At 62.4% G+C, this 54,113-nt stretch carries 53 protein-coding genes (1 of these 53 running past the window's edge); 19 read left to right on the top strand and 34 right to left on the bottom strand.

From position 1 onward, the window contains the following. Positions 1–22: 22 nt before the first annotated feature. The 6 genes from Q8O96_RS11920 to Q8O96_RS11895 all read right to left on the bottom strand — a co-directional run bounded on the left by Q8O96_RS11920 (position 23) and on the right by Q8O96_RS11895 (position 6,992). Positions 23–787 (bottom strand): ABC transporter ATP-binding protein, encoded by a 765-nt coding sequence (locus Q8O96_RS11920; RefSeq protein ID WP_102861447.1) that lies wholly within the window; start codon positions 785–787, stop codon positions 23–25. A 13-nt stretch (positions 788–800) separates the two neighbouring features. Continuing rightward, the gene (locus Q8O96_RS11915; protein WP_102861448.1) at positions 801–1,919 is read right to left on the bottom strand and encodes a succinylglutamate desuccinylase/aspartoacylase family protein; all 1,119 of its coding nucleotides are present in this window, start codon (positions 1,917–1,919) and stop codon (positions 801–803) included. 23 nt (positions 1,920–1,942) lie between these two features. Further along, positions 1,943–2,653, bottom strand: a complete 711-nt coding sequence (locus tag Q8O96_RS11910; protein ID WP_102861449.1) for an ABC transporter permease — start codon at positions 2,651–2,653, stop codon at positions 1,943–1,945. After that, complete coding sequence (locus tag Q8O96_RS11905) at positions 2,650–3,378, bottom strand: ABC transporter permease (RefSeq protein WP_102861450.1); 729 nt, start codon at positions 3,376–3,378, stop codon at positions 2,650–2,652. The genes Q8O96_RS11910 and Q8O96_RS11905 overlap by 4 nt, the downstream gene beginning before the upstream one ends. A 56-nt stretch (positions 3,379–3,434) precedes the next feature. After that, complete coding sequence (locus Q8O96_RS11900) at positions 3,435–4,217, bottom strand: transporter substrate-binding domain-containing protein (RefSeq protein WP_102861451.1); 783 nt, start codon at positions 4,215–4,217, stop codon at positions 3,435–3,437. Positions 4,218–4,550: 333 nt separating this feature from the next. After that, a complete protein-coding gene (locus tag Q8O96_RS11895; RefSeq protein WP_305948835.1) occupies positions 4,551–6,992 on the bottom strand; it encodes a penicillin acylase family protein in 2,442 nt (813 codons plus the stop codon). A gap of 265 nt (positions 6,993–7,257) precedes the next feature. On the opposite strand from Q8O96_RS11895, the gene Q8O96_RS11890 reads away from it, so the two are divergent. Next, on the top strand, positions 7,258–7,806 hold the full coding sequence (locus tag Q8O96_RS11890) for a cysteine hydrolase family protein (protein ID WP_102861453.1): 549 nt from the start codon (positions 7,258–7,260) through the stop codon (positions 7,804–7,806). 48 nt (positions 7,807–7,854) lie between these two features. On the opposite strand, the gene Q8O96_RS11885 is transcribed toward Q8O96_RS11890, so the two are convergent. The 4 genes from Q8O96_RS11885 to Q8O96_RS11870 all read right to left on the bottom strand — a co-directional run bounded on the left by Q8O96_RS11885 (position 7,855) and on the right by Q8O96_RS11870 (position 9,589). After that, entirely contained in the window at positions 7,855–8,055 is a 201-nt protein-coding gene (locus tag Q8O96_RS11885) for an SEC-C metal-binding domain-containing protein (protein WP_007923047.1), read from the bottom strand. 6 nt (positions 8,056–8,061) lie between these two features. After that, a complete protein-coding gene (locus tag Q8O96_RS11880) occupies positions 8,062–8,547 on the bottom strand; it encodes an LEA type 2 family protein (RefSeq protein ID WP_102861454.1) in 486 nt (161 codons plus the stop codon). A gap of 63 nt (positions 8,548–8,610) precedes the next feature. After that, positions 8,611–9,087, bottom strand: coding sequence for a YchJ family protein (locus tag Q8O96_RS11875; protein WP_102861455.1), 477 nt, complete (start codon positions 9,085–9,087; stop codon positions 8,611–8,613). Positions 9,088–9,091: 4 nt separating this feature from the next. Beyond that, the gene (locus tag Q8O96_RS11870) at positions 9,092–9,589 is read right to left on the bottom strand and encodes a DUF6231 family protein (protein ID WP_102861456.1); all 498 of its coding nucleotides are present in this window, start codon (positions 9,587–9,589) and stop codon (positions 9,092–9,094) included. A gap of 190 nt (positions 9,590–9,779) precedes the next feature. Between Q8O96_RS11870 and Q8O96_RS11865 the strand changes: the two genes are divergently transcribed. The 4 genes from Q8O96_RS11865 (at position 9,780) to Q8O96_RS11850 (ending at position 12,459) form a co-directional block, all read left to right on the top strand. After that, positions 9,780–10,469: an OmpA family protein gene (locus Q8O96_RS11865; protein WP_305948834.1), complete on the top strand. Its 690-nt coding sequence runs from the start codon at positions 9,780–9,782 to the stop codon at positions 10,467–10,469. Positions 10,470–10,558: 89 nt separating this feature from the next. Beyond that, on the top strand, positions 10,559–11,287 hold the full coding sequence (locus Q8O96_RS11860; protein WP_102861458.1) for an OmpA family protein: 729 nt from the start codon (positions 10,559–10,561) through the stop codon (positions 11,285–11,287). Between the two features lie 139 nt (positions 11,288–11,426). Continuing rightward, complete coding sequence (locus Q8O96_RS11855) at positions 11,427–11,708, top strand: DUF1145 domain-containing protein (protein WP_102861459.1); 282 nt, start codon at positions 11,427–11,429, stop codon at positions 11,706–11,708. Next, the gene (locus tag Q8O96_RS11850) at positions 11,701–12,459 is read left to right on the top strand and encodes a collagen-like protein (RefSeq protein ID WP_305948833.1); all 759 of its coding nucleotides are present in this window, start codon (positions 11,701–11,703) and stop codon (positions 12,457–12,459) included. Before Q8O96_RS11855 ends, Q8O96_RS11850 begins: the two co-directional genes overlap by 8 nt. Before the next feature lie 56 nt (positions 12,460–12,515). Here the strand turns inward: Q8O96_RS11850 and Q8O96_RS11845 are convergent, their stop codons facing one another. Next, positions 12,516–12,980, bottom strand: a complete 465-nt coding sequence (locus tag Q8O96_RS11845; RefSeq protein ID WP_102861461.1) for a CopD family protein — start codon at positions 12,978–12,980, stop codon at positions 12,516–12,518. Positions 12,981–13,079: 99 nt separating this feature from the next. On the opposite strand from Q8O96_RS11845, the gene dinG reads away from it, so the two are divergent. From dinG to pdxH, 5 genes are all read left to right on the top strand, one after another. Then, a complete protein-coding gene (gene dinG / locus Q8O96_RS11840) occupies positions 13,080–15,224 on the top strand; it encodes an ATP-dependent DNA helicase DinG (RefSeq protein ID WP_102861462.1) in 2,145 nt (714 codons plus the stop codon). A 93-nt stretch (positions 15,225–15,317) separates the two neighbouring features. After that, positions 15,318–17,717 (top strand): beta-galactosidase, encoded by a 2,400-nt coding sequence (locus Q8O96_RS11835; RefSeq protein ID WP_305948832.1) that lies wholly within the window; start codon positions 15,318–15,320, stop codon positions 17,715–17,717. A gap of 112 nt (positions 17,718–17,829) precedes the next feature. Then, entirely contained in the window at positions 17,830–18,975 is a 1,146-nt protein-coding gene (locus Q8O96_RS11830; RefSeq protein WP_102878620.1) for a serine hydrolase domain-containing protein, read from the top strand. A gap of 140 nt (positions 18,976–19,115) precedes the next feature. Next, a complete protein-coding gene (locus tag Q8O96_RS11825) occupies positions 19,116–20,360 on the top strand; it encodes an OmpA family protein (protein ID WP_102861465.1) in 1,245 nt (414 codons plus the stop codon). Between the two features lie 23 nt (positions 20,361–20,383). Then, complete coding sequence (gene pdxH, locus Q8O96_RS11820) at positions 20,384–21,031, top strand: pyridoxamine 5'-phosphate oxidase (protein ID WP_102861466.1); 648 nt, start codon at positions 20,384–20,386, stop codon at positions 21,029–21,031. Positions 21,032–21,041: 10 nt separating this feature from the next. Here pdxH and Q8O96_RS11815 read toward each other — a convergent pair whose 3' ends face one another. Next, complete coding sequence (locus Q8O96_RS11815) at positions 21,042–21,278, bottom strand: hypothetical protein (RefSeq protein WP_102861467.1); 237 nt, start codon at positions 21,276–21,278, stop codon at positions 21,042–21,044. Between the two features lie 173 nt (positions 21,279–21,451). On the opposite strand from Q8O96_RS11815, the gene Q8O96_RS11810 reads away from it, so the two are divergent. Continuing rightward, the gene (locus tag Q8O96_RS11810; protein WP_011059627.1) at positions 21,452–21,916 is read left to right on the top strand and encodes a glycine zipper 2TM domain-containing protein; all 465 of its coding nucleotides are present in this window, start codon (positions 21,452–21,454) and stop codon (positions 21,914–21,916) included. Between the two features lie 78 nt (positions 21,917–21,994). On the opposite strand, the gene nhaA is transcribed toward Q8O96_RS11810, so the two are convergent. Then, on the bottom strand, positions 21,995–23,182 hold the full coding sequence (gene nhaA, locus Q8O96_RS11805) for a Na+/H+ antiporter NhaA (RefSeq protein WP_102861468.1): 1,188 nt from the start codon (positions 23,180–23,182) through the stop codon (positions 21,995–21,997). A 319-nt stretch (positions 23,183–23,501) separates the two neighbouring features. On the opposite strand from nhaA, the gene Q8O96_RS11800 reads away from it, so the two are divergent. Further along, positions 23,502–24,596 carry a PLP-dependent cysteine synthase family protein gene (locus Q8O96_RS11800; RefSeq protein WP_305948831.1) on the top strand — a complete coding sequence of 365 codons (1,095 nt, stop codon included), beginning with the start codon at positions 23,502–23,504 and terminating at the stop codon, positions 24,594–24,596. 132 nt (positions 24,597–24,728) lie between these two features. Here Q8O96_RS11800 and Q8O96_RS11795 read toward each other — a convergent pair whose 3' ends face one another. The 3 genes from Q8O96_RS11795 to Q8O96_RS11785 form a co-directional block, all read right to left on the bottom strand. Next, positions 24,729–26,342 carry an NAD(P)/FAD-dependent oxidoreductase gene (locus Q8O96_RS11795; protein WP_102861470.1) on the bottom strand — a complete coding sequence of 538 codons (1,614 nt, stop codon included), beginning with the start codon at positions 26,340–26,342 and terminating at the stop codon, positions 24,729–24,731. Between the two features lie 112 nt (positions 26,343–26,454). Next, positions 26,455–27,132 (bottom strand): hypothetical protein, encoded by a 678-nt coding sequence (locus tag Q8O96_RS11790; protein ID WP_207167173.1) that lies wholly within the window; start codon positions 27,130–27,132, stop codon positions 26,455–26,457. A gap of 178 nt (positions 27,133–27,310) precedes the next feature. Next, complete coding sequence (locus Q8O96_RS11785; RefSeq protein ID WP_102861471.1) at positions 27,311–27,910, bottom strand: short chain dehydrogenase; 600 nt, start codon at positions 27,908–27,910, stop codon at positions 27,311–27,313. A gap of 104 nt (positions 27,911–28,014) precedes the next feature. On the opposite strand from Q8O96_RS11785, the gene Q8O96_RS11780 reads away from it, so the two are divergent. After that, positions 28,015–28,923, top strand: coding sequence for a LysR family transcriptional regulator (locus Q8O96_RS11780; protein WP_305948830.1), 909 nt, complete (start codon positions 28,015–28,017; stop codon positions 28,921–28,923). A 71-nt stretch (positions 28,924–28,994) separates the two neighbouring features. Here Q8O96_RS11780 and Q8O96_RS11775 read toward each other — a convergent pair whose 3' ends face one another. The 9 genes from Q8O96_RS11775 to Q8O96_RS11735 all read right to left on the bottom strand — a co-directional run bounded on the left by Q8O96_RS11775 (position 28,995) and on the right by Q8O96_RS11735 (position 36,643). Beyond that, positions 28,995–29,504 carry a DoxX family protein gene (locus tag Q8O96_RS11775; RefSeq protein ID WP_207167174.1) on the bottom strand — a complete coding sequence of 170 codons (510 nt, stop codon included), beginning with the start codon at positions 29,502–29,504 and terminating at the stop codon, positions 28,995–28,997. A gap of 2 nt (positions 29,505–29,506) precedes the next feature. Beyond that, positions 29,507–30,277, bottom strand: a complete 771-nt coding sequence (locus Q8O96_RS11770) for a DUF2063 domain-containing protein (protein ID WP_207167175.1) — start codon at positions 30,275–30,277, stop codon at positions 29,507–29,509. After that, positions 30,274–31,167 (bottom strand): DUF692 domain-containing protein, encoded by an 894-nt coding sequence (locus Q8O96_RS11765; RefSeq protein ID WP_371826173.1) that lies wholly within the window; start codon positions 31,165–31,167, stop codon positions 30,274–30,276. Before Q8O96_RS11765 ends, Q8O96_RS11770 begins: the two co-directional genes overlap by 4 nt. A 22-nt stretch (positions 31,168–31,189) precedes the next feature. Then, positions 31,190–31,495, bottom strand: a complete 306-nt coding sequence (locus Q8O96_RS11760; RefSeq protein WP_102861476.1) for a DUF2282 domain-containing protein — start codon at positions 31,493–31,495, stop codon at positions 31,190–31,192. A 147-nt stretch (positions 31,496–31,642) separates the two neighbouring features. Then, positions 31,643–32,344, bottom strand: coding sequence for an ABC transporter ATP-binding protein (locus Q8O96_RS11755; RefSeq protein ID WP_025127774.1), 702 nt, complete (start codon positions 32,342–32,344; stop codon positions 31,643–31,645). After that, the gene (gene livG / locus Q8O96_RS11750; protein WP_016967588.1) at positions 32,345–33,112 is read right to left on the bottom strand and encodes a high-affinity branched-chain amino acid ABC transporter ATP-binding protein LivG; all 768 of its coding nucleotides are present in this window, start codon (positions 33,110–33,112) and stop codon (positions 32,345–32,347) included. Next, positions 33,109–34,365 carry a high-affinity branched-chain amino acid ABC transporter permease LivM gene (locus Q8O96_RS11745; protein ID WP_102861477.1) on the bottom strand — a complete coding sequence of 419 codons (1,257 nt, stop codon included), beginning with the start codon at positions 34,363–34,365 and terminating at the stop codon, positions 33,109–33,111. The genes livG and Q8O96_RS11745 overlap by 4 nt, the downstream gene beginning before the upstream one ends. Next, entirely contained in the window at positions 34,362–35,285 is a 924-nt protein-coding gene (gene livH, locus Q8O96_RS11740) for a high-affinity branched-chain amino acid ABC transporter permease LivH (protein WP_102861478.1), read from the bottom strand. Before livH ends, Q8O96_RS11745 begins: the two co-directional genes overlap by 4 nt. Before the next feature lie 230 nt (positions 35,286–35,515). Then, positions 35,516–36,643, bottom strand: a complete 1,128-nt coding sequence (locus Q8O96_RS11735) for a branched-chain amino acid ABC transporter substrate-binding protein (RefSeq protein ID WP_102861479.1) — start codon at positions 36,641–36,643, stop codon at positions 35,516–35,518. Between the two features lie 339 nt (positions 36,644–36,982). On the opposite strand from Q8O96_RS11735, the gene Q8O96_RS11730 reads away from it, so the two are divergent. Beyond that, complete coding sequence (locus Q8O96_RS11730) at positions 36,983–37,288, top strand: DUF2288 domain-containing protein (RefSeq protein ID WP_102878633.1); 306 nt, start codon at positions 36,983–36,985, stop codon at positions 37,286–37,288. Positions 37,289–37,577: 289 nt separating this feature from the next. On the opposite strand, the gene Q8O96_RS11725 is transcribed toward Q8O96_RS11730, so the two are convergent. After that, positions 37,578–39,758 carry a hypothetical protein gene (locus Q8O96_RS11725; RefSeq protein ID WP_102861481.1) on the bottom strand — a complete coding sequence of 727 codons (2,181 nt, stop codon included), beginning with the start codon at positions 39,756–39,758 and terminating at the stop codon, positions 37,578–37,580. 197 nt (positions 39,759–39,955) lie between these two features. On the opposite strand from Q8O96_RS11725, the gene Q8O96_RS11720 reads away from it, so the two are divergent. Next, positions 39,956–40,852 carry an NAD(P)-dependent oxidoreductase gene (locus Q8O96_RS11720; protein WP_207167177.1) on the top strand — a complete coding sequence of 299 codons (897 nt, stop codon included), beginning with the start codon at positions 39,956–39,958 and terminating at the stop codon, positions 40,850–40,852. Here Q8O96_RS11720 and Q8O96_RS11715 read toward each other — a convergent pair. Then, on the bottom strand, positions 40,743–43,019 hold the full coding sequence (locus Q8O96_RS11715; RefSeq protein ID WP_115581741.1) for a bifunctional diguanylate cyclase/phosphodiesterase: 2,277 nt from the start codon (positions 43,017–43,019) through the stop codon (positions 40,743–40,745). The two genes, Q8O96_RS11720 and Q8O96_RS11715, sit on opposite strands and share 110 nt — an antisense overlap. A gap of 142 nt (positions 43,020–43,161) precedes the next feature. After that, on the bottom strand, positions 43,162–43,530 hold the full coding sequence (locus Q8O96_RS11710; protein ID WP_102861484.1) for a YkgJ family cysteine cluster protein: 369 nt from the start codon (positions 43,528–43,530) through the stop codon (positions 43,162–43,164). A gap of 328 nt (positions 43,531–43,858) precedes the next feature. Here Q8O96_RS11710 and Q8O96_RS11705 point away from each other — a divergent pair, with 328 nt between their 5' ends. Further along, complete coding sequence (locus tag Q8O96_RS11705; protein WP_102861485.1) at positions 43,859–45,205, top strand: MFS transporter; 1,347 nt, start codon at positions 43,859–43,861, stop codon at positions 45,203–45,205. 64 nt (positions 45,206–45,269) lie between these two features. Here the strand turns inward: Q8O96_RS11705 and rapA are convergent, their stop codons facing one another. Continuing rightward, entirely contained in the window at positions 45,270–48,119 is a 2,850-nt protein-coding gene (rapA, locus tag Q8O96_RS11700; protein ID WP_102861486.1) for an RNA polymerase-associated protein RapA, read from the bottom strand. A 218-nt stretch (positions 48,120–48,337) separates the two neighbouring features. Here rapA and Q8O96_RS11695 point away from each other — a divergent pair, with 218 nt between their 5' ends. After that, positions 48,338–48,679: an aspartate-semialdehyde dehydrogenase gene (locus tag Q8O96_RS11695; protein ID WP_102861487.1), complete on the top strand. Its 342-nt coding sequence runs from the start codon at positions 48,338–48,340 to the stop codon at positions 48,677–48,679. On the opposite strand, the gene Q8O96_RS11690 is transcribed toward Q8O96_RS11695, so the two are convergent. The 3 genes from Q8O96_RS11690 to Q8O96_RS11680 form a co-directional block, all read right to left on the bottom strand. Continuing rightward, a complete protein-coding gene (locus Q8O96_RS11690; RefSeq protein WP_305948828.1) occupies positions 48,676–49,884 on the bottom strand; it encodes an aminotransferase class V-fold PLP-dependent enzyme in 1,209 nt (402 codons plus the stop codon). The two genes, Q8O96_RS11695 and Q8O96_RS11690, sit on opposite strands and share 4 nt — an antisense overlap. Further along, on the bottom strand, positions 49,881–50,351 hold the full coding sequence (locus Q8O96_RS11685) for a RidA family protein (protein WP_207167179.1): 471 nt from the start codon (positions 50,349–50,351) through the stop codon (positions 49,881–49,883). Before Q8O96_RS11685 ends, Q8O96_RS11690 begins: the two co-directional genes overlap by 4 nt. A gap of 88 nt (positions 50,352–50,439) precedes the next feature. Beyond that, positions 50,440–51,306, bottom strand: a complete 867-nt coding sequence (locus Q8O96_RS11680) for a LysR substrate-binding domain-containing protein (RefSeq protein ID WP_115582476.1) — start codon at positions 51,304–51,306, stop codon at positions 50,440–50,442. Between the two features lie 205 nt (positions 51,307–51,511). Between Q8O96_RS11680 and Q8O96_RS11675 the strand changes: the two genes are divergently transcribed. Both Q8O96_RS11675 and ccoM read left to right on the top strand, forming a co-directional pair. Next, on the top strand, positions 51,512–51,673 hold the full coding sequence (locus Q8O96_RS11675) for a hypothetical protein (RefSeq protein WP_162884110.1): 162 nt from the start codon (positions 51,512–51,514) through the stop codon (positions 51,671–51,673). A gap of 144 nt (positions 51,674–51,817) precedes the next feature. Continuing rightward, entirely contained in the window at positions 51,818–51,934 is a 117-nt protein-coding gene (gene ccoM / locus Q8O96_RS11670) for a cytochrome c oxidase subunit CcoM (RefSeq protein WP_015634423.1), read from the top strand. A gap of 127 nt (positions 51,935–52,061) precedes the next feature. Here ccoM and Q8O96_RS11665 read toward each other — a convergent pair whose 3' ends face one another. After that, entirely contained in the window at positions 52,062–53,537 is a 1,476-nt protein-coding gene (locus Q8O96_RS11665) for an inorganic phosphate transporter (protein WP_305948827.1), read from the bottom strand. A 376-nt stretch (positions 53,538–53,913) separates the two neighbouring features. Further along, a protein-coding gene (locus Q8O96_RS11660; RefSeq protein ID WP_102861491.1) for a hypothetical protein crosses the window boundary here: on the bottom strand, positions 53,914–54,113 show its 3' portion. 1 nt of this gene lie beyond the right edge of the window; only the last 200 of its 201 coding nucleotides appear in the window; only part of the start codon is in view: it crosses the right edge, with 2 bases visible at positions 54,112–54,113; it ends in the stop codon at positions 53,914–53,916.

Genomic DNA, 54,113 nt, shown 5'->3' with positions numbered 1-54,113 from the left:
ACGGTGGCGTTCTACGCGGCCGCTACTTCAGGTTGCCACTGAGAAACTGCTGCAGGCGCTCGCTTTTCGGGTTGCCCAGCACCTCCTCAGGAGCACCTTCCTCCTCCACCAGACCCTTGTGCAGAAACAGCACCTGGCTCGACACCTTGCGGGCGAAGCTCATCTCGTGGGTGACCATGATCATGGTCCGGCCTTCCTCGGCCAGGCCCTGGATCACCTTGAGTACCTCGCCCACCAGCTCCGGGTCCAGGGCTGAAGTGGGTTCGTCGAACAACATGACTTCCGGCTCCATGGCCAGTGCCCGGGCGATGGCCACTCGCTGCTGCTGGCCGCCGGAGAGGAAGGCCGGGTACTGGCCAGCGACGCGGGCCGGCAGGCCGACCTTGTCCAGATAGCGCCGTGCCCGTTCTTCGGCGTCCTTGGTACTGACTCCCAGCACCCGACGCGGGGCCATGGTGATGTTTTCCAGCACCGTCATGTGGCTCCACAGGTTGAAATGCTGGAACACCATCGCCAGGCGTGTACGAATCCGCTGCAGCTCGGCAGGATCGGCCACGTGCATGCCGTGGCGATCGCTGACCATGCGGATCGGCTGGCCATCCAGGCTCATGGCGCCGTCGTCCGGGGTTTCGAGAAAGTTGATGCAACGCAGAAAGGTGCTTTTGCCCGAACCACTAGCGCCGATCAGGCTGATCACGTCACCGGTCTTGGCCTTCAGAGACACTCCTTTGAGCACTTCATTGTCGCCATAGCATTTATGCAGGCCTTCAACGGTCAGTTTGTACATGGGGCTTGCATCCTCAAGGCGAAAGTAGATAGCCGCTGCGATAGGCCTCGCGGCCGGCGACATGAGCGATCACCATGCCGGCGGTGGCCATGCGCCGCAGCGAGCGGGCATACAGGAGCCCGGCGTTGTTGCAATGGATAGGGGTAACCCGGTCATGGATCGGGTCGATGATTTCAGCCACCAACTGCCCGGCCTCCAGGTATTCCCCCGGTAGTGCAGCGAACACCAGCAGCCCGCCCACCGGCGTCGCCACCGGTTCGACCGCCGCCAGCGGCGTGGCCGGAAAGGGCAGCTCAGGCAGCGGCGGAACCTCGCCTGCGATGGCGCCGAAGCGGGTCAGGTAGTCCAGCATGGCCTGGCAGTCGAGGCTGGCCAGGCCGTGGTTGACGTCGCCCTGGCCACGCAGCTCGACCGTGACCGCAAAGCAGCCCGAGGGAATGGCGAAGTGTTCGCCGAAGCGCTGTTGCAGTTGCCACCACAGCAGGCTGAAGCACTCGTCGAACGACCAGGCCGCGGAGTCGGTGGCCAGCAGGCAGGCTTCGGCGCCGAGGTAACGGGCCAATGGCTCTACCTGGGGCCAGGCCTCGGGGGTGGTGTACAGGTGCGCCACGGCTTCGAAGTCGCAGTGCAAGTCCAGCACCATGTCGGCATCGCAGGCCAGCCGTTGCAGGGCCAGTTGCAGGGACTGCAATTGCGTCTGTGGTCGTTGACGGCTCAGGGCATCGATCAGGTGTCGGCGGATCAGGTCGAGGTTGTGCTGCGGATCGTGAGTGAGCAGCCCTTCGATGGCGTTGCCGACCTCTTCACTGAGGTCGACGAAGCCGCGATTGAAGTTCTGCCCGCTTTCCAGCTGGTAGCGCCCCAGTGGAACGTCCATCAACACCTGTTCCAGGCCGACCGGATTGGCCACCGGCACCAGGACTATTTCATGCAACAGGCGACCGGCGGCTTCCAGCTCCGTCAGGCGCTGCTTGAGGTGCCAGGCCACCAGCATGCCGGGCATTTCATCGGCATGCAGGGAGGACTGGATGTAGACCTTGCCTTGGGCCTGGGCGGGGCCGAAATGAAAACTGTGGACCTGGCGCGCGGTGCCCGGCAGCGGAGCGAGCAGGTCGTGGATCTCGTGGCGCATTGATGATTTCCCGGCAGCAAGTCCTAGTGGGTCGGCCCGAGGAAGGCCAGCCAGCGGCGTTCAGCGAGACGGAACAGGCCCACCAGGGTGAAGGTCACGCACAGGTAGATGATGGCGGCGATACCGAACGACTGAAACGTCAGGAAGGTCGCCGAGTTGGCGTCCCGGGCGATTTTCAGGATGTCGGGAATGGTCGCGGTAAAGGCCACCGTGGTGGAGTGCAACATCAGGATCACTTCGTTGCTGTAGTAGGGCAGCGAGCGGCGCAGGGCCGAAGGCATGATCACGTACGCATACAGCTTCCAGCCGCTCAAACCATAGGCCTTGGCTGCCTCCACTTCGCCGTGGGCCATGCTGCGGATCGCCCCGGCGAAAATTTCCGTGGTGTAGGCGCAGGTATTCAGGGCAAACGCGAGGATGGTGCAGTTCATCGCATCACGGAAAAACGCATCCAGCAGCGGTTGCGCGCGGATCGCGGCGATGCTGTAGATCCCGGTGTAGCAGATCAGCAGCTGAATATAGAGCGGTGTGCCACGAAACAGGTAGGTGTAGAACTGCACCGGCCAGCGGATGTAGCGCTTGGGCGAGACCCGGGCGATGGACAGCGGGATCGACACCAAAAAGCCAATGCAGATCGAGGCCGTGAGCAGCCACATGGTCATGGCCAGCCCGGTCATGTGGTAACCGTCGCTGTAAAGGAAGGGACGCCAGTATTCCTGCAGGAGTTCGATCATCGCACGGCCTCCCGGGCGCCGGCGGCATAGCGCCGTTCAAGCTTGCGCAGGACGAAGTTGGAGGCGCTGGTGATCAACAGGTAGATCAGTGCCGCCAGGACCAGGAAGTAGAACAGCTGATAGGTGCTCTTGCCGGCATCCTGAGCGGCCTTGACCAGATCGGCCAGGCCGATGATCGACACCAGGGCCGTGGCCTTGAGCATCACCATCCAGTTGTTGCTGATGCCCGGCAGGGCAAAGCGCATCATCTGCGGGAAGACCACGAAGCGAAAGCGCTGGCCGCGCTTGAGGCCATAGGCGGTGGCCGCTTCGACCTGGCCCCGGGGCACGGCGAGGATCGCCCCGCGAAAGGTTTCGGTGAAATAGGCGCCATAGATGAAGCCCAGGGTGATCACCCCGGCGCTGAAAGGGTTGATCTCGATGTATTCCCACTCCATGAAGTCGGTGAAGGAGGTCAGCCAGGTCTGCAGGCTGTAGAAAATCAGCAGCATCAGCACCAAGTCCGGCACCCCGCGGATCAGGGTGGTGTAGAGCTGGGCGGGGACCCGCAGCAAGGCGACGCTGGAGAGTTTGGCGCTGGCGCCGAGCAGGCCGAGCAAGACGCTGACCAGCAGCGACAACACCGACAACTTGATGGTCATCCAGGTGCCTTCCAGCAGCAGAGGGCCGAAACCCTTCAGACTGAAGGCGGAAAGCCCCAGGTTTTTTAGAAGTTCTTCGAGCATTGATCAGTGACCCGTGGCGATAAAAAAGGCGCCCATCGAGGATGGGCGCCGGCAGGTTATTTACCGCTGTAGAGGTTCAGGTCACCGAAGTGCTTTTTCTGGATGGTGGCGTAGGTGCCGTCATCGTGTAACGCTTTGATACCTTTATCCAGGAGCGCTTTCAGCTCTTTGTTACCTTTTGAGATACCGATGGCGGTCTTGGACGGCAGCAGTGGGTCATCCACCGGCTTGCTGACTTCGTAGTCCGCGCCCTGCGGCGATTTGAGGAAGCCCAGTTCGGCTTGCAGCATGTCCTGGATCGAGGCATCCAAGCGCCCGGAGGTCAGGTCGGCATAGACCTGATCCTGGTTCTGATAGGCCTGGGTCTTGACTCCGGCCTTGTCCAGCACGGCCTTGGCATAGGCTTCCTGAATGGTGCCCTGCTCATAGCCCACGGTCTTGCCCTTGAGCGAGGCGGTGTCTGCGCTCAAGCCCGAACCTTTCTTGAACACGAACGAGGTGGGACCGGAGAACAGTTCGTTGGAGAAGTCGATGACTTTTTCCCGGGCTGCAGTGACGGTCATGGACGAGATCACACCGTCGAATTTATTGGCTTTCAGCCCGGGAATCATGCCGTCGAAGTCACTTTCGACCCATTTGCACTTGACCTTCAGCTCGGCACAGATGGCGTTGCCCAGGTCGATGTCGAAGCCCACCAGGCTACCGTCGGCGGCCTTGGACTCGAAGGGGGCATAGGACGGATCGACGCCAAAGCGCAGTTCCTTGTATTCCTTGGCCAGCGCGGAGCCGGCAGCCATGCACAGAGCCAGTGCGGAAAGGGTCAGCAATGCTTTTTTCATTATTCAATCCCTAAGAACCAATATGAGCGCTTGTGGCGCATGAGTACTGTTACTGGAACGCATAAGACTTATTGAAAGTAGCAATTTCCGAACCAGAGCCCCGAACAAGTGTTTTAAAAGCAGTTGGCAACACTTGGGCAAGGCCTGTTGTGCACTGAAAGGAGGCGTGTGGGCGGCGCGGCGCCAAGAGGGGGCGGCGATGCTGGGGAGCGGATTACGAGGCGCTGCAGAGCGGATGTCCGCAGGTTTGGGCGCTGGCGTCTGCAGAGCGGAGTGATCGTTATGAGGCGACACCGCTGGCGCAGGATGCGCCAGCGGGTTCGGCCGGGGAGGTTACTTGCCCGGGACCAGGGTCAGGCGGGTCTTGCCGTAGCTGCGTTCGAAGTTCTGCGGTTGCATCGGGAAACTCAGGTACTGGGCCTTGAGCCAGCCGTCGATGCCATTGGCGTAGTTCGGGCTCACCGGGTTGCTGGATTGGCCACTGCTGTTAAGGCCCATCAACGGCTCGCTCAGCGCGAAGTCGACGACGAAACGCAGGGCCGGGGTCGTGGTGATGGCAAAGTCCTGTCCCCAGCGATAGCCGGCGTTGTTGACGGTGTTCTGGTCGCCACCGGCCTGCAAGGGACCGCGTATCGCCTGGCCACTGCTGTTGGTCCAACGGTAGCTGTGCAACTTGCCCCACTGCCAGGCCTTGCGGTCCGTGCCCAGCAGTTGCTCGCCCGAACTGATGGCCGCCGCCAGGCTGCGGGCGATAATGGCCGGCTTGTCCTCTTTTTGCCCGTTACGCGAGTCGCCCCAGAACGGGCTGTCTTCTCGGCTCAGAAGATGGTCGGCCTGGGCCGAATAGGACAGGCCCGCATTGGCAACGAACGCCTGCCAGGCAATGCCGGGCTCCGGACCGAGCTGCTTGAGGAAGGTCTGCTTGGCGCTTTCCTGGAGGAACAGTTCGTAGAGCGCGGCGTCGGCAGAGCCGGCACTGAGCTTGCCGTCGAACGCCATCAGCCGGCTGTAGGCTTCACGGGCCTTGGCGCGGTCTGCATCGGGCAGGGCGTCGATGGCGTTTTTCAGCGGCTGGGCCATGCCCGGCGCCTCGAACATCATCTTCAACTTGGCGGCGAACAGGGTGGTCTGGTCGTACTGCAGGGCAATCAGGCTGCGGTTGTCCTGCTTGCCGCCCGACAGCCATTGGCCGATGCGCTCGGCCCGTTCCGGAGCGTCCCAGGAGTTGGACAGCTGCATGCCGTAACCGCGGGGGATGACCCGCTGATTAGCGGTGGCGATCCAGCCTTGCGCCGGGTCCTGGTCATAAGGGTGGAGCATCGGGTCGGCGTAGCCATCCCAGTCATAGCGTCCGTCCCAGCCGGGAGAGGGCAGCAGGCCTTCGCCTTCGCGGCGGTTGGGGAAGCGCCCGGTGACCTGCCAGCCGATGTTGCTGGCATCGGCATAGACCATATTCAGGGCAATGGCGCGGATCTCACGGCTGGCGTCGGAGGCCTTCTCCACATTCTGGGCCCGTGACAGATCGAAGAACGCATCCAGGCTCCTGTCGTCCTTGAGCTCCGGCATTTGCAGCGCCAGGCCGTAGCCACTGGCCAGGGCATTGTTGGCGTTGATCCCCAGGGTGCTGTTGAGCAGCGGACCGTGGCGGGTTTCGTAAACCGCTTCGCGAATTGGCCGCTGTCCTTTGATGAAGTAGGTCTCGTTGCGAACGATGACCGGCTGCCATTTTCCGTTGTTCTGGTAGTACAGAGCGTTGCCCTGGCGTTTGAGTTTTTCCAGGAACAGGTCCTGGTTGTCGCCCATCGCCGAGCTCATGCTCCAGGCCAGCTTGCCGTTGAAGCCTTGCAGAATGGCCGGTAGACCAGCGATCGAAGCCCCGGCCGCCTGATACTTCGGCGCGCGGATCTGTACGTAGTACCAGGCGCCGATCTGGCTGTCGCTGGCCAGCAGGCTGCGACCGCTGCGAGCGCGCTGCGGGGCGACGGCCAGGTTGCTGCCGGCCGTGACACCCAGTGAGTTGAGGGTCGACATCTGCTTGACGGCCAGGCTGAGTTCGCTCAAGCCCGGCACATACAAGGCCAGCCCCTTGAGCTTGTCGGCCTCGGCCGTGGGCAGCGGTTCATCGGGGTAGCTCGGGGTCAGCCAGGGCAGTTTGTCGCTGCCGACCTTTTGTGCCAGTACCAGGCTGTTGATCTCTTCCAACAGATTGGCGGACTGGCCGAAATTCAGCAGGCAGAAAATCAGTGCCGAATCCTCGGCCTTCCAGTATTCAGGCATGTAGCTGCGGGCGGCCAGGTCTGGCGGCAGCTTGTCGCGGTAGCGGAACAGGTAGGCGTTGACGCCTCGAGCGTAGACCTCGAAGAAACGCTTGATCCGTGGTGATGAGGCCTTGTACAGCTCGTCGGCGCTTTTCTTCAGATTCACCGCGCGCATCAGGCGGTCGACTTCCAGCACCTCGGCGCCGGACATCTCCGCCAGGCGGCCCTGGGCCAGCAGGCGCAGGGTGACCATCTGCTCGATACGATCGCTGGCGTGTACGTAGCCCAGGGTGAACAGCGCGTCGTGGAAACTGTTGCTTTCGATCAGCGGTACACCGACGACGCTACGCCTGACCGAAACATTCTGCGCCAGGCCCTTGAGGGGCTGTACGCCGGAGGTGGGTGGCAGGCTGTTTTGAGAGTTCCAGGACTGGCAACCGGCCAGGCTGAGAGCACCGGCCACTGCCGCGGCAACGCCGAACCGGGGAAGAAAATGTGAGAGGGCTGGCGAGGCCATGGCAAAGCTCCTGCGGGGGGTAGCGTCGATAAAGGCGCTACGTTAGTGAGCAGGCGAGTGCCGCGCAAGCGGGGGCTGGAGGTATTTCTTGACCGCGCCACAAATAGCCAGCGCCGGAGCGCCGTCATCTGTCGTTTCATGCTCGACGATGGCACGACAGCAAGCGTCTGCATTAGGTCGTCCGGTGTGTAATGAGTGGCTTGCCTGTCACAGCAGGTGATGTTGAAGTTGGAAAATTCAATGATGCTCCAGCGGAGAATGCTTCATGCCCATTCCGGCCGACACGGCGCTGCTAATCATCGATCAACAACAAGGCATCCTGCATCCCCGGCTCGGTCCACGAAACAATCCCGAGGCAGAGGAGCGGATGCTCGAGTTGCTGGCCCACTGGCGCTCCCGGGGTTGGCCGGTGATCCATGTGCAGCATCTGTCGCGCTCGACGGATTCGGTGTTCTGGCCCGGACAGTCCGGCGTGGAGTTTCAGCCGCGTTTTCGTCCGCAAACGGGGGAGGGACTGATTCAGAAACAGGTGCCGGATGCCTTTTGTGGCACCTCCCTGGAGGCGGATCTGCGCCAGCAGGGGATCGGGCAGTTGGTGATAGTCGGTGTGGCCACCAACAACTCGGTGGAGTCGACGGCGAGAACCGCCGGTAACCTGGGCTTTGCGGTATGGGTGGTGGCCGACGCCTGCTTCACCTTCGACAAGCGCGACTTTGCCGGTCGAGCCCGTTCTGCCGAGGAGGTGCATGACATGTCGCTGGCCAACCTGCACGGCGAGTACGCCACGGTGTTGAACCTGGCGCAGCTTTTTTAGGAGAGGCCGGACGGCGACGTGCGCGGACAGGCCTCTTGCGCGATCAGATCAAGCGCCGTGGCACTTCTTGAACTTCTTGCTGCTGCCGCATGGGCAAGGATCGTTGCGGCCAACGTCTTTCAGCGCGTTGCGCACGGGTTCCTGGTGGGCGTGGTTGCAGTGCGGACCGTGAACATGGCCATGGTCATGATCGTGGTGGTCATGATCGTGGTTGCAGTCCGGGCCATGGACATGAGGTTGCTGGGTCATTGCGGGTTACTCCGGGATAAAATCGCCGGGAATTATCACGCCATTGCGCTTCAGGTGCACGTCCTGGCCGATGAATAATCCGATTTCCAGCTCCCCTTCGAGGCGATAGGGGATCGGCCGTTCGGGCTTGCGCAACAGTTTCACCACATCCCGGATCTGCGGCCAGAGATTGGTGCGCACCGGCACTTTGAAATAGCGGCTGCTGTGGGGCGTGACGGTGAACCAGTGTTCATGCTCGCCCTCGCTGAGCAGAAAACGCTCCAGGTAGACCCGGTAGGTCAAGCGGCGCACAGTCAGGTCGCTGTCATTGGGATTGTCGACCCGCAGGTGCAGGGTGAAGCGCTGCTCCAGCAGGTTGGCCTTGACCACCTCGACCTTGACCAGGTGTACCGCAGGGGCCAGGTCCTCATCGGTGAACCAGGACGCGCATCCCGACAGGCTCAATAGTCCGAACAGGCAGACGGCCCGTAGTGCGCGCAGTTCACCGATCATTGCAAGACTCCCTTTGAACCCCCTGTACCCGTCCTGGGCATGGGGTGCCTGGCCTGCAAAGGCTCAGCGTGTGAAATAGCCGGCGCAGCACTTCTTGAATTTTTGCCCGCTACCACAGGGGCAGGCGTCGTTGCGTCCGGCATTCAGGGGCACGGTGGGGTCGATGAAATACCAGCGTCCATGATTCTGCACGAAGGACGAGCGTTCGCGATGGCTGTGTTCGCCCTGGTTGTCATGCCAGCGCGCAGTAAAGGTGACGAAGGCATGTTCGGGCTGACCGCCGAAGACCTCCGAGCTTTCTACCTCCAGCCCCAGCCAGGTGCTTTGTGCGCTCCAGTCACTGATGGATTGGCGATCCAGGCCTGCCTGTTGTACGGGCAGTGTGGTGGCCAGCAGGTAGTCCACTTGCCCCAGCACATAGGCGCTGTAGCGCGAACGCATCAGGGCTTCGGCGCAAGGGGCGGGATGACCGGCGTGGTAGTGGCCGCAGCAGGCGTCCAGCAGGTTGCCGCTGCCACAAGGACAAATCGAGGCGCTCATTGTGTTACCACCAATACTTTCCAAAGTTTTCCGGGTTCGCCCAGAAGCGAGCGTTGAGCCAGTCGGGCACTTGTTTGTATTCAAGCAGATCATAGGTAAACAGGGTCAGCACCTGTTCGTCCCGCTGGAAGCGTTCACTGGCCTGCAGCGCCAGTGAGAAAAAGTCGGTCTCCTGCCAGCCGCAGGCACTCAGGTCGGCCAGTACGGCGATTCGGCTGGCATTGAGGTTGCGAATACCCCCAAGCAGGTTCAGGCCATCGCGCTTGGGCAGATGCTCCAGGCAATCCACCGCCAGGGCCAGGTCGAAACGCCGTGCAGCCAGCTCCGCAGGCAAGGGGCCGGGGGCCGCCTGAGCCACCTCGGTAGCGGGATGAGCCTCCTTGAATGCGGCCAGGGCGGGGAAGTCGCTGGCGCCGATCAGCAGCAGCTGTTGGGGGGCGTAACGGTCCAGCAAGGCCGCCAGAGCCTGCTGGGGGGTACGGGTAGAAATGCCGGCGCTCATTGTCGCTCCTCGATCAGAACGCCCAAGACTAGCGTGCTGGCACCCTCGGGCCTAGAGCGGTTCGCCACTAAATCGGCGAACCTCCCGTATTTACGGGGCGAAATCACTGATAGCCCGGTGCTGGCGCAGATGAAATGCGCAGTCTTTACTCCGTGAATCGGCCACGAGCCGATCCCTCAGGAGAAATCAGATGAGCATCATTCGGACGGCAGTACCCTTGGTTCTGTTAACCAGTGTGTTGACTGGTTGTGCAGGTTTGCAGAAAACCGACTGGCCAACCTGTGCCGCAGTCGGCGGCGTCACGGGCGCGGCGTTGGGCGCCACCGAAAGCGCCTCGTGGGCGGGTGGTGGCGCACTGGTGGTTGGTGGTCTGGCAGGTGCCTACTGCTGGGTAAAAGGCGATGGCGACGAAGACGGCGATGGCGTGCCGGACAGCCGCGACAAGTGCCCGCATACCCCCAAAGGTGTACAGGTCGATGCCAACGGTTGCCCACCGCCGCCACCGGTGGTGGAAGAAGTCGTGGTGGTCAAGGAGGAAACCATCGTCATCCGCGATGTCTACTTCCATTTCGACTCGGCCAAGTTGACCGATGCCGACAAGACCAAGCTCAACACCATCGTGAGCCGCCTGAAACAGGAAGCGCCGACTGCACAGCTGCGCGTGACCGGACACACCGACAGCGTCGGCAGCGATGCCTACAACCGGAAACTCTCGGACAAGCGTGCCCATTCGGTCGTGGACTATCTGATCAGCAACGGCATCCCCCGCAACAGTTTCGTGTCAGTGACCGGAGCCGGTGAAAGCAAGCCGGTGGCGGACAACAAGACGGCCGCGGGCCGGGCGATGAACCGTCGTACGGAGATCCAGATCAACCGCTGAAACCCTTTGCCTGCGCGGCTTGTGCAGCCGTCGATGGCAGTCTTTACTCCTGTGTGACCGGTCTTGCCGGTGACACAGGAGCATTCATGATGAACCTTCTTCCTCGGGCCGTTTTCCCGGTCCTGTTGCTCGGCGGCCTACTGACAGGTTGCGCAACCCACAGTGATGGCACTGCTCCCCTCAACCAACGCACCTGGCCCCTCTGTAGTCTGCTCGGCGGGCTGGCCGGCGGTGGCTTGGGAGCGATCGAGAGTGGTAGTTGGGCGGCTGGAGGCGCGGCCCTGGGGCTGATCGGCGGTGGCCTGATCTGTTACGCCCAGGATGGCGACGAGGATGGCGATGGGGTATTCGATCGTCGCGATCGTTGCCCGGACACGCCTTCCAACACGGCGGTGGATAATCGCGGTTGCCCGATGCCCGAGTATCCGGCAGTGGTCAAGGCGCCGGAGCCTGAGGTAGCAGCGCCTGCGGAAGTGATCACCCTCAGTGACCAGGGCAATGTGCTGTTCGCTTTCGACTCCGCGGAGTTGACCGCCGAGGCGCGTAACCAACTGCAGGGGCTGATGGCCAGGCTGGCCAATGCCGATGTGGTTAGCATCAAGGTGCTCGGGCATACCGACAGCCAGGGTTCCGATGCCTATAACCAGAAGCTCTCGGAGCGCCGCGCTAGCAGTGTCGTCACCTTTCTTGTTGGCCAGGGCGTGGCGTCGGAAAAAATCAGCAGCCAGGGCCTGGGAGAAAGTCAGCCGGTAGCGGATAACGACAGTGAGCAGGGGCGAGCGACGAATCGTCGCGTGGAGCTGCATCTCCAACGTTGAAACGAGTCGGTCCGGGTCGGCGATCCTCGCCGATCGGGCCGCTAAACAGACGCTTCGGGAAGAATTTTCATCGACCTCTGGCGTATCCCCGGGGTAAGTCGTTACTGTGCGCGCAAAGAATAATTCACAAGGGGAGCCTATGAAGGTCTTATGGGGGGCGGGGAAGTTTCTGACCTTGGTCTTTTGGCTGGTGGTGTTGATCAATCTGGTCAAGCCATTGATCAATCCGTTGCACCTGCTGGTCAACCTGGCGGGTAGCCTGTTGCTTTTGACCCATTTGCTGGAACTGCTGCTGTTCAATGGCAGCCTCAAGGAGCGTCCACATCCCTGGCGTGATCGTTTACACATCCTGCTGGTGGGGATCTTCCACCTGCAAACCCTTCCCGCTGCTGCTCCTGTTGCCGAGACCGACCATGCGTAAGCTTTGCCTGCTGGCCCTGTTCTGCAGTCCTCTGGCCGTGGCCCAGGTGGTCCAGGTTGAAACCAACTCCTTCATGCGCCTGCCCAATACCGCCAGCACCCTGCAGCTGGAGCGTCTGGATGTGGCGGACTACGGCACCTTGCTGATTCCGGCCAATGTCACCGAACTCAAGGTCGACGACCTGCATCTGGGACGTGACGCGCGGATCGCCATCGTGCCTACCGGGCAAAGCCTGCAACTGATTGTCCGCCATGCGCAGTTGGAGAGCGGCAGCCAGATCAACTCCCGTGGTGCACCGGGCACCTATGAGAAGGTGGCCAAGCCGGGGCGCAATCTGAACCTGCGAATCGAGTCCTTGAAGGCCGAGCAATTGTTCGTGGACGCCCGCGGTGGCAAGGGGGCTCCCGGTTACGTCGGCCTTGATGGGGCCAATGGCCAGGAGCCGGGTTGCACCTGGGGGCAGGCCGGGCGCGGTGCCGACGGTGACAACGGCGGTGATGGCCGGCCCGGGGCTTCGGGCGCCGAGGTCCGGCTGGAGTTGCCCCGTGATTACCCCAGCGAGCAGATCAAGGTCCTGGTCGATGGTGGCGCCGGCGGCCTGGCCGGTGCCGGCGGCAAGCCGGGGGCCGGGGGCAAGTCCAAGGGCTGCCTGGTCTACCGAACCGACGGCGGCAAAAGCGGGCGTCCCGGTGCTCAGGGGCAGCCGGGCCCTGTGGGCGAGGCGGGGTCACTGACGGTCCAGCGCTTGTAGTCAACCTCGAAAGATGGATTGTTCCAGCCGCCCGCTCCTGTAGCGGGCGGTTGCTTTCAGAAGCTTGGCCGGGCCGCTGCCAGGGCCACCAGTACCAGGCCGATGATCAGGTTGCTGCCCACCAGCCGGCGGATCTTGCCCAGCGCCGCGGCGCCGGCCGGCCAGTCCTGCGCCGCGACGGCCTTGCGCAGCTCCGGCAGTTGCAGGGACTGGATGCGGATGAACAGGGCAGTCATCACCAGATACAGCCCCATCATGATCTGCACATACTTCGGCGCGGTTTCAAAGCCGCTGAAACGCAAATGCAGCAGGCCGATACCGCTGATCGGCAACAGCACCACGGCGACCCAGACCCAGACGAAAAAACGCGGAAACACTTGCACCCAGAGCTGCAGTCGCGCCGGTCCCTCAAGGGCCGCCACGGCTGCCGGGCGCAGGACCATCCAGGCGAAAAACATGCCGCCGACCCAGACCAGGGCGGCCAGTACATGCAAGGTGTAGGCAAGGGCGAAAGCGGTCATTCGGGTACTCCGTTCTGCGCGACATGAATTAGCGGGGTATGATAGCGGCCGATTCGAACCACTGAAAATTTATCCAGCGTTTTGTGCGCCCGAAAAACCATGATCAGCAACGAACTCAAAACCACGATCCAGGGCGCCTACTCGCGTTTTCTCGAAGCCAAGAGCCTCAAGCCGCGTTACGGCCAGCGCCTGATGATTGCCGAAGTGGCCAAGGTCCTGGGTGATATCGACACCGACGACGAGGGCCGGCGCAGTGGCGACCCGGCGGTAGTCGCGGTGGAAGCCGGTACCGGTACTGGCAAGACCGTGGCCTACAGTCTGGCGGCCATTCCCACGGCCAAGGCCGCCGGCAAGCGCCTGGTGATTGCCACCGCCACCGTCGCCCTGCAGGAACAGATCGTCTACAAGGACCTGCCGGACCTGATGCGCAACAGCGGGCTGAACTTCAGCTTCTCCCTGGCCAAAGGCCGCGGGCGCTACATGTGCCTGTCCAAGCTCGATATGTTGCTCCAGGAAGGTCACGCCCAGACCGCCACGGCCCAGCTGTTCGAGGAAGAAGGCTTCAAGATCGAAGTGGATGAAGCCAGCCAGAAGCTGTTCACCAGCATGATCGAGAAGCTCGCCGGCAATAAATGGGACGGTGACCGCGACAGCTGGCCCACCGCCCTGGAAGACGCCGACTGGGCGCGCCTGACTACCGACCACAGCCAGTGCACCAACCGTCATTGCCCGAACTTCGGCCAGTGCGCCTTCTACAAGGCTCGGGAAGGCATGGGCAAGGTGGACGTGATCGTCACCAACCACGACATGGTCCTGGCCGACCTGGCCCTGGGCGGCGGCGCGGTGCTGCCGGACCCGCGCGACACCCTCTATGTGTTTGACGAAGGCCACCACTTGCCGGACAAGGCCATCGGCCACTTTGCCCATTACACCCGGCTGCGCTCCACTGCCGACTGGCTGGAGCAGACCGCCAAGAACCTCACCAAGTTGCTGGCCCAGCACCCGCTGCCGGGGGATCTGGGGCGCTTGATCGAGCAAGTGCCGGAGCTGGCGCGGGAGATCAAGACCCAGCAGCAGTTCATGTTCAGCGCCTGCGAGCAGATCGCCGACTTCAAGACCGGCGAAGACATGGAAGGCCGCGAACGGCCACGCCATCGCTTCGTCGGCGGGCTGATCCCCGAGCACATGCGCGAGATGGGCATCGAGTTGAAGAAGGGCTTCTCCCGTCTCACCGATCTGTTCACTCGCCTCACTGAGCTGCTCAAGGAAGGCATGGATGGCGAGGTCAATATCGGCATCGCCAGCAATCAGGCCGAAGAGTGGTATCCGCTGTTCGGTAGCCTGCTGGCGCGGGCGTCGGGCAACTGGGAACTGTGGACCGCGTTCACCATCGAGGACCCGGAAGACAATCCGCCCATGGCCCGTTGGCTGACCCTGGCCGAGAGCGGCTCGCTGTTCGACATCGAGGTCAACGCCAGCCCGATCCTCGCGGCGGAGATGCTCCGACGCAATTTGTGGAACGTGGCCTACGGCGCCCTGGTGACGTCGGCGACCCTGACCGCCCTGGGCACCTTCGACCGCTTCCGCATGCGTGCCGGGCTGCCGAAGAAAGCCGTGACTGCGGTGGTACCCAGCCCGTTCCATCACGCTGATGCCGGGGTGTTGCGAGTGCCTGACCTGCGTGCCGATCCGCGGGATGCGCCGGCGCATACGGCGGCGATCATCCGCGACCTGCCGGAACTGGTGGAAGGCTCCCGGGGCACCCTGGTGCTTTTCTCTTCGCGCAAGCAGATGCAGGACGTGTTCGACGGTCTGGATCGGGATTGGCGCAAGCAGGTGTTCATCCAGGGCAACCTGTCCAAGCAGGAGACCCTCAACAAGCACAAGGCCCGGGTCGACGGTGGCGATTCCAGCGTGCTGTTCGGTCTGGCGAGCTTTGCCGAAGGGGTGGATTTGCCCGGTGCCTACTGTGAGCACGTGGTGATCGCCAAGATCCCGTTCTCGGTACCCGATGATCCGGTGGAAGCGGCGCTGGCGGAATGGATCGAGGCCCGGGGTGGCAATCCATTCATGGAAATCTCGGTGCCGGATGCTTCTCTCAAGCTGGTTCAGGCCTGCGGCCGTCTGCTGCGTACCGAGCAGGACCGCGGCACCATCACCCTGCTGGACCGCCGCCTGGTCACCCAGCGCTATGGCAAGGCTATCCTCAATGCCTTGCCGCCATTTCGCCGAGAAATATCATAAGCAAGGCGCGCACCTTTGCGCGCCTTGCTGTCTATTTCATATCACCGCTTCAGCACCGGCCGTTCATCGGTCTTTAGGGAGAGCCAGGTTCATATGATTCGCCGTTCGTTGCCCGCTGTATTTGCCCTGTTGTTTGCCGCGCCTGTGTGGGCGGCCCCGACCGGACAACAGACGCTGTTCAACTTTGTCCGGCCTGCCGCTGTGGTGCAGGTGGCGACACAAGATGCCAGCCTGCCGCAGTCCAACGCGGAGCAAACGGCCGAAGGCGAGGTGCTGCGGCGTATCATCTTCAACCCGACCCGTCGGCCGAGCCTGACCCTGGCGCCCCAGAGCGGTGCCTGGGACTGGTCGCAGTCAGGGATGATGAGCCTGCGTATCCAGAGCGCGATGAACTGGGCCCTGACCCTCTATGTGACCATTCAAAGCAACGACGGCAAGACCCTGGTCAGTCGCGTCGATCTGCCCGCGGGGCCGGCGCAGACCCTGCTGGTGCCGCTGGTGGCCAACACTCCCCTGAGCCAGGGCATGAAGGCCGCGCCGCCGATGCCGATGACCGTGGACGGTCAGCGCATCCTGCTGGCCAGCAGCGAGGGACAATTGGACCGCAGCCAGGTGGTGTCGGTGACCTTGTCCCTGGATAGCCCCAAGGCCGCTCAGAGTATCCTCCTCGAGCGCTTTGGCGTGCAGGACGGCGAGGGCGTGGTCAAGGCGGTCTACGGTTCCCTGGTGGATGGCTACGGCCAGTCGACCCGGTCCCGCTGGCCGGAAAAGATTACCAGCGACGATCAGCTCAAGGCGGCCGATGCCAAGGAACAGCAGCAACTCAAGGCGTGGTTTGGCGAGCGCGAGAAGACTTCCCTGGACAAGTTTGGCGGCTGGGACAAGGGTCCGAGCTTCAAGGCCAGCGGCTTCTTCCGCACGGAAAAGCGTGACGGGCGCTGGTTCCTGGTGACTCCGCAAGGTCACCCGTTCTACTCCCTGGGCGTCAACACCGTGGCCCCGGATAACAGCCAGACCTATGTCGCCGGGCGTGAGTGGATGTTCAGCGCCTTGCCCAAGGACGGCGAGCCCCTGGCGAGCCATTACGGTGAGGGCGACAACCGTGGCGGCAACGGCGCCGACCGGGGACGTGGTTACAACGCGGGCCGCTGGTACGACTTCTATCGGGCCAACCTGCAACGTACCTACAGCGCCCCCTGTGCAATGGCCAGCGAAGCTCCGGCCGAAGCCTCCGGTACCGAGCCCAAGCCAGCGGCGCCTGAAACCGCCGCAGTCCCATGCGCGACACCGACCTTCGATGAGCGACGCTGGGTCAGCCACACCCTGGACCGCTTGCAGGCCTGGGGATTCAACACCATCGGTAATTGGAGCGCCCCGGCGCTGGGGGCGGCCGACCGGGTGCCCTACACCTTGCCGCTGTCCATCGTGGGTGATTACGCCAGCATCAGCACGGGCAGTGATTGGTGGGGCGGCATGCCGGACCCCTTCGATCCGCGCTTTGCCATGGCCACCGAGCGCGCCGTGGCCATCGCCGCCCGCGACCATCGGGATGATCCCTGGCTGATTGGTTATTTTGCCGACAACGAGCTGGCCTGGGCCGGTCCCGGTGATGATCCCCAAGCCCGCTATGCCCTGGCCTACGGCACCCTGCGCCTGACCACCGATGTGCCGGCCAAACGGGCCTTCCTCAAGCAACTGCGGGACAAATATCGTAACCAGGCGGGCCTGTCGAAAGCCTGGGGCATCGATCTGCCGGCCTGGGAGTTGATGGAGGACCCGGGTTTCGTGCCGCCACAGCCAAGTCCCGAGCACCCGGAGATCGAGGCTGACTTCAAGTATTTCCAGAAAGTCTTTGCCGAGACCTATTTCAAGACCATCGCCGACTCGCTGAAGTGGCATGCCCCCAACCATCTGCTGCTGGGCGGTCGCTTTGCCGTCAGCAACCCCGAAGCGGTGGCGGCCTGTGCCCAGTACTGCGATGTGCTGAGCTTCAACATGTACACCCTCAAGCCTCAGGACGGTCAGGACTTTGCGTACCTGCGCAGCCTGGACAAGCCGGTGCTGGTGACCGAGTTCAATTTCGGCTCCCGGGATCGTGGCCCGTTCTGGGGCGGGGTGACCGAGCTGGCTCGGGAGGAAGATCGTGGACCGGCCTACGCCAACTTCCTCAAACAGGCCGTGAGTGAGCCATCGATTGTCGGTGTGCATTGGTTCCAGTATCTCGACCAACCGGTAACCGGACGTCTGCTGGACGGTGAAAATGGCCATTTTGGCCTGGTGGGCATTACCGATGTGCCCTTCCAGGGTTTTGTCGACAATGTGCGCAAGAGCAACCTGCAGGCGATTGAACAACTGGCCAAGGAAACACAGAAGGCCCGGGTTCAGGCGCAGCAGGCTGAAGCCGCCGAGCATGGCAGCGAGGAAGCGGGCAAAGGCCACGAAGGCAAGGGCGCGGGTGAGCACGCTGGCGGCCATTCCGCTAACGGTCATTGATCGATCCGGGGCTCTGCCGCGCTGCACAGAGCTCCGTTGGCTGTTCCCAAATCCGTTTCGGGCTGGAACAATGCGCGCCTCGTTGTCGAGCAAATGTGCTGGGGGAGTCAGGGTGCAGATTCAGGGTCATTACGAACTTAAATTCGAGGCGGTACGCGAAGCCTTCGCGGCACTGTTCGACGATCCCCAGGAGCGCGGCGCGGCGCTGTGCATCCAGATCGGCGGAGAAACCGTCATCGACCTGTGGGCCGGCACCGCCGACAAGGACGGTGCCGAGGCCTGGCACAGCGATACCATCGCCAATCTGTTCTCCTGCACCAAGACCTTCACTGCGGTCACCGCCCTGCAACTGGTGGCCGAAGGCAAGCTCAGGCTGGATGCGCCGGTCGCCAGTTACTGGCCGGAGTTCGCCGCAGCAGGCAAAGCTGCCATTACCTTGCGCCAATTACTCTGTCATCAGGCGGGCTTGCCGGCCCTGCGCGAGTTGCTGCCTGCCGAGGCCCTCTACGACTGGCAGACTATGGTCGATGCCCTGGCCGCCGAGCAGCCCTGGTGGACGCCGGGTGACGGGCATGGCTACGCCGCTATCACCTATGGCTGGTTGGTGGGTGAACTGATCCGACGCGCCGATGGACGCGGTCCGGGAGAGTCCATTGCGGCCCGGGTGGCAAGACCCCTGGGGCTGGACTTCCATGTCGGCCTGGCCGACGAAGAGTTCCATCGGGTGGCACATATCGCCCGTGGCAAAGGCAATGTGGGTGACGCGGCAGCCCAGCGCTTGCTGCAGGTGACCCTGCGCGAGCCGACGGCCATGACCACCCGGGCCTTCACCAATCCACCGTCTATCATGACCAGCACCAACAAACCCGAGTGGCGGCGCATGCAGCAGCCGGCGGCCAATGGCCATGGCAACGCCCGCAGTCTCGCCGGGTTCTACAGCGGCCTGCTCGATGGCAGCTTGCTGGAGGCCGATATGCTCGAAGAACTGACCCGCGAACACAGCCTGGGCATGGACAAGACCCTGCTGACCCAGACCCGATTCGGCCTGGGCTGCATGCTTGATCAACCCCAGGTCGCCAATGCCACTTTTGGCCTGGGGGCTCGGGCGTTCGGGCATCCGGGTGCCGGGGGTTCCATCGGTTTTGCTGACCCGGAGCATGATGTGGCGTTCGGTTTTGTGACAAATACCCTGGGGCCTTATGTATTGATGGATCCACGGGCTCAGAAGCTGGTGCGGGCTTTGTCGGATTGTCTGTAAAAAGGTTGCTGTTAAGCACTTTTTTGCTTAAACATGCTTGGAAAGCTGCAGGACGGAACCCTGTGGCTTTTATAATTTCCAAGCGTCTGTTTGTACCGGTCATGTAGACCGAATTTTTTATCTCATTTTGTGGATATCCCATGTCGTCGAACAAGTCTCTAGCCTTGGCCATCTGCCTGACCGTCACCGGTTGTGCACAAACCCCACAAAATGAAGCGGATGGCGGCCATTGGTGGTCGTTCGGGTCCGATAAGGCCAGCAGCAAGGAAGCCCCGCAGACCGCTGAAAAACCCGTCGCAGCCGAAGCGCCAGCTCCTGTCGCTCCAGCAGGCAAGCCGGCAGTGGCGGCCAAGCCCGCAGCTCCTGCGGCCGCTGCCGGTAAAACCACCGCCTCCGCGAAGCCGGCAGCACCGGCAGGCAAAGCGCCGGTTGCCGCCAAGCCGGCAGCAGCCGAGCCAGCTCCAGCTCCTGCCCCTGTAGCCGCAGCACCTGCCGCTCCTGCCGCCAAGGCCGAGAGCAGCAACTGGTGGTGGCCGTTCTCCTCCAAGGAATCCGCCGACAAGCCTGTGGCTGAGACCAAGAAAGCCGAGCCGACTCCAGCTCCAGAGGTCGCCAAGGCCGCCGACTCCGAGACCCACTGGTGGTGGCCGTTTGCCAAGAGCCAGCCCAAGCCCCTGAGCAAGGTCAATGTGGCGGACATTCCAATGCCCGACCCGAAAATCACCCAGGCCTGGCTGGACGACTACGAGCCGCGCCTGCGTGAAGCGGTGAAGGACAGCAAGCTGCAAGTAGAACGTCGTGAAAACGTGCTGGTGGTGACTGCGCTGGTCGATGCGTCCTTCAACCCGGACCGTCCTGCCATGCTGCTGCCAGTGACCCTGGGCCCATTCACCCGGGTGGCCAAGGCTGTTGAAGGTGACCCCAAGACCGCCGTACTGATTCTCGGCCACGCCGATGCGACCGGCCCGACCCTGGCCAACCAGAAGCTGAGCCGTGATCGCGCTCAGTCCGTTGCTGCCATCTTCAGCCTCAGCGGCTTGAAGCAGGACCGCCTGATGCTGCGTGGCATGGGGGCGGTCATGCCGCGTGCTGCCAATGACAGCCCTCAAGGCCGTTCGCTGAACCGTCGAGTGGAAATCATGCTGACCCAGCGCAGCACCATGCTGGGCCTGCTGAGCAAGTACAACCAGCCGACGCCGTCCGAGACCGAAATGGTCGCGGTGCAAGATGCCAAGCCGCCCGTTCCTGCCGCCTCGGGCAAAAAGGCCGCAGCGCCGGCGAAGAAGTCCACCGTTGCCAAGAAGCCTGCCGCCAAGAAGGCTCCAGCGAAGAAGGCCGCAGCTCCAGCGAAGAAAACAACGGCTACCGCTCAGGCTAAAAACTGATTCTCAAGGATAAGGAAGCAGGCATGACTCAGTCTCTGGCTGATATGCGCCGGGATTACACCCGCGATGGTTTGTCCGAGGCTCAGGCCCCGGGTGAACCCTTCGCGCTGTTTCATCAGTGGTTTGCCGAAGCGGTGAAGACCGAGCAACCGCCGGTAGAGGCCAATGCCATGACGCTGGCGACTGTCGATACTGACGGTCGTCCCCACTGCCGCATCTTGTTGCTCAAGGGGCTGGATGAACAGGGTTTCACCTTCTTCACCAACTACGAAAGCGCCAAGGGCGAGCAACTGGCTGCACGGCCCTTTGCCGCCATGACCTTCTTCTGGCCGACCCTGGAGCGTCAGGTGCGGATCGAAGGAAAGGTGGTCAAGGTCACTCCCCAGGAGTCTGATGCCTATTATCAGGTGCGCCCTCTGGGGAGTCGGCTGGGGGCCTGGGCTTCACCGCAAAGCCGGGTGATCGCCGATCGCAACGAGTTGCAGGAATTGCTCAAGGCCACCGAGGCGCGTTTCAGTGATAGTCAGCCCGATTGCCCGGAGCATTGGGGTGGTTATCGCCTGCTGCCGGAGCGCATCGAGTTCTGGCAGGGTCGCCCCAGCCGCCTGCATGACCGTTTGAACTATCGCCTGCAGGCGGGGCAGTGGAGCCGGGAGCGCCTGGCCCCCTGAAGCGCACAGATCAGTCGCCGGGATAACCGGCCGCAGCGGCTTCCAGCCATTGCGGCAGGTCCCGGCGTTTTACTTTCTGGCGTTGGGCCTCGGCTAGCTTTTGCAGCATGAATTGTTTCTTCTGTTCATCGGTTCCGGCCAGGGACAAAGCCAGGTCCCGGTCCACCCAACGCTTGATGCGCACGTAGAGCCACCAATGGAAATACAGACCCGCGATGGTGGTCACGATGATGATGAAGTAATCCATGAAAATCCCTTGCTGGTTGGCGCTATGCTGGAAATCGGCGTTACCGTATTGAGACGGTTTGGCTTTTTTGCAGTCTGTACTTTGGCTGAATGAAACCAATTTTATCCGGGCGGTGCCGTGACAGGCGTCAAGCTGCGGAGTCTAATGGCTATCTGTCCTTTGGAGTTGATCCTATGCGTAAGTCTGTTTTGCTGGTTGCGTCTTTCACCACGATGGCAATGTTGCTCGGCGGTTGTGCCTCTAACCTGACCGGTGACTCCTACTCCCGTGATGAAGCACGTCGTGTGCAAACCGTGCGTATGGGCACCATCGAGTCCCTGCGTCCGGTGAAAATCGAAGGCACCAAGACCCCCATCGGCGGCGCTGCTGGCGCTGTGATTGGTGGCGTGGGTGGCAGCGCCATCGGCGGCGGCCGTGGCAGCATCGTCACCGCTGTGATCGGTGCGGTAGCTGGCGGTCTGTTGGGTTCGGCTACTGAAGAAGGCCTGACCCGTACCCAGGGCGTGGAAATCACCGTGCGTGAAGACGATGGCAGCATGCGTGCCTATGTGCAGCAGGTACAGGAAAACGAAGTGTTCCGGGTTGGCGATCGCGTACGCATCATGACCGTCAACGGTACCAGCCGCGTTACCCGCTGATATTTCTGCTACAAAACAAAACCCCGGCCAGGCAACTGGTCGGGGTTTTGTGTTTTCAGGCTGTCGGATCGGTGTGGATCAGGAGGCCAGCGCCGTGTTCTTGCGGCTGGCGGCGGCGGTAACCGTATAGCCAATCAGTGCGGCCAACAACGAGCCGGTGAGAATCCCCATGCGATCCATGCCGGCGTATTCGCTGCTACCGGGCACGAAGGCCAGGGAGCCGACAAACAGGCTCATGGTGAAGCCGATGCCGCAGAGAATTGCCACCCCGAGGATCTGGCCCCAGTTGGCGCCGGCAGGCAAGGCCGTAAGTCCGGCTTTGACCGCCAACCAGCTGAGGCCGAACACACCGATGGTCTTGCCCAGCAACAGGCCGATGGCGATGCCCATGGGGACATGGTGGGTGAAGCTCTCAAGGGTCACGCCGTTCAGGGACAGGCCGGCGTTGGCGAAGGCGAACAGTGGCAGGATGCCGAACGCCACCCAGGGATGCAGCGCATGTTCCAGGGCCAGCGAGGGCGAGGGTTCGGCATTACGGGTACGCAAGGGAATGCAGAAGGCCAGGGTCACGCCGGCCAGGGTGGCGTGGACACCACTCTTGAGCACGCAAACCCAGAGAATCAGGCCGATGATCATGTACGGCCCGAGTTTCACCACCCCCATGCGGTTCATCGCCACCAGGGCGGCAATACAGGCGGCCGCCAGCATCAGTGACAGGGTCGACAGGGCGCCGGAATAGAAGATCGCGATGATCACGATGGCCCCCAGGTCATCGATGATCGCCAGGGTCATGAGGAACAGTTTCAGCGATGTCGGCACCCGCTTGCCCAGCAGGGCCAGGACCCCCAGGGCGAAGGCGATGTCGGTGGCGGTGGGAATCGCCCAGCCATTGAGTGCCGCCGGATTGTCCCGGTTGAGAAACCAGTAGATCAGCGCCGGGACCAGCATGCCGCCAATGGCCGCCATGCCCGGCAGGACGATTTGCGAAGGCTTGGACAGTTGCCCTTCCAGGACTTCGCGCTTGACCTCAAGGCCGATCAGCAGGAAGAACAGCGCCATCAGACCGTCGTTGATCCACAGCAACAGCGGTTTGGCGATCTTCAAGGCGCCGATCTGGGCCACCACCGGGGTTTCCAGCAGGCCGTTGTACAGCCAGGACAGTGGCGAGTTGTTGATGATGAGAGCCAGGATGGCAGCGGCGATCAATAACAGACCGCTGGCAGCTTCCATGGCAAAGAAACGAGTGAAAGTGCTACGCAGAGGCAAGGTCGCTCTCCATCTAAATCTAAAAAAGGTGGCACACCCTAACCCGTACAGATAGTTGTTAAAACAAAAATTATATTCTTTTTTGTTATATGCAGAGGCTAAAGGGCCTGTTTGAAAATGCGCTTTTGCAGTTGTGTTTCCAATTGCTTCCCAGCTGTACCTGTAAGGTCCGAAAGTTATTTCATAACATGTCTTTTCAGGGCCGTTCCGAGCTGTTTTTCCCGGGAAAACGCCAGTCAGCCACGAACCCGGATCATCTCCGCCGGGTGCATTTCATCTTCTTGCGCCGGTACGGCGTTCGATCTGACGAGAATAGAACATGAGTGACAATCGCCAGTGGGCCCGTGAGGCCATTCGCATTATCGAAGCCGACTTCCAGCGCAGCGCCGACACCCACCTGATTCCGCTGCCTTTGCCAGGACTGCCGGGCATTGAATTGTATTTCAAGGATGAATCCAGCCATCCCACGGGCAGTCTCAAGCACCGCCTGGCTCGCTCGCTGTTTCTTTATGCCCTGTGTAACGGCTGGCTCAAGCCCGGCGCGCCAGTGATCGAGGCCTCCAGCGGCTCCACGGCGATTTCCGAGGCCTATTTCGCCCGTCTCCTGGGACTGCCTTTTATTGCCGTGATGCCAGCCACCACCTCCCAGGAAAAGATCGCCCAGATCGCCTTCTATGGCGGCAAGAGCCATCTGGTGCAGGACCCCACGCAGATCTATGCCGAATCCGAGCGCCTGGCCCGGGAGAGCGGTGGCCACTTCATGGATCAGTTCACTTACGCCGAGCGGGCCACCGACTGGCGGGCCAACAACAACATTGCCGAGTCGATCTTCCAGCAGCTGCGCTTCGAGCGTTATCCCGAACCCACCTGGCTGATCTCCAGCCCTGGTACCGGCGGCACTACCGCGACTCTGGGTCGCTACGTGCGTTATCGCCAGCACGGCACCCGGGTGCTGTGTGCCGACGCCGAGCGTTCGGTGTTCTTCGACTACTACCTGAGCGGTGATGCTGGTTTGCGTCTGGACTGCGGTTCGCGGATCGAAGGCATCGGCCGGCCGCGGGTCGAAGCTTCGTTCCTGCCCAAGGTGATCGACGCCATGGTCAAGGTGCCGGATGCCCTGTCCCTGGCAGCCATGCACTACCTGGCCCAGCGTCTGGGGCGGCGGGTCGGCGGCTCCAGTGGCACCAACCTGATCGGCGCATTGATGGCCGCCCAGCACATGGCCGCCGCGGGTGAGACGGGGTCGATCGTGGCGATTCTCTGTGACGGTGGCGAGCGCTATGCGACCACTTACTACGATCAGCAGTGGCTGGCGGAGCAGGGGTATGAGTTGGATGCCTTGATCGATGCGGTAGCGGCGAGCGTCGAGCGTGGCGAGGCACTCCCGGTCAGCGTATTGCGCGCCGGCATCTGAACCTGTCGTAGGAGCCGGCTTGCCGGCGAAGAGGCCCTTGAGCCTTGCACTGTTCTGGATGACATCTTCGCTGGCGAGCCAGCTCCTACGGCAGGCGGTAGGAGCCGGCTTACCGGCGAAAGCACCCGTCCGTCAGGCCTGAATGCCGAGGATGTCGCGGGCCACGGCTTCGGCAATACGAATCCCGTCCACACCGGCGGAAAGAATTCCCCCGGCATAACCGGCGCCTTCGCCAGCGGGGTACAGACCCTTCACATTCAGGCTCTGCATCGAGGCATCACGGGTAATGCGCAGTGGCGATGAGGTGCGGGTCTCGATGCCGGTCAGCACCGCATCGTGCAACGAGTAGCCCTTGATCTGCCGTTCGAAGGCCGGTAGTGCCTCGCGAATGGCCTCGATGGCGAAGTCCGGCAGGGCCAGCGCCAGATCCCCCAGGCTCACGCCGGGCTTGTAGGATGGCTCGACGCTGCCCAGTGCCGTGGTGGGTTTGCCGGCGATAAAGTCGCCCACCAACTGCGCCGGGGCCTGGTAGTTGCTGCCACCCAGGACGAAGGCGTGAGACTCCAGGCGTTCCTGCAATTCGATGCCGGCCAGCGGGCCGCCCGGGTAATCCACTTCCGGAGTAATGCCGACCACGATGCCGGAGTTGGCGTTGCGCTCGTTGCGCGAGTACTGGCTCATGCCGTTGGTCACCACCCGGTTCGGCTCGGACGTGGCGGCTACCACGGTGCCGCCCGGGCACATGCAGAAGCTGTAGACCGAACGGCCGTTCTTGGCGTGGTGCACCAGCTTGTAGTCGGCGGCGCCGAGTTTCGGGTGGCCGGCGTACTTGCCCAGGCGCGCACTGTCGATCAGCGACTGCGGGTGCTCGATACGGAAACCCACCGAGAACGGCTTGGCTTCCATGTACACGCCCCGACTGTGAAGCATGCGGAAGGTGTCGCGGGCGCTGTGGCCCAGGGCCAGGATCACGTGCCGGGAATGCAGTTGTTCACCGCTGGCCAGCTCCACGCCCTGCAATTGACCGTCTTCGATCAGCACGTCGGTAACCCGCTGCTCGAAGCGCACTTCACCGCCCAGGGCGATGATCTGCTGGCGCATGTTTTCCACCACGCCAGTGAGGCGGAAGGTGCCGATGTGCGGCTTGCTGACGTAGAGAATCTCGTCTGGCGCACCGGCCTTGACGAACTCGTGGAGCACCTTGCGGCCGTGGTGCTGCGGGTCCTTGATCTGGCTGTAGAGCTTGCCGTCGGAGAAGGTCCCGGCGCCGCCTTCGCCGAACTGCACGTTGGACTCGGGGTTGAGCACGCTTTTGCGCCACAGGCCCCAGGTGTCCTTGGTGCGCTGGCGCACTTCCTTGCCGCGCTCGAGGACGATCGGCTTGAAGCCCATCTGGGCCAGCAACAGGCCGGCAAAGATGCCGCAAGGGCCGAAACCCACCACGATCGGTCGCTCGCTCAGGTCTGCCGGGGCCTGGCCCACCACCTTGTAGCTGACATCCGGCGCCGGGTTGACGTTACGGTCGTCGGCGAACTTGAGCAGCAGCGCCGCTTCGTCGCGTACGTTGAGGTCGATGGTGTAGATGAAGCACAGCTCGGAAGATTTCTTGCGCGCATCGTAGCTGCGTTTGAACAAGGTGAAATCGAGCAGGTCATCGCTGGCGATCCCCAAGCGCTGCACGATAGCGGCGCGCAGGTCTTCATCGGGATGGTCGATCGGCAACTTGAGTTCGGTGATTCGTAACATGACAGGATCCGGGTAGGCGGTGCGCAACAGTGCGCCGGCTTGCTTTGCACAAACCGGCGATTATAAGCCGCAATCCTCCCTGGCCGTGAGGCTAAAACCGCTGCTCGTCGAATCAGTCGTTGCGCGAGCCGCCGAAATAGCCGCAACCGCGCTGCACCTGACCGTCCACCCGCAGTTCGGCACTGAGGTGCTGGACGCTGCCGGTCGTCGGGTCGACGCAACGCTGCGGCGCCACCCAGAGTTCCACGCGCTGGTGATTGGCTTCGCTGCTGAGGTTGAAACGGCCGTCGCCCAACTGTTCTTCCAGATAGGGCAGGGCCAGGGTCGGTTGGCCGGCGCGTTCGATCATCATGCCCTTGGCGCTGACATCGACGTTCCAGGCCGGGTTCTTGCTGCCGGCCCGCAGGATCAGGCGCTGGAAGTTCGGGTCGCCGCAGGCGCTGGCGGAGCGCTCTACGCGGTACAACTGGCGCAGGTCCAGCTGGCCGTCGCTGCTGCCACTGGCGGAGAACTTGCCCCGCAGGTCGGCGAACAGCTTGCCCTGTTTCTCCGCCAGGGTGGCGGCCTCCTGCAGCACGCTGGTGCCGCCGCCGTCACTGACCACATAGCGGCGATCCTCGGTGCAGGGCTTGAACAGCAATTTGCCGTCCGCCGCACTGAGTTCACCCTGCATCCGGGTCAGCCCGGCCATGGAGGGGGCCTGGGGCTGTTGGTTGAACATCGGCAGCATCTGGCAGCCGGCAAACAGCGGCAACAGGGCGAAACAAAGCAGTGAACGGGCAGTGCGCATCATCGGGCCTCCAAGCGGAAGCCGACACGTTACGCAGCCCGCCCGGTCACCACAACCCCGGATTGAAGGCTGCGGCGCCATCAACCGCAGGAGCCGGCTTGCCGGCGAAGCGCCCCTGGAGCCTTGTGCGGTTCGGCAGGACGCCTTCGCCGTCAGGCCAGCGCCTACACAAGCCGGCTTAGCCGACGTGATAGGTCTGGCCGGTCTGCAGGCCTTCCACGCTCTTGGCGTAGGCCAGGGCCACGTCAGCCGCCGGCACCGGCTTGAAGCCACGGAAGTAGGGGGCATAGCTGCCCATGGCTTCCAGCAGCACGTTGGGGCTGATCGAGTTGATCCGCAGGCCCCGCGGCAGTTCGATGGCGGCGGCGCGCACGAAGCTGTCGAGGGCGCCGTTGACCAGGGCCGCCGAGGCCCCGCTGCGGATCGGGTCGTGGCTCAAGATGCCGGTGGTGAAGGTGAAGGACGCGCCATCGTTGGCGTACTCGCGGCCGATCAGCAGCAGGTTGACCTGGCCCATCAGCTTGTCCTGCAGGCCCAGGCTGAAGTGCTCGGCGGTCATGTCCGCCAGGGGCGCGAAGGTGACGTTGCCGGCGGCGCAGACCAGCGCATCGAAGCGTCCGGTTTTCTCGAACAGGGCGCGAATCGACTGGGCATCACTGATGTCCACCTGGAAGTCGCCGCTGCTACGGCCGATCCGGATCACCTCGTGACGCTGGGACAGTTCCCGGTCAACCGCCGAACCAATGGTGCCGTTGGCACCGATCAAGAGAATCTTCATGGGGCGTTCCTCGATAAGGGGGGAAGAACTTGCAGTCTAGAGTGGTTTTTTACGTGGATTAACGCGCTAATAGGCAACCTTTGGTTTTCAAATGGAAACAGTCCATGGGCGAGATGGATGACTTGGCGGCGTTTGCCGTGCTGGTGGAGGCGGGCAGCTTTACCCTGGCGGCCCAGCGCCTGGGTTGCAGCAAGGGCCAGTTGTCCAAGCGCCTCAGCGCCCTGGAGGCACGCTACGCCGTGGTGCTGTTGCAACGCACCACCCGGCGCCTGGACCTGACCGCCGCCGGCGCGGCGTTGCTGCCTCAGGCCCAAGCCCTGGTTGCCCAAGTGGAACGAGCGCATCAGGCCCTGGCGCGGCTCAAGGACGACATGGCCGGCCCGGTGCGCCTGACGGTGCCGGTGTCCTTGGGCGAAACCTTTTTCGACGGCCTGCTGCTGGAGTTCTCCCGGCACTATCCCCAGGTGCAGATCGAGCTGGACCTGAACAACAGCTACCGTGACCTGGCCCGGGAGGGGTTTGATCTGGCGGTGCGCTCGGAAGTGGCCAACGATCAGCGCCTGGTCGCCCGGCCGCTGCTGGCCTGGCATGAGATGACCTGCGCCAGCCCGGCCTATCTGGAGCAATACGGTGAGCCGCAGACTCCCGCGGAGCTGGCCGAGCATCGCTGCCTGCTCAACAGCCACTACAGCGGGCGGGAAGAGTGGCTCTATCACCAGCGTCACGAACTGCTGCGGGTGCGGGTCAGCGGTCCTTTTGCCAGCAATCACTACAACCTGCTGAAGAAGGCCGCCCTGGTGGGGGCGGGAATCGCCCGGCTGCCGTCCTATGTGCTGCACAGCGAGCTGGCCGATGGCCGCCTGCGCTGGCTGCTGCGGGACTACCAGACCCGCAGCATGCCGATGTACCTGGTGCATCCCTATCAGGGCGGCCTGCCCAGGCGCACCCAGGTGCTGGCCGATTACCTGATGGACTGGTTCCGCCGCAGCGGTGAGGCGCTGGATCGTCTGTAGCCGCGGCCAGTGGGTTGCGAACTTGAATCGGTTCAAGGGCCTAAGGCCCTTTTCGCAGCCTGCGGCAGCGGCTACAGAGGACGGTGGTGAAAATGCCGGGCCAGCAGGTGGTCGAGGGAAAACATGCCCGGGCCACGGGCCATCAACAGCAGCAAGATCGCCGCCCAGGTGCCGTGGGTCGGGTAGGCGTCGGGGTAGACGAAAAACTGGATGGTCAGGGTCATCCCCAGCAGCGCCAGGGCGGAAAAGCGCGTGGCCAGGCCCAGCAGAATCAACGTCGGAAAAAAATGCTCGGCAAAGGCCGCCAGGTGCGCCGCCACTTCCGGCGTCAGCAGCGGCACGTGGTATTCACTCTGGAACAGGGGAATGGTCGAGTCCGCCAAGCGCGGCCAGCCCAGTTCGAAGGTGCCATCGACCAGGTCGATGGCCAGTCCCTCGACTTTGGTCTGGCCGGATTTCCAGAACACCGCGGCGATGGAAAAGCGCGCGAGAAAGGCGATCAGGCTGTAGGGAATACGCTCGAACCCTTGAATGATTCGGTGCAGCAGTCCGCTAACGGGGGCAGGTGTCTGGGTGTTCATGGTCAAGCCTTTTGGTGAGGTTGCAGGTCAATGAGGGCGCCGTGGGCCAGCAGCAGCCCCAGGCACTGGCCCAGGTCGAAGTCGGCCTGGGCGTCCAGGGCATAAGCGGCGGCGATTTCCAGCGGCCAGTGGTGGCGCAGGCTGTCGATGAAGGTGGCGCTGCCGGCGTCCAGTGCGATCACCCGCACCTCCAGGGCATCGCGCAGCACCAGGGCGTGCTGGCTCTGGTGCAAGTCGAACGCCGGCCAGGCAGCGTCGCTCTGGTGAGCGGCCCACAGGCTGACGACGGCGAACGCCGAGTGCAGGGTGCGCAGTGACGGATGCAACTGCAGGCAGAGCTGGCCGAGGCGATCGGGCTGGTTCATTGCCGCCAGCAGTTGGGCCGGTTGCAAAGGCTCGGCGTCGGCGGCGTGATAAGCCTCGACCCGCAGCCGTTCCAAGCGCGCCATATCGGCCAGATAGGGCAGGGTCGCTGCCGGAGCGAAACCCTGGATGAAGTTCGCCAGGTCCTGGCCGTAGTCGTTGATCAGCGGGCTGTATGGAGGGTAATCCTGCACATACAGACGGGCCATGGCGTTGAAGAATGTCTGCCCCACCAGTTGCGCCAGCACTGGGTAGGCCTCCGCCAGAGCGTTGATCAGCGAGCCTTGCACGTTGTTGCGATAGACCGCGAAGCGACTGGCCGGATCGGCGCCGTTGCTGCTGCAAAGCCCCTCCGGGCAGATGGATTCGGCGCTCAGTAGCGCCTGGGCAAAGAGGGCGTGGTCGCTCATGGCTGCACCCGCGCCTGGTGTAACAGCGCCTGGGCCTGAGCGGCCTCCCCCAGCAGCGTGGTCAGGCTCGGCACCTGATTGTCCCGTTCGATCAGGGTGGCCATGGGGCCGATCCGCCCCAGCACCTGTTGGTACAGGGCCCAGACTTCCCGGTCCACCGGGGCGCCGTGGTCGTCGATTAACAGGCGATCACCGAGGTTGTCCCGGTCTTCGGCGAACCCGGCCAGATGGATCTCGCCCACGGCCTGCAGCGGCAGTGCCTGCAGATAGGCCAGGGGATCGCGCTGGTGGTTGATGCAGGAAACGTAGAGGTTGTTGACGTCCAGCAGCAGGCCGCAACCGCTGCGCTGGATCACTTCGCGGATGAAGTCCGTCTCGTCCAGGGTCGAGCGTTGGAACTGCAGGTAGGTAGCGGGGTTTTCCAGGAGCATGGTTCGCCCCAGATGATTCTGCAGTTGGTCGATGTGGTCGCAGACCCGCTGCTGGGTCGGCACATCGTAGGCCAGGGGCAGCAGGTCGTTGAGAAACACCGGGCCGTGGCTCGACCAGGCCAGGTGTTCGGAAAAGGACTGGGGTTGATAGCGCTCGATCAACACCGCCAGGCGCCGCAGATGCTCGCTGTCCAGGGGGCCTTCGCCGCCAATGGACAGACCGACACCGTGCAGCGACAGGGGATACTCCTGGCGAATCAGGCCCAGGTAATGATGGAAGGGCCCGCCCGCCACCATGTAGTTCTCGGCATGCACCTCGAAAAAGCCAATGTCGGGACGCTGTTCGAGGACGTCCTTGAAGTGTTGGCTCTTGAGCCCCAGGCCTGCACAGGGCGGCAGGCTCGGGGTGGACGCCTGAATGTCGTGGCGGGGACGTGGGATCAAGGCGGTGTTCATCATCGACACTCAGGCTGGCGCAGGATCAGGACTTGGCTTTGAAGGCTTCGAGCTGGCCGAAACCGGTGGGCGAGGTGCTGCTGGCGGTTTTTTCGCAAGTGCCCTTGGGCACCAGTTTCCAGGCGTTGGCCTGGTCGTTGACCTTGGAGGTGCCGGCGCAGCTGGTGCCGGCGCCCGCGGCGCAGTCGTTCTTGCCCTTCATGGCCACGCCGAAGCATTTCTCCATGTCGTCGGCGGCGTGGGCGGTGGTGGAGACGGCAGCGATGCTCAGGGCGGAGCCCAGGGCCAGGACCAGGGCGGTGGCGGACAGGGTGCGAGTGGTGCTCATGATGTTTCTCCAGATCGGTTGGGTAAGGAAGCATTTGTGCTTGCTTACCCCTCTAGAGAAGGCTCATTGGCATTCGTTACAGCCCGGGACAGTTTTTTCTCCCGGAATAAAAAAACGGCCCCGAAGGGCCGTTTTTTGTGACGCAGGTGTTTAGCCGCCCAGATAGGCTTCGCGCACCTTCGGATCGGTCAGCAGCGCTTCGCCGGTGCCTTGCATCACCACTCGGCCGTTTTCCAGCACATAGGCGCGGTCGGCGATCTTCAGCGCCTGGTTGGCGTTCTGCTCCACCAGGAACACCGTCACGCCGTCGCGGCGCAGCTGTTCGATGATGTCGAAGATCTGCTGGATGATGATCGGCGCCAGGCCCAGGGACGGTTCGTCCAGGAGCAACAGCTTGGGCTTGCTCATCAGCGCGCGACCGATGGCAAGCATCTGCTGCTCGCCGCCGGACATGGTGCCGCCGCGCTGGGTGAAGCGCTCCTTGAGCCGTGGAAACAGCTCCAGGACCTTGTCCATCTGCTCCTGATAGTCACCCTTGTCGGTGAAGAAACCGCCCATGGCGAGGTTTTCTTCCACGGTCAGGCGGGCGAATACCCGGCGGCCTTCCGGCACCACGGCAATGCTCTTGCGCATGATCTGCGCCGAGCTTTGCCCCACCAGCTCTTCACCCAGGTAACGGATGCTGCCGCTGTGGGCCTGTGGCGAGCCGCAGAGGGTCATCAGCAGGGTGGATTTGCCGGCGCCGTTGGCGCCGATCAGGGTGACGATTTCGCCCTGGCGGATCTCGACGTTGACGCTGTGCAACGCCTGGATCTTGCCGTAGTAGGTGGAAACGTTTTCGAACTGCAGCATTTACGCTTCCCCCAGGTAGGCTTTGATCACTTCGGGATTGTCGCGGATCTGTTCCGGCGTGCCGTCGGCCAGGGGCGTGCCCTGGTTGATCACCACGATGTGGTCGGAAATGCTCATGACCAGCTTCATGTCGTGCTCGATCAGCAGCACGGTGACGTTGTGCTCCTCACGCAACACGCTGATCAGCGCCTTGAGGTCCTCGGTTTCCTTGGGGTTGAGGCCGGCGGCCGGCTCGTCGAGCATGAGGATCCGCGGGCGGGTCATCATGCAGCGGGCGATTTCCAGGCGCCGTTGCTGACCGTAGGCCAGGGTGCCGGCGGGACGGTTGGCAAACTCCCGCAGGTTGACCTTGTCCAGCCAGTAGCCGGCGTACTCCATGGCTTCGCGCTCGCTCTTGCGGAACGCCGGGGTCTTGAACAGACCGGCCAGGAAGTTGGTGTTCAGGTGACGGTGCTGGGCGATCAACAGGTTCTCGACCGCGGTCATGTCCTTGAACAGGCGCACGTTCTGGAAGGTTCGCACCACACCCTTGCGGGCGATCTGGTGGCCCGGCAGGCCTTCGATCGGCTCACCGTCCAGGAGGATGCTGCCGGCGCTTGGCTGGTAGAAACCGGTCAGGCAGTTGAACACCGTGGTCTTGCCGGCGCCGTTCGGGCCGATCAGCGCCACCACTTGTTTTTCCTTGACGGTCAGGGCCACGCCGTTGACCGCCAGCAGGCCGCCGAAGCGCATCGACAGGCCGGTTACTTTGAGGATCTCACGGCTCATTTGCGCAGCTCCATGTGAGGACGTTGCATGGGCAGCAGACCTTGGGGACGCCAGATCATCATCAGCACCATCATGGCGCCGAACATCAACATCCGGTATTCGCTGAATTCACGCATCATTTCAGGCAAGAGGATCATCACGATCGCCGCCAGGATCACACCCAGCTGCGAGCCCATGCCACCCAGCACGACGATGGCGAGGATGATCGCCGACTCGATGAAGGTGAAGGACTCCGGGGTCACCAGGCCTTGGCGCGCGGCGAAGAAGCTGCCGGCGAAACCGGCGAACGCGGCGCCCAGGGTAAAGGCCGAGAGCTTGATCACGGTGGGGTTCAGGCCCAGCGCGCGGCAGGCAATCTCGTCTTCACGCAAGGCTTCCCAGGCACGGCCGATGGGCATGCGCAGCAGGCGGTTGATGACGAACAGCGCCGCCAGCGCCAGCAGCAGGGCCACCAGGTAGAGGAAGATCACCTTGTTGATCGAGTTGTATTGCAGGCCGAAGAACTCGTGGAAGGTCTGCATGCCTTCTGCTGCCTTGCGCTCGAAAGTCAGGCCGAAGAAGGTCGGCTTGTCGATGTTGCTGATGCCGTTCGGGCCGCCAGTGAGATCGGTCATGTTGCGTAGCAGCAGACGGATGATCTCGCCAAAGCCCAGGGTCACGATCGCCAGGTAGTCACCGCGCAGGCGCAGCACCGGGAAGCCCAGCAGGAAGCCGAAGGTGGCCGCCATCATCCCGGCGATCGGCAGGCAGATCCAGAAGCTCAGGCCGAAGTAGTGCGAGAGCAGCGCGTAGCTGTAGGCACCGACGGCATAGAACCCCACGTAACCCAGGTCCAGCAGACCGGCCAGACCGACGACGATGTTCAGGCCCAGGCCCAGCATCACGTAGATCAGGATCAGCGTGGCGATGTCCACCGCACCGCGGGAGCCAAAGAATGGCCAGACCAGGGCAACGACGATCAATGCCAGGATGATCCAGCGCTGGGTGCCCGGCAGGGTCAGGAAGTTGCTGGCCTTGGCCGGAATCAGCGGCATGCTGGGAGAGGACTTCCAGGCGGCGCTGATCTGGCTATGGAACAGCACCCGCAGGAACATCAGCACCGAGCACACCGCGATGGTGGCCAGGATGGTCGGGCTGGTGTTGTGGACTTCCAGGTTGATGCCGACGATGGTCAGTTTCAGGCCCAGTACCGGGTAGGCGACGGCCCAGACCAGCAAGGCGCTAAATAGCGCCGATTTAAGATTCCTAGTCATACTTTCTCAACCTCCGGACGGCCCAGAATGCCGGTCGGACGGAACAACAGCACCAGAACCAACAGGCCGAACGCTACGACGTCCTTGTACTGGTCGCCGAACACGTCGGCGCCAAAGGCTTCGGCCACCCCCAGCACCAGCCCGCCGAGCATCGCGCCCGGAATGCTGCCGATGCCGCCCAAGACCGCTGCGGTGAAGGCCTTGAGGCCCACCAGGAAACCGGCGTTGGGGTTGATCACACCGTATTGCATGCTCAGCAGCACGGCGGCGATGGCCGCCAGTGCGGCGCCGATCACAAAGGTCAGGGCGATGATGTTGTTGGTATTGATCCCCAGGAGGTTGGCCATCTTGATGTCTTCGGCACAGGCACGGCAGGCGCGACCCAGACGAGAACGGGAGATGAACAGCGTCAGACCGAGCATGGCGACCAGGGTCACCACGAATACCACGATCTGCATGTAGGAAATCAGCACTTCATGTGCGCCACCTGGCCCGATGGAGAAATTGCCCGGGATCAGGTTGGGAATGGATTTGTCCTTGGAGTCTTGCGCCAGCAGAACGGTGTTCTGCAGGAAGATCGACATGCCGATGGCCGAGATCAGCGGGATCAGGCGGTTACTGCCCCGCAAGGGGCGGTAGGCGATCCGTTCGATGCTGTAGCCGTAGGCACTGGTGACGACGATGCTCGCGATAAAGGCTGCGGTCATCAACAGCGGTACGCTGTCGAGTCCCATCATGGCCAGCCCGGCGATGGCGATGAACGCCACATAGGAGCCGATCATGTACACCTCGCCGTGGGCGAAGTTGATCATTCCAATGATGCCGTAAACCATCGTATAGCCGATGGCGATCAGGGCATACGTGCTGCCAACGGTGAGACCGTTAACCAGCTGTTGGAAAAAGTGATAGAGGTCAGGCATTACAACGCTCCTAAAAACCTGATACGCATTTCACTGGTGGAGTCATTTTCCCGCCCAGGCCCCGTGGATCTGCACCCACTTCGGGCTGGGTTTTGCCAGCGAACCGCTGATGACGGTTTTGAGATTTTCAGGTGGGCGGGATTCCGGATCACGGAACACAGGCCCATACATTCGTAAAACAAAGCCCACGGCGAGCCGTGGGCTTTATTGGCAGTCAGTCAGGGCGCGCCTTACTGAGGAGAGACTTCGGTTTTAGGTTTGCCGAAGTGCCACTCGTAGACCACGAATTTGAAGTCTTTCAAGTCGCCCTTGGCGTCGAAGCTCAAGTCACCGGTCGGGGTCTTGAAGGTTCCGGCGTGGATGGCTTCAGCCACCTTGGCCGCGTCTTCGCTCTTGGCGTTGGTGATGGCGCCAGCGATCACTTCAACCGCGGAGTAGGAGGGGAATACGAAAGGACCGCTCGGGTCTTCTTTCTTGGCCTTGAATGCGTCAGCCAGGGCGACGTTGGCCGGGTCCTGGTCGAAGGATTTGGGCAGGGTCACCAGCAGGCCTTCGGACGCGTCCTTGGCGATCTGCGAGATGGAGTCGTTACCCACGCCTTCCGGACCCATGAACTTGGCCTTCAGGCCCTTTTCCTGGGATTGACGCAGGATCAGGCCCAGCTCCGGGTGGTAGCCGCCGTAGTAGACGAAGTCGACGTTGGCTTGCTTGAGCTTGGCGATCAGCGAAGAGAAGTCCTTGTCGCCGGCGTTGATGCCTTCGAACACGGCCACCTTGGTGCCTTTCTTCTCCAGGGTCTGCTTCACGGCGCTGGCGATGCCTTCACCGTACTGCTGTTTATCGTGGAGTACGGCAACGACTTTTGGCTTCACGTGGTCGGCGATGTAGTTACCGGCGGCAGGGCCCTGGGCGCTGTCCAGGCCGATGGTGCGGAACACCATTTTGTAACCACGGGCGGTGATGTCCGGGCTGGTGGCTGCCGGGGTGATCATGATCACGCCTTCATCTTCGTAGATGTCGGAAGCGGGTTGAGTGGAGCTGGAGCACAGGTGGCCGACCACGAACTTGACGCCATCGTTGACCACTTTGTTGGCCACCGCCACGGCTTGTTTTGGATCACAGGCGTCATCGTATTCAACGGCTTCGAGCTTCTTGCCGTTGACGCCGCCCTTGGCGTTGATCTGCTCGATGGCCATTTTCGCGCCACTGAACTGCATGTCGCCGTACTGGGCTACCGGGCCGGTCTTGGGGCCGGCGATACCGATCTTGATGGTGTCAGCTGCGAACGAATGGCTGGCAACACCGGCCAGGACCATAGCGGCAAACAGTTTGGAAATCTGCTTAGTAGCCTTATTCATAGTGCTCCACTCTTACTGTTGTAATTTTTATAGTTCCGGCGGCCTTGGTCGCAGAACCGAATCAGATATATCGCGAATATCCGTCGGAAGTGCCCCTGGCAACTGTACCGGTACAGTGTAGAGCGCCGGTTGTTCGCTTGAAAAGCTGGCGGCTGGGGGCAAAAACGCGGGGTGTCGCTTAATCGAAAGAAAAAGACAGATTTGCGGCGTGGCTCGCGCCCGGTTCGGCGTCAGTCCCTGGCGCTTCTGAGCTTCTCGATCGGTGATGCATTTGCTTCTGGGTTTTTCTGCCAGAGCACCGACGTTATGATTGCGCCGATTTCATTTCTGGACAGTCCCATGACTCAAGAACCTAGCACCCTCTATGCCAAGCTGCTTGGTGAGACCGCATCTATCAGCTGGAAGGAACTGGAGCCGTTCTTTGCCAAGGGTGCCCTATTGTGGGTCGACGCCGACCTGGATCTGATCGAGGCGGCCCAGGCGGTAGCGGAGAATCAGGCACAAAAAGTCGCGGCCTGGCTGGCCGAAGGGAAGGTTGAAAAGCTGTCTGCGACGCGGGCGTCCGATCTGTTGGAGCGTGATCCGCAGCTGTGGGCCGTGGTGGTCTCGCCCTGGATTCTGACCCAGGAGAGGGCGTCGCGCTGAAGGTGTGCGCCAATCTGGTGCGCTATTTTGTCGGACAAAAGTGTGTAGCCGAGTAACCGTGAGTCCAGTGATGGCATCTTGCCGTGGAGAAAGGCCCCACAGGGATTTCAGCCAGGGTGACGTTCACGGAAGGGGCACAGTTTCAAGTCGGTCCGACGAGCTGCTTAATTGTTTCGTGGTGTGAACAAATTGACCATTGGCCGGCGAGCGGAACGCCGCCCGGCCGCCCCTACGGGGCAGCAGGTTTTTTCCCTGCTGTGTAGGAGCCGGCTCGCTGGCGAAGCCCTTCTTAATAGGCGGTCTTGCCGGTGTGGCTATTGAGGGAGATGACCCGGGTCTTGCCGATGCGGTGACGGTAGATCTCGCGCAGGTACTTGATGGCCTTCTTCACGCAATCGCGGGACAGGCGGATGTCGTTGATGGAGACGAACTTGTCCTTGTCGTTGATCAGCTCGCGGTACTTCTTCTCGTACATCGGCTTGATCGCATACCAGTTGGTATCGAGGATCTTCGCCGGGTTCTCGAATTCGTTGAGCAGATCGTCGATGCGGTCTTCGTCGAATTGCTCGCTGACGATGAAATCCAGCACCGAGTTGTCCAGGGTGTCGTCGAAACGGTACGGATTGCGCGCAAAGCAACGCTTGATAAAGGCCACGATCAGGGTCAGGAAGTCATCCGACAGGCACGGGCTCTTGGCGATCAGGGTGGTCAGCGACAGGTTGGCCGAGGCGCCGATCACCAGCGCGTAGCGCTTGAGGGTGGTGTTGGGGAACAGGCTGTTGAGGTGAGTCTTGAGCCGGTTCAGGTCCATGTAGGACAGCTTGTAGTCCTTGGGCAGGGACACAATCGATACCACCGACGAGCAGTTCTTGAAGAAATGCAGGTCGTGCAGCGCCGCGGCGTCATACCCCGAGGCCTTGTACTGCTCCAGAGCCGCACGATAGCGCTTGGACTCGATGGGCAGCAGGCTGATGCCTTCAATGGCCTGGGTCACCTTGTTGAAGTGCGGCAGGTCGATGGAGCGGAAGAACAGGTCGTCGATGTTCAGGCGCTGCGGCTCTTTCTCGAACACCTTGAACTTGTCGCCGGTGGGCACCGGCTGCTCCGGCACCACGGATTCGGCGTAGGCGATCGCCACCGGGCCGGCCAGGCTCATGAACAGGTCGTTGGCGTCCAGGCGGATGGTCTCGCCGATGTCGATGCCGGCACGACGGAAGTAGTTCTGGTCGTAGTCGGTGGTCACTGCCTGGGCAGTGAGGATGTTGAAGATCTGCTGGGAGATGTACTGGTTGGCGTGCTTCTCCATGGCGTTGACGTCGATGTTCTGGATGTTGCCGTCATCGCTTTCTTCGGCGTAGCGCATGATGTCGTTGGAGATCAGCATCATCGCGTTCCACGGGCGGATCCGCCCCATGACGCTGGCTTCGCTGCTGTCTTCATTGTCGAAGTTGTAGGAGAAGTCCCACTCTTCCGAAAGGTATTTGCACAGCAGGCGGCCGGCGTTGATGTGCAGCGCCTCGGACATTTCGCTGCGATGGTCCGAGATGTTCGGCAGTACGCAGATGCCGCTGGTGAAGATCGGCTCGAAGACGAAGGAGTGGCCGCTCTTGCTGTCGTGCTCGTCCATCGGCTTGGTGTCGAAGGTCTTGTTCATGTACGAGTACTGCTGGGCCAGGCCGAATTCCGAGGCCATGCCCGAGCCGGTACCGCCACCGGCACTGAAGATCGAGAAGTACAGGCGCGACTGGTTGGCCTTGATCCCGCAGGAATCGATCAGGTACGAGTGGATCATTTTCCAGTCAGGGCTGGAGAAACGCTGGGTGTCCTTGTTAAGGATGATCTTGGCCAGGTACTGGCCGAGGATCGGCGCGTTACCGGCGCCGCCGGCGTGGACTTCCGAGAGGTCCATGATCTTCATCTTGCTGTAGTCGCGGATGAAGCCGCTCTTTTCGCCCTTGCGCGAGAAGCGGATGCGCCCGGCGATGTCCTTGTCCAGGTCGCCGAGCATCACCAGGGGCTCCACCAGGAATACCGGTTTGCTGGCCTTGCTCTGGCCCAGGCGCAGGTTCTGGCGGATCCACTGGCCGGGGCTGTAGCCGCCTTCGTAGGCCTTGTCTTCGTTATTGAATTCGTTGAGGTAGAACTTGCGGGCGTTGTACACCAGCTCCGCCACATCCAGGGCGATGTTGGAGCCGCAGCGGCCCAGGCCGATCAGGCACACCGACGGGAATTCCTGGTCACGGCGATTTTCCTGCTCGTCTTCCAGGTGCGGCGGGCGCGGGAATACGGAGTCGCGCAGGCCATCGAGGTTGTCGAGGATGCGGTCGGTGTTGGTTTCGGTGAAATACAGGTACTGCTGGGTCGACAGGGGGCGTGAACTGGACAATGGCTTCGTATCTGAGTGGCTTGATGTGGGGGAGGTCAGCGTCATCTCGGAGACTGCGTTGGCAGGATTGTTTTTAGAAGTCATTGTGCGCCATATGCCTGGTCTGGTTGGCTCGAGACGAGGTGTCAGCGAACCATCACGGAATGGGACCTCGCCGCTGCGTGGAGCGCGAATTTTGCCCAAGGCGTCAGGGTATTTACTGAGCGTCGCTCGGGGGAATCCTTTCCTGAATCATGATGAATCGGCCAGTATTCGATGATCTTTAATCAAATGGGGGCAATATGATGTCAGCGTTACCTTCACTCGGGTTTGCCGGGATCGGCCTGATGGGGCTGCCCATGTGCCGGCGCCTGCTGGCTGCGGGCTATCCGCTGACGGTGTGGAACCGCAATCCGCAGAAGTGCGCGCCCCTGGTGGCCGCCGGGGCGCGACAAGTGGCCACACCCGCGCAGCTGTGCGAGCACGCGGATCTGGTGCTGCTGTGCCTGGCCAACACTGACGTGGTGCGCCAGGTGGTGTTTGCTGCCGATGGCATCGCCCAGGGCGCCCGGGCCGGGCAACTGCTGCTGGACCTGTCCAGCCTGGAACCCACCGCCACCCGGGAGATGGCCGCGATGCTGGCTCGCGACACCGGCATGGCCTGGGTCGATGCCCCGGTTTCCGGTGGAACCCCCGGTGCCGAGTCCGGCAGCCTGGCGATCATGGTGGGCGGCGAGGCGGCGGATATCGAACGGGTCCGCCCGGTGTTGCTGGCCCTGGGGGAGCGGGTCACGCACATGGGGGCTGTGGGGGCAGGCCAGGTCACCAAGGCCTGCAACCAGATGATTGTCGCCTGCAATGCCCTGGTGATTGCCGAAGTGGTGGCCCTGGCGGAGCGTTCCGGCGTGGATGCACGGTTGATTGCCGAGGCCCTGGCCGGCGGTTTCGCTGACTCCAAGCCGCTGCAGATCCTGGCCCCGCAGATGGCTGAGAGCCGTTTCGAACCGGTGAAATGGCATGTGCGGACCCTGCTCAAGGATCTGGACGGTGCGGTGAAGTTTTCCCGGGAGCAGGGTTCGGCTACGCCGATCAGCGGATTAGCTGCGCAGTTGATGCGTCTGCATGGTGGGCAGGGCTATCTGGAGCAGGACCCGGCGACCCTGATTCGCCTCTATCGAGACCCGGCATCCGCAGATTGAGCCTGTCGTGGCGCTGGTTCAGTTCATCCAGTACCCGACCCAGGTCCTGCAGCGGCACCGGGCGACTGAGCAGGTAGCCCTGCAGGTAGTCGCAGCCGTAGTGTTCGAGGAACTGCTGCTGCTCCAGGGTCTCGACCCCTTCGGTGACCACCTGCAGGTGCAGGGTGTGGGCCATGACGATGATTGCCTGGACTATTTCCCTGTCCTGGGTCGACTTGGGGATGTCCTGGATGAACGATCGATCGATCTTCAGGGTATTGAGCGGCAGGCGCTTGAGGTAGGCCAGGGATGAGTAACCGGTGCCGAAGTCGTCGATCGACAGGGATACGCCCAGGTCGCGGATCTGCTGGAGCAGGGCCAGGGTACTGGCGATGTTGCCCATCAGGGCGTTTTCCGTGACCTCCAGTTCCAGGCGTTGCGGGGCGACCTGGGCGTCACGCAGGGCGGCCGCGATTTCCTCGGCCAGGGTGTCACGGGTCAGGTTCAGGGCCGAGCAGTTGACTGCGATCTTCAACTCGCCACTGCCGTTTTGGGACAGGTAGGCCAGGTCCTCGCAAGCCTTGCGCAATACCCAGTTGTCCAGCTCGGCGATCATGCCGTTGGTTTCGGCAATGTCGATGAAGCGATCCGGTAACAGCAATCCATGCTGCGGATGTTGCCAGCGGACCAGGGCTTCGAGCTTGGTGACCCTGCCGAGCTTGAGGTCGTAGATCGGCTGGTAATACAGCAGCAGCCCTTGATCGTCGCGCAGGGCATTGCGCAGCTCTTCTTCCAGTTGCAGCTCCAGGGTGGCGCGGGTCTTCAGGTTGGAGCTGAAGAAGTGCAGGCTGTTGCGCCCGGCACCCTTGGACTGATAGAGCGCCAGGTCGGCGTTCTTCAGCAGCTCCTCGCAGGTCTTGCCGTCGTCAGGGAAGACACTGATGCCGATGCTGGTGGTCATCACCATGCGCCGGCCCCCCAGTTCGATCGGTTCCTTCATCTTCTGCATGATGCGCTGGGCCATGAGCCGCGCCTCATCTCGCTCATGGAGGTTGATGAGAATGCAGAATTCATCGCCACCCAGGCGTGCCACCACGTCTTCATGGCTGCGGGTGGAACTCTTGATATGCCCGGCGATGACCTTGAGCAACTCGTCGCCGGCATCGTGGCCGAGGCTGTCGTTGATTCGCTTGAAGTGGTCGATGTCGAGGAACATCACCGCCAGCATGCCGCCGAAGGTGTTTTTCTCCATGAGTTTTTCCGCGAACAGCTGGTTGAAGCCACGGCGGTTGATCAGGTTGGTCAGGGCATCGTAATGAGCCACCTGCTGCAGCGAGGCCCTGGCCTGGTCCAGTTGCGAGAGCAAGGCGTTGACCCGACGCAGGTCCCGCTCCTTGTGTTGCAGCTTCTTGTCCGCCAGGGCCGCACTGATACCGCTGGCGATGATCAGGAGCGTGATCACGCTGAGGGTCAGGCCCAGTTGCATGTGGCCGTTGGGTGCCACTGAGGTCGGCAGGCTGCCTGCGGGCAGCACCAGGGTCATGGACCAGATACCGGTGAAATGCATCAGCACGATGGCGCCACCCAACACCAGGCTGCTGGCGTACTTGAGCAGTTGATGGAACATCCCGCTGCCATCGCGCAAGTGTCGGGACAGCAGCAGCGCGGCCAGGCTGCCGCCGATCGCCACCAGCAGCGACAGCCCCATGAGCATGGGTTCGTAGTACAGGCTGGCACTGGAGCGCATAGCGGCCATGCCCACGTAATGCATGCAGCAGATGCCCAGGCCAATCCACACCGAGGCCACGCCATAGCGCCAGAGCGGTAGCTCGATATGGCTCAAGGTGTTCATTGCCAGCCAGGCGGCGATCAGGGCGAGGAGCAGGGAAACCAGGGTCAGTGGCAGGTCGTACTGGATTTCCAGGGGGACTTCGAGCGCCAGCATGGCGATGAAGTGCATGGCCCAGATACCGCCGGCCAGACAGCAGACACCGACCCAGCGCCACAGGCGTTGATGGGTGGCTTGTTCGACGTGGCTGACACGTTCGGCCATATCCAGTGTCGCGAAGCTGGCGGCACAGGCCACCAGATAAGCCAGCAGCACCAGGACCGGGTTGTGACTGCATTGCAGAACCACTTGCCCGCTATCTGGAAGCTCGGTGAGGAAATGCAGACCCAGCCATTCCATAGCATGCCCATCTCTGAGTCATGTGGTGTCGGCGGACCCGCGCGCCAACAAGTGCTTGCAGTATAGAAGGCACCTGTTGGCTGCAATGGGAGGTGGCAATCTCGCTCTAATGATTTGCTTATGAGCCCTATCGCCAATGGTGCTATGCGCTTTTCTCGAACCAGGGCTCGTGATCCAGCGGCTCCAGGGGCGCCAGGCCAAAGGCGGCCCGGGCGGCGTCACAGTCGCTGTTGTGCTGGCCGTCGGCCCAGGAGGCTTCGAACTCCCGGCAGGGGCTGGAACGCTGCTCATAAATCGAGCAGCTCACGCCCTGGCCGACCTCGCCTTCAAGGGCGATGCAGCGCGGCGATTTGCAGTCGGTGCCGAGCATGGCTACCCGAGTGGGACTGATGCTCTGCACCAGATCGTCGGGGACCGTGCCACCGGATGAGGCGCATTCGCCCCAGAAAAAAGACACACGAAAGTATGAACAGCAGGCACCGCAATTCAGACACGGACTGGCTTCGGACATAGGCGTATTCAAAGGGAGAGGGAAGGGTAAGGGGGGCAGGCAAGGCGGCTATTCTAGGCTTCCCATCGGCCTTGGGAAGGGGGGGCGCCAGGTATTTTTTCAGTGCCGGCCAAGCCCTTGAAAAGACTGGGAAAGCCCCGGGTAATGGGGGCTGTGGCGAATTCGCCGCGCCGCGCTGTGAGGGTTTTGAAGGTCGCGGCCGGGGCCGGCATGCGATGGTTTGATATCAGGCTGACGAATGATCACAGACAGCCAAGCCGGGCCTGACTAGATTGCAGCTTCCAGGCTCGCTCGCGTCTGGCCGAATAACAATAAAGAGATCGACCTCATGGATAACTCGACTCAAGCGGCAAATGCCTGGCGCATTCTGTTCCTGTTGTTTTTGGCAAACCTGTTCAACTTCTTCGACCGCACCATTCCCGCCATCATCATCGAGCCGATCCGCATGGAATGGCACTTGAGTGACTTCCAGCTGGGGATCATCGGCACCGCCTTTACCATCGTCTACGCCATCGCCGGCCTGCCCCTCGGGCGCCTGGCCGATACCGGCTCGCGGAGCAAGCTGATGGGCTGGGGCCTGGCGGTGTGGAGCGGGCTGACGGCGGTCAACGGCATGGTCGGCAGTTTCTGGAGTTTCCTGCTGGTGCGCATGGGGGTGGGCATTGGCGAGGCGAGCTACGCACCGGCGGCCAACTCGCTGATCGGCGACCTGTTCCCCGCGCACCGCCGGGCCCGGGCCATGGGTATCTTCATGCTTGGGCTGCCCCTGGGGCTGGTGCTGGCGTTCTTCACCATCGGGGCCATGGTCAAGGCTTTTGACAGCTGGCGGGCACCGTTCTTCATCGCTGCGGTACCCGGGTTGGTGCTGGCGGTGTTCATGTTTTTCATCAAGGAGCCCAAGCGCGGCGCGGCGGAAGCGGTGAAGGTGGCGCAAGTGCCTGTCGACCGTCCGATTCGCCGGGTGTTGGCGATTCCGACCTTTCTCTGGCTGACCTTGGCCGGGCTGACCTTCAACTTCGCCACTTACGCCTGCAACTCCTTCCTGGTGCCGATGCTGCAGCGTTACTTCCTCATGCCCTTGCAGGAGGCGGCCATGGCGACGGGGCTGATTGTCGGTGTGACCGGGTTGGTGGGTTTGACCCTGGGTGGCTGGGTCGCCGACAAGATTCATCAGCGGGTTGCCAACGGCCGCCTGCTGTTCGCGGCCTGCAGCCTGGTCATCTCGACCTTGGCCACTGGCTGGGCGTTGCATGCCGGGCGCGTCGAGATCGGGGTATTTGTTGCAGTATTCAGCGTCGGCTGGCTGTTTGCCTACAACTTCTACACCTGCGTCTATACCGCCTTGCAGGACGTGGTCGAACCCCGTTTGCGGGCCACGGCCATGGCCTTGTTTTTCGCCGGTCTGTACCTGCTGGGCGGCGGGTTGGGGCCAGTGGTGGTCGGCGCGCTGTCGGATCACTTCGCCCACTCGGCGATGTATGCCGCCGGTGCCGAGCTGATGACCGAGGAGTTCAAGGCCATCGGCCTGCACGACGCCATGTACCTGATTCCGGTGGCGCTGTTCCTGACCCTGCTGTTTCTGTTCCAGGCCGCGCGTTGCTTTGTCCGCGATGCCCAGCGCATGAAGGAGGGGCTGGCGCTGGCTGAGCCTGCGGCGACGGCGTTGGCGGTCTGATCTGGCAGATGAAAAAAAGGCCCGCACGATGCGGGCCTTTTGTTTAGCGCTTGGCGTCGGGCAATCAGCCCGCCACCAGCACCCGGATCGCTTCCAGGCGCAGGGCGGCTTTTTCCAGCATCGCCAGACCCTGTTCCCGTTGCTTGCGCAGGGCGACCAGTTCGCTGTCACGGACGGTCGGGTTGACCGCTTGCAACGCGGTCAGGCGCGCCAGTTCTTCATCGGTATCGGCCGCCAGGCGCCGTTGCGCCTCGGCCACGCGCTCGGCGTGACGCGGTGCGACCTTGGCTTCGCCAGCGTTGATCTTCGGCGCCAGCTGGTCGCGCTGAGCCTGGATGAACTTGTTGGCGCTGGCCTTGGGCACGCTTTCCAGTTGGTCGTTGAGGGTCTCGAAAGCCACCCGTGCCGACAGGTCGTTGCCGTTGGCGTCCAGCAGGCAGCGCAGGGCGGCCGGCGGCAGGTAGCGGCCCAGTTGCAGCGAACGCGGGGCCACGACTTCACTCACATACAGCAGCTCAAGCAGCACGGTGCCGGGTTTGAGCGCCTTGTTCTTGATCAGCGCCACAGCGGTGTTGCCCATGGAACCGGACAGCACCAGATCCATGCCGCCCTGCACCATCGGGTGCTCCCAGGTGATGAACTGCATGTCTTCGCGGGACAGCGCCTGGTTGCGGTCGTAGGTGATGGTCACGCCTTCGTCGTCGCCCAGGGGGAAGCTGGCATCGAGCATCTTCTCGCTGGGCTTGAGGATAAGGGCGTTTTCCGAATGGTCCTCGCTGTCGATGCCGAAGGCGTCGAACAGGGTCTCCATGTAGATCGGCAGGGCGAACTGGTCGTCCTGTTCGAGGATCGCTTCCACCAGCGCATCGCCTTCACCGGCGCCGCCGGAGTTGAGCTCCAGCAGGCGGTCGCGGCCGGTATGCAATTCGGCTTCCAGGCGCTCGCGTTCGCCACGGGCTTCGTCGATCAGGGCTTGCCACTCGCCGTCGTCGGCGTTTTCCAGCAGCGGCAGCAGGCGCGGGCCGAACTGGTGCTGCAAGGCGTTGCCGGTCGGGCAGGTGTTGAGGAAGGCGTTCAGGGCTTCGTGATACCACTGGAACAGGCGCTCTTGCGGGCTGGTTTCCAGGTACGGCACATGCAGTTCGATCACGTGTTTCTGGCCGATCCGGTCCAGACGGCCGATCCGCTGCTCCAGCAGGTCCGGGTGCGACGGCAGATCGAACAGCACCAGGTGGTGGGCGAACTGGAAGTTGCGGCCTTCACTGCCGATTTCCGAGCAGATCAGCACCTGGGCGCCGAACTCTTCATCGGCGAAGTAGGCGGCCGCGCGGTCGCGTTCGAGGATGTTCATGCCTTCATGGAACACCGTGGCCGGAATGCCGGAGCGCACCCGCAGGGCGTCTTCCAGATCCATGGCGGTTTCCGCGTGGGCGCAGATCACCAGGACCTTGGTGCGCTTGAGCATCTTCAGCTGGTCGATCAGCCACTCGACCCGCGGGTCGAATTTCCACCAGCGCTGTTCTTCATCGCTGGCGTCGGGCTGGGCCTGGAAGCTGACTTCCGGATACAGCTCGGCGTGTTCGCCCAGGGGCAGTTCCAGGTATTCGTCCGGGCACGGCAGCGGGTAGGCGTGCAGCTTGCGCTCCGGGAAACCCTGCACGGCGGCGCGGGTGTTGCGGAACAGCACGCGGCCGGTGCCGTGGCGGTCCAGCAGTTCGCGCACCAGGCGTGCACTGGCTTCGCTGTCGCCGTCGTTGACCGCGGCCAGAAGGGCTTCGCCTTCGTTGCCGAGGAAGCCGTGGATGGTCTTGTGCGCCTCGGGAGACAGGCGGCCTTTATCCATCAGTTCCTGCACCGCTTCGGCCACCGGGCGGTAGTTCTCGCTCTCGGCGCGGAAGGCCGCGAGGTCGTGGAAGCGATTCGGGTCCAGCAGGCGCAAACGGGCGAAGTGGCTGTCCTGGCCCAGTTGTTCCGGGGTCGCGGTCAGCAGCAGCACGCCAGGGATAGTCTCGGCCAGCTGTTCCACCAGGGCGTATTCCGGGCTGACCTGATCTTCGTGCCAGACCAGGTGGTGGGCTTCGTCCACCACCATCAGGTCCCAGCCGGCGGCGAACAGCGCGTCCTGGGCCTTCTCGTCGTCCACCAGCCACTCCAGGGCCACCAGGGCCAACTGGGTGTCTTCGAACGGGTTGCTGGCATCGCTTTCGATAAAGCGCTCTTCGTCGAACAGTGCCACTTGCAGGTTGAAGCGCCGGCGCATTTCCACCAGCCACTGGTGCTGGAGGTTTTCCGGAACCAGGATCAGCACCCGGCTGGCGCGGCCCGAGAGCAGTTGGCGATGGATGACCAGGCCGGCCTCGATGGTCTTGCCCAGGCCCACTTCGTCCGCCAGCAGGACCCGTGGCGCGATACGGTCGGCGACTTCACGGGCGATGTGCAACTGGTGGGCGATGGGTTGGGCGCGCACGCCGCCCAGGCCCCAGAGCGAGGACTGCAGTTGGCGGCTGGTGTGTTCCAGGGTGTGGTAGCGCAGGGAGAACCAGGCCAGCGGGTCGATCTGTCCGGCGAACAGACGGTCGCTGGCCAGACGGAACTGGATGAAGTTCGAGAGTTGGGTTTCCGGCAGGGTAACGGCCTCGTTCTGCCCGTTGAGGCCGTGATAGACCAGCAGGCCGTCGACGTCGTCGACTTCCTGAACGGTCATTTTCCAGCCTTCGAAGTGGGTGATGCTGTCCCCTGGAGAGAACCTCACGCGAGTGAGGGGCGCATTCCGTAGCGCATACTGGCGGGTGTCGCCAGTGGCCGGATAGAGCACGGTCAGCAAGCGACCGTCCTGTGCCAGAACGGTGCCTAAACCTAGCTCGGCTTCGCTGTCACTAATCCAGCGTTGCCCCGGTTGATACTGCTGCGCCATGCTGCCTGACTCCCGCTTTGAAAAAGCCGACTATCTTAACGGAACGACGCTTCCAGTCCAAAGAACTCTGATAAAAACCCCTGGAATAAAAGGTAGCGTACAGCGGCGTTCGTCGGCCCCGAGGGCACTATCGGCTGACGACCGGGTCACAGTTTTGCGACCGATGGCTCAAGTCGCCCGTGCCGCAGCCGACAGCCTGCCGACAGGAGACCCATAACATGCTGCCACCGATGCTCCCCTTGAGTGCCGTGCCCATCACCGCCCAGCAGGACCCGATCCGGCAGCGTCCGGATATCCCGCCAGTGGTGCCGGTACAGGAAAGCTCCAACGAAAGCACCATCGACTTGCAAAAGCGCGATGCCGAGCAGTCGGCCCTGCTACTGCGCGAAGAGCAGCAGCGTCAACAGGAAAAGCAGCGGCGCAAGCGTGAGGCCGACGATGATCCGGAGCAGCACCTGGCCGTGCCCGGCGACGAATTGAACGCCGACAACACCGTGCCGGTGGCACCGCTGATCGAGGATGCCCCGCGCCAGGGCCTGTGGGTGGACGTGCAGGTCTAGCCCGCGGGGCCGCGTCCGGCCAGTTCCGTCAGCGCCTCCAGCAGGCGCTGGATTTCCGCTTCGGTATTCAAATAGCTCAGGGCGATCCGGGCAATCTGGGTCAGGCCTCGGGCCTGCATGTCCAGCGGGGTGTAGGCCACGCCGTTGGCTCCGATATTGATGCCCCTTCGAGCCAACGCTTCCTTCAGTGCAAAACAGTCCCAGCCCTTGAGGGTGAAGGCAATCAGGCCTGACTGCTGCCCGGCGACCCCCAGGTCCTGGCGCTGCAGGCCGGGCAGGCGGTCGAGGTCCTGACGCAGCGTGTCGGCCAGGGTCTTGATCCGCTGGCGGATGGCATCGATACCGATGCTGTGCAGTTCCTGCAAGGCATTGGCCAGCCCCGCCAGCAGCACCAGCGAAACTTCGCTGGTTTCGAAGCGCCGTGCATCGTCCCGCAAACTGAAGCCCTGGCCGTTCCAGGGAGCAGACAAGACATCCCGCGGCAGTGGCTGCAACTGTTCCAGAAAGCCCGGCCTGACATAGAGCAGGGCCGTGCCCCGTGGCCCGCGCAGGTATTTGCGTCCCGCGCCTTTGAGCACGTCGCACCCCAGCGCCTCTACATCACAGGGCAGTTGCCCCAGGGCCTGGCCAGCGTCGATGAAATAGGGAATGCGCCTATTTCGGGCCAGTTGGCCGACGGCGGCGGCCGGATTGATCAAGCCGCCGTTGGCCGGCAGCCAGGTCAGGGCGATCAGGCGCACGCGCGAGTCGAGCATGGATTCCAGCGCCTCCACCGAAACCGCGCCATGGCGGTCGCAGGGGATGATTTCCAGTTGGGCGCCGGCACTTACCGCCTGGGCCAGGCAGGCCAGGTTGCCACCCCATTCATGGCGCCCCACCAGAATCCGGTCGCCCGCCTGCCACGGCGGCAGGGCGTTGAAGGCCATGCTCCAGGCTGCCGAGCCGCTGCTGGCAAAGGCGATTGCAGCGGGACTGGTATTGAGCAGCCGGGCCGCGGCCTCACGGGCCTGTTCCTGCAGCTGTGCGCCGGTGATGGCGGCCTCCATCGGCCCTTCACTGGCTTCCCGTTGCAGTTGCCCGAGCATGGCGTCCAGGGTGCCCTGGCTGGGCAATGAAGCACCCGCGTGGTTGAAGTGACAGACCCGGGCGCAGCCGGGTGTGGCCTCGCGCAGACGGGCGAGGTGCGCTGGGTCCAGGGGGCTCATGGCTTGAGTTCGAAAATCGCGTCGACCTCCACGGCGACCCCGGCGGGCAGGCTGGCCACACCCACCGCGGTGCGCGCATGCCGGCCTTTCTCACCCAGGGCGTTGACCAGCAGGTTGGAAGCGCCATTGGCCACGATGCCATGGCTCTGGAAATCGGCACTGGCGGCAATGAATACACCGAGCCGGCTGATGCGCTGCAGCCGCGACAGGTCGTCGTCCAGCGCCGCGCTCAACTGGGCCAGCAAGGCCAGGGCCGCGAGCTCGGCGGCCTGGGTGCCTTGCTCCACTGTCAGACTCTCGCCGAGACGGCCCTGCAGGGTCGGTTGGCCTTGCAACAAGGGAATCTGTCCGGAGATCAGCAGCAGGTTCTGGCTGCGTACATGGTTGACGTAGTTGGCGATTGGCTGGCTGGGGGCGGGTAGCTCAAGCCCCAATTGCTGTACGCGGCATTTCAGGGAGTCGCTCATGGGAAGTCCTCGGATGCAAGGCCTGCAGCATCCGCGTTCAGTCCAGGAGCGACAAACGGATAGATCTAATTCGACGTATCTGAATTTCTCATGGGTCGAGGCCTTGCTCCAGTAGCCACTGTACAAAGCACTCCAGAGCCGGGTTCGACGCTCCTTCAGCGGTCACCAGCCAATAGCCGATCTGGCTGCACAAAGGGGGCAGGTCGAAGGCATCCACCAGGCTGCCCTGGGCCAAGTGGCGTTGGATCAACTGGCGGCGCCCCATAGCGATGCCCTGGCCGGCCACGGCCGCTTCCACCACGATGTTGTAGTCGTGCAGCATCACCCTGGGGTGGGAGGCCAGGTCCATGGCCTGTTGCCTGCTCCAGTCATCCCACTCGAAGGGTTGATGGGAGCGAGCCAACAGCAAGGGGCCGTTGGCCAGGGAGGTGGCTTTGAAGGCAGGGCTGCAGACTGGCGATAGCTGCTCGGCGAGAAAGCGCGTGGCCCGGACCTTTGGCCAGTTGCCCTTGCCGTAGCGAATGGCCAGGTCGACCTCGGCGCCGGCGACATCCGCCAGGTCGATGGCCGGTAGCAATTCCAACTGGATCTTTGGATGGCGGCGGTTGAAGTCTGCCAGGCGAGGCGCCAGCCACAAGGTGGCGAAGGACGCCAGCAGACCGATGCGCAGAACGTGCTGCCCAGCGGGCGCAAGCAGCGCCTGGGTGGCTTGGGCGATCTGCTCCAGGGCCGGGCGAATCTGTCGGTAGTAGGTGTCGCCGGTGGCGGTCAGATCGATGGCGCGAGTCCGACGTATGAACAGGCGTTGGCCCAAGTGCTGTTCGAGTTTCTGCACTTGATGGCTGACCGCGCTCTGGCTCACGCACAACTCCCGAGCCGCCTTGATAAAGCTCAGGTGGCGGGCCACGGCCTCGAATGCGCGCAGGGCCAGTAGTGGCGGCAGGTGCTTGGGCATTTCCACATCAGGCTCCGTGGGGCGGTTTGCAAAGGGCCATTGTGCGGATAAAAACTCTTCACGGCAGCGACTTTATTGCCTCTGTGCCGGTCTGATCACTGGTCAGGTGCGGCGTCACGCCGCATTATTGGCCTATCCGCCAGGGCCGCTCTGCATCCTGTAGCAGTGCGGTTGATATTGACCTCCCAGTGATGCCAGCCAAGCCATGAATCAAGACGACAAGCTGATCGACCTGAATGCTGAACGCGCCAAGCGTGTGCATGACCTGAACGAGAAACGCCTGAATGAAGTACGCCAGGCATTCGAGCAGGCCATGCCTTTGGGCAAGGCCAAGAAAAAGCCGAAAAACAAACCGAAAAAGCGCTGAACTGGGCGCTTTCTGTTGATACAGGTCAGTTATTTCCCCTTCCTCGCGCCCAGTCTTGGGCGACATTGACCCCGGTCAATTTTCCCCGCGGCCTCTTTGGTTAACTTAGCCCCATCGCAACAGGGCAAGAGCAGGAGGCCAGTCATGTTTTTCGACAATGTGGTGATCGCCGGAGTGCTGACTGTCGGCCTCATGGTTCTGTTTTTCGCAGGGTTTGGTTTCTTCATCTGGAAAGACGCGAATAAGCGTAAAAAACCTTAAGTCTCTCCAGAGCAACGAGCACGCAAGGCATTTTGGGCAACTTCGGTTGCCCTTTTTTTTGCCTGTCGAAAAGGCATAAAAAAAGGTGCGTCCCGAGGGGCGCACCTTTTTTGTTGGCGCTGGGGTATCAGGTACCCAGGACTTTGGAGGCCGCCCAGAACAGACCGGCAGACAGGGCCACGGTCGCTGGCAGGGTGAGGACCCAGGCCAAGAGGATGGTTTTAACCGTACCGCCTTGCAGGCCGCTCTTGTTGGCGACCATGGTCCCGGCCACGCCGGAGGAGAGTACGTGGGTGGTGGAGACCGGCAGGCTGAAGATGTTCGCCAGGCCGATCAGGCCCGCCGCGGTGATCTGTGCCGACATGCCCTGGGCGTAGGTCATGCCCTGCTTGCCGATCTTCTCGCCAATGGTCAGTACCACACGCTTCCAGCCGATCATGGTGCCCAGGCCCAGTGCCAGGGCCACCGCCAGGATCACCCAGAACGGTGCGTACTCGGTGGTGGCGGTCAGGTCCTTGCGCAGCTTGTCCAGGTCAGCCTTTTCGCGGGCCGACAGGTTCGGCAGTTTGCCCACTTTCTTCGCCGTGTCGTCCAGGCACAGCAGGTAGCGACGCACTTCGATACGGCTTTCCGGCGACAGCGAGTGGTAGTCGGCGACACCCTTGAGGCTGCTCAGCAGGGCGTTGATGGTGGGCTCGGTCTGTTGCGGGTTGCAGCGGAACTTGCCCGGCAGGTCGTCTTTCACGCTCTTGCCCAGGGCCAGGAACTCGCCCAGGGAGTCGTGGTTGCGCTCGTAGAACTGACTCAGGTGCAGGGTCGCGTCGCGGGTACGCTCGATCTGGTAGGTAGTGCTGTTGAGGTCCAGCACGAACTGTGCAGGCACGATGCCGATCAGCACCAGCATGATCAGGCCAATGCCTTTCTGACCATCGTTGGAACCGTGGACGAAGCTCACGGCCATCGCCGAGATCACTAGGACCAGGCGGTTCCAGAACGGTGGGTGCTTCTTGTCATCGACCTTGCGGCGCTGTTCCGGGGTCTTGTGCATCTTCGAGATCGGACGCCACCATTTCAGACCAATCAGCACCAGCGCAGCTATAAGGAAGCCGGCCATCGGCGAGAACACCAGGGAGGCCCCGATATCGATCGCTTTCTGCCAGTTCACGCCGTCCCCCAGGGGAATGTCGTTGAGCAGGGCGTTGGCCAGGCCGACACCGAGGATCGAGCCGATCAGGGTGTGGGAACTGGAAGCCGGGATGCCGAAGTACCAGGTGCCCAGGTTCCAGGCGATGGCCGCGGCCAGCAACGAGAAGACCATGGCCAGACCGTGACCGGTGTTGACATTGATCAGCAGCTCGACCGGCAGCAGGTGAACGATGGCATAGGCCACGCCGACGCCGCCCAGCAGCACACCGAGGAAATTGAAGACACCGGAAAAGAACACGGCCAGGTGTGGCGGCATGGCTTTGGTGTAGATGACAGTGGCAACCGCGTTTGCGGTGTCATGAAAGCCGTTGATGAACTCGTAGGCGAGGACAAAAGCCAGGGCGAGCAAGAGGCTCACAAGCACCCAAGCATCCAGTCCGCTGAATAAATCGATCATGAAGGTTTTCTGACCCGGTCATAAGGGGGCGCGATTATGCCAGAAAACCCTGCTAATCAATGCACAAGGTGCTAACCGGTAACATTCTTCAACGAAAAAACTGACCGGGAGCAGAGTTTTCGCCAATTCTCGCCAAATGTGGCAAGTCATTGAGTTTATTGGGCCAAAGCACGATGACGAGGGTTTGAGCCCGGGAGTGAGAGGGTTCAAACGCTTGTATGAAATTTCAACGAAAGGGCCTGCCGGGTACCGTTTCTCGCTGTGGGTGGGGCGAGGCGGTGAGGGGCCCGGGGTAGCGAGCATCAATGGTCTGCCTGGCCGCTGGGGTGATCGAGCGGACAAGAGAGCAAGCCCTGAGAAGCTCAGGCTGCCGGCATTATGGCTGTTCGGCCTTGAGCTCTTTTTCCATCTTTTGCAGTTCTTGGGTGAACGCCTGGTCGCGAATACTTGCGCGTTTGCGCCAAGGTTTGCGTTCAGGTTCCGGTTGGGCGGCATAACGGGTGATCTCGCCGCCGTAAACTTCCTTGTAACGTTGTTCCTGGCGCTCAAGTTCCGCGCGCAGTTCGTCTTTCGTCA

The sequence above is a fragment of the Pseudomonas sp. LPH60 genome, assembly GCF_030718165.1.
GTDB lineage: Bacteria > Pseudomonadota > Gammaproteobacteria > Pseudomonadales > Pseudomonadaceae > Aquipseudomonas > Aquipseudomonas danubii.
This window is presented reverse-complemented; position numbering and strand designations above follow the sequence as displayed.

What these genes read in the sequence shown, in the direction of transcription:
- Q8O96_RS11920 (WP_102861447.1), bottom strand. Translation starts at nt 787, where the DNA reads ATGTACAAACTGACCGTTGAAGGCCTGCATAAATGCTATGGCGACAAT.
- Q8O96_RS11915 (WP_102861448.1), bottom strand. Translation starts at nt 1,919, where the DNA reads ATGCGCCACGAGATCCACGACCTGCTCGCTCCGCTGCCGGGCACCGCG.
- Q8O96_RS11910 (WP_102861449.1), bottom strand. Translation starts at nt 2,653, where the DNA reads ATGATCGAACTCCTGCAGGAATACTGGCGTCCCTTCCTTTACAGCGAC.
- Q8O96_RS11905 (WP_102861450.1), bottom strand. Translation starts at nt 3,378, where the DNA reads ATGCTCGAAGAACTTCTAAAAAACCTGGGGCTTTCCGCCTTCAGTCTG.
- Q8O96_RS11900 (WP_102861451.1), bottom strand. Translation starts at nt 4,217, where the DNA reads ATGAAAAAAGCATTGCTGACCCTTTCCGCACTGGCTCTGTGCATGGCT.
- Q8O96_RS11895 (WP_305948835.1), bottom strand. Translation starts at nt 6,992, where the DNA reads ATGGCCTCGCCAGCCCTCTCACATTTTCTTCCCCGGTTCGGCGTTGCC.
- Q8O96_RS11890 (WP_102861453.1), top strand. Translation starts at nt 7,258, where the DNA reads ATGCCCATTCCGGCCGACACGGCGCTGCTAATCATCGATCAACAACAA.
- Q8O96_RS11885 (WP_007923047.1), bottom strand. Translation starts at nt 8,055, where the DNA reads ATGACCCAGCAACCTCATGTCCATGGCCCGGACTGCAACCACGATCAT.
- Q8O96_RS11880 (WP_102861454.1), bottom strand. Translation starts at nt 8,547, where the DNA reads ATGATCGGTGAACTGCGCGCACTACGGGCCGTCTGCCTGTTCGGACTA.
- Q8O96_RS11875 (WP_102861455.1), bottom strand. Translation starts at nt 9,087, where the DNA reads ATGAGCGCCTCGATTTGTCCTTGTGGCAGCGGCAACCTGCTGGACGCC.
- Q8O96_RS11870 (WP_102861456.1), bottom strand. Translation starts at nt 9,589, where the DNA reads ATGAGCGCCGGCATTTCTACCCGTACCCCCCAGCAGGCTCTGGCGGCC.
- Q8O96_RS11865 (WP_305948834.1), top strand. Translation starts at nt 9,780, where the DNA reads ATGAGCATCATTCGGACGGCAGTACCCTTGGTTCTGTTAACCAGTGTG.
- Q8O96_RS11860 (WP_102861458.1), top strand. Translation starts at nt 10,559, where the DNA reads ATGAACCTTCTTCCTCGGGCCGTTTTCCCGGTCCTGTTGCTCGGCGGC.
- Q8O96_RS11855 (WP_102861459.1), top strand. Translation starts at nt 11,427, where the DNA reads ATGAAGGTCTTATGGGGGGCGGGGAAGTTTCTGACCTTGGTCTTTTGG.
- Q8O96_RS11850 (WP_305948833.1), top strand. Translation starts at nt 11,701, where the DNA reads ATGCGTAAGCTTTGCCTGCTGGCCCTGTTCTGCAGTCCTCTGGCCGTG.
- Q8O96_RS11845 (WP_102861461.1), bottom strand. Translation starts at nt 12,980, where the DNA reads ATGACCGCTTTCGCCCTTGCCTACACCTTGCATGTACTGGCCGCCCTG.
- dinG (WP_102861462.1), top strand. Translation starts at nt 13,080, where the DNA reads ATGATCAGCAACGAACTCAAAACCACGATCCAGGGCGCCTACTCGCGT.
- Q8O96_RS11835 (WP_305948832.1), top strand. Translation starts at nt 15,318, where the DNA reads ATGATTCGCCGTTCGTTGCCCGCTGTATTTGCCCTGTTGTTTGCCGCG.
- Q8O96_RS11825 (WP_102861465.1), top strand. Translation starts at nt 19,116, where the DNA reads ATGTCGTCGAACAAGTCTCTAGCCTTGGCCATCTGCCTGACCGTCACC.
- pdxH (WP_102861466.1), top strand. Translation starts at nt 20,384, where the DNA reads ATGACTCAGTCTCTGGCTGATATGCGCCGGGATTACACCCGCGATGGT.
- Q8O96_RS11815 (WP_102861467.1), bottom strand. Translation starts at nt 21,278, where the DNA reads ATGGATTACTTCATCATCATCGTGACCACCATCGCGGGTCTGTATTTC.
- Q8O96_RS11810 (WP_011059627.1), top strand. Translation starts at nt 21,452, where the DNA reads ATGCGTAAGTCTGTTTTGCTGGTTGCGTCTTTCACCACGATGGCAATG.
- Q8O96_RS11800 (WP_305948831.1), top strand. Translation starts at nt 23,502, where the DNA reads ATGAGTGACAATCGCCAGTGGGCCCGTGAGGCCATTCGCATTATCGAA.
- Q8O96_RS11795 (WP_102861470.1), bottom strand. Translation starts at nt 26,342, where the DNA reads ATGTTACGAATCACCGAACTCAAGTTGCCGATCGACCATCCCGATGAA.
- Q8O96_RS11790 (WP_207167173.1), bottom strand. Translation starts at nt 27,132, where the DNA reads ATGCGCACTGCCCGTTCACTGCTTTGTTTCGCCCTGTTGCCGCTGTTT.
- Q8O96_RS11785 (WP_102861471.1), bottom strand. Translation starts at nt 27,910, where the DNA reads ATGAAGATTCTCTTGATCGGTGCCAACGGCACCATTGGTTCGGCGGTT.
- Q8O96_RS11780 (WP_305948830.1), top strand. Translation starts at nt 28,015, where the DNA reads ATGGGCGAGATGGATGACTTGGCGGCGTTTGCCGTGCTGGTGGAGGCG.
- Q8O96_RS11775 (WP_207167174.1), bottom strand. Translation starts at nt 29,504, where the DNA reads ATGAACACCCAGACACCTGCCCCCGTTAGCGGACTGCTGCACCGAATC.
- Q8O96_RS11770 (WP_207167175.1), bottom strand. Translation starts at nt 30,277, where the DNA reads ATGAGCGACCACGCCCTCTTTGCCCAGGCGCTACTGAGCGCCGAATCC.
- Q8O96_RS11765 (WP_371826173.1), bottom strand. Translation starts at nt 31,167, where the DNA reads ATGATGAACACCGCCTTGATCCCACGTCCCCGCCACGACATTCAGGCG.
- Q8O96_RS11755 (WP_025127774.1), bottom strand. Translation starts at nt 32,344, where the DNA reads ATGCTGCAGTTCGAAAACGTTTCCACCTACTACGGCAAGATCCAGGCG.
- livG (WP_016967588.1), bottom strand. Translation starts at nt 33,112, where the DNA reads ATGAGCCGTGAGATCCTCAAAGTAACCGGCCTGTCGATGCGCTTCGGC.
- Q8O96_RS11745 (WP_102861477.1), bottom strand. Translation starts at nt 34,365, where the DNA reads ATGACTAGGAATCTTAAATCGGCGCTATTTAGCGCCTTGCTGGTCTGG.
- livH (WP_102861478.1), bottom strand. Translation starts at nt 35,285, where the DNA reads ATGCCTGACCTCTATCACTTTTTCCAACAGCTGGTTAACGGTCTCACC.
- Q8O96_RS11735 (WP_102861479.1), bottom strand. Translation starts at nt 36,643, where the DNA reads ATGAATAAGGCTACTAAGCAGATTTCCAAACTGTTTGCCGCTATGGTC.
- Q8O96_RS11730 (WP_102878633.1), top strand. Translation starts at nt 36,983, where the DNA reads ATGACTCAAGAACCTAGCACCCTCTATGCCAAGCTGCTTGGTGAGACC.
- Q8O96_RS11725 (WP_102861481.1), bottom strand. Translation starts at nt 39,758, where the DNA reads ATGACTTCTAAAAACAATCCTGCCAACGCAGTCTCCGAGATGACGCTG.
- Q8O96_RS11720 (WP_207167177.1), top strand. Translation starts at nt 39,956, where the DNA reads ATGATGTCAGCGTTACCTTCACTCGGGTTTGCCGGGATCGGCCTGATG.
- Q8O96_RS11715 (WP_115581741.1), bottom strand. Translation starts at nt 43,019, where the DNA reads ATGGAATGGCTGGGTCTGCATTTCCTCACCGAGCTTCCAGATAGCGGG.
- Q8O96_RS11710 (WP_102861484.1), bottom strand. Translation starts at nt 43,530, where the DNA reads ATGTCCGAAGCCAGTCCGTGTCTGAATTGCGGTGCCTGCTGTTCATAC.
- Q8O96_RS11705 (WP_102861485.1), top strand. Translation starts at nt 43,859, where the DNA reads ATGGATAACTCGACTCAAGCGGCAAATGCCTGGCGCATTCTGTTCCTG.
- rapA (WP_102861486.1), bottom strand. Translation starts at nt 48,119, where the DNA reads ATGGCGCAGCAGTATCAACCGGGGCAACGCTGGATTAGTGACAGCGAA.
- Q8O96_RS11695 (WP_102861487.1), top strand. Translation starts at nt 48,338, where the DNA reads ATGCTGCCACCGATGCTCCCCTTGAGTGCCGTGCCCATCACCGCCCAG.
- Q8O96_RS11690 (WP_305948828.1), bottom strand. Translation starts at nt 49,884, where the DNA reads ATGAGCCCCCTGGACCCAGCGCACCTCGCCCGTCTGCGCGAGGCCACA.
- Q8O96_RS11685 (WP_207167179.1), bottom strand. Translation starts at nt 50,351, where the DNA reads ATGAGCGACTCCCTGAAATGCCGCGTACAGCAATTGGGGCTTGAGCTA.
- Q8O96_RS11680 (WP_115582476.1), bottom strand. Translation starts at nt 51,306, where the DNA reads ATGCCCAAGCACCTGCCGCCACTACTGGCCCTGCGCGCATTCGAGGCC.
- Q8O96_RS11675 (WP_162884110.1), top strand. Translation starts at nt 51,512, where the DNA reads ATGAATCAAGACGACAAGCTGATCGACCTGAATGCTGAACGCGCCAAG.
- ccoM (WP_015634423.1), top strand. Translation starts at nt 51,818, where the DNA reads ATGTTTTTCGACAATGTGGTGATCGCCGGAGTGCTGACTGTCGGCCTC.
- Q8O96_RS11665 (WP_305948827.1), bottom strand. Translation starts at nt 53,537, where the DNA reads ATGATCGATTTATTCAGCGGACTGGATGCTTGGGTGCTTGTGAGCCTC.